Below are 57,671 nucleotides of genomic sequence, written 5' to 3'. Positions count from 1 at the left end.
TGTTTTTGGGTTTCAATTGGACCAATTCCACTGCATTGCCTGTCGTTGTGGATGCAAAAAGCATTGCAGCCGGCTCTATAAATTTTAACAGTTATTTATCCATTGGGACTGATAACGTCATCACAATTGTATCCCCAAACCCGGAAATAGGACAGGGGATCAAGACAGCTTTTCCAATGGTTGTTGCCGAGGAGCTGGATGCGGATTGGAAACAAGTGAAAACCGTTCAGGGAAATCTGGACACTGGCATATTTGAACGACAAGTTACCGGCGGAAGCGGCGCCGTGCCTCATTCATGGGAACGGCTACGCAAAGCGGGAGCAACAGCAAGACATCTTTTGGTGGAAGCCGCAGCAGCTAAATGGAAAGTGCCCGCATCTGAACTGACGACGGATAACGGAAAAGTGCTGCACAAGGCATCCGGCAAAACGGCTTCCTATGGCGAGCTTGCCGAAGCCGCTTCGAAATTGACAGCACCCACCGAGGTAAAGCTCAAAAGCGAAAAGGAATTCAAACTGATCGGACAATCGGTTCGTAATGTTGATAATAAAAATATAGCAACTGGTAAGCCGCTTTTCGGTCTTGATTTTTATAAAGAAGGAATGCTGTTTGCTGTCATTCAGCGGCCAAAAGCATTTGGTTTAAAATTAAAATCCGTTGATTCTGCGGCGGCGAAGGCAATGCCTGGCATTGTGGATGTGGTAACATTTGAAAACAGCGTAGCAGTAGTAGGCAAATCGACTTGGCAAGTTAAGAAGGCCAAAGACGCATTGAAAATAGAATACGAAAAAGCCGCAGATCTGGAAAGCTCAGCCGACCATAACCGCATTTTTTCGCAGTTGATGGACAATGGTGAAGCCACTGTAAGACGTAAAGATGGCGACGTGGAAGCGGCATTTAAAGGTGCTGCGAAAGTTATCAAAGCGGAATATCAATGTCCATTCCTGCCGCACAGCCCGCTGGAACCAATGAATTTCTTCGCGCACGTGCGTGAAGATGGCGTCGAACTTGTTGGCCCGACGCAGACGCCAGAGCGCGCGCGGACCGAAGTGGCCAAGCTGACCGGCATTGCGCCCGAAAAAGTCACGGTTGAAATCACAAGGCAGGGTGGCGGATTTGGCAGAAGGCTAGCTGCGGATTATGTTTTGGAAGCGGCTAATGTCTCCAAACTGGTAAAAGCACCGGTTAAGGTGATCTGGACGCGCGAAGATGATATGACAGGTGGAATTTATCGTCCAGCCGTTCGTTATCGTTTTGAAGCAGCATTGGATAAAAACGGAACATTGATCGGTTATAAATTGCGTGGAGTCGGCATGAATTCGGGTAATTCTACGCGTGAGGATAACTTCCCGTCTGGATCGGTTGATAACCTCCTTATTGATTCAGTTGAACATAAATCGCCTATTACAACTGGCCCTTGGCGGGCACCAATTACTAATTTCCTCGCTTATGCAGAGCAATCGTTCCTGGACGAAGTTGCCGAGGCAGCAGGAAAAGATCCCGTTGCTTTCAGATTGGAGCTTTTGGAAAAAGCTAAAAAATCACCTGCCGGCGCAATTAAATACGACATTGATCGCATGATCGGCGTGATTAAGCTGGCGGCTGAGAAAAGTAATTGGGGCAAGAAAAAAGGCGTTTATCAAGGTTTCAGCGTTTACTTTTCCCACAGATCGTATGTTGCGCAGGTTGGAGAAGTGGTTGTGCTTAAAGGCAAACCAACATTGAAAAACGTTGTTGCAGCAGTGGATTGCGGCATCGTGATCAACAAAAGCGGATCACTCCAACAAGTGAGAGGCGGCGTTGTGGACGGTCTGGGCCATGCAATGTATGGAAATATGACATTCAAGGAAGGTGCGCCGGATCAAAGCAATTTTAACGGTTTCCGCCTCATCAGGATGAACGAAATTCCGGAAGTTGATGTGCATTTTGTTGATAACGGAATGTCCCCAACCGGATTAGGCGAGCCAGCGTTGCCGCCAGCAGGGGGCGCGGTTGCCAATGCATTTTATAAGGCAACAAAACAAAGATTGCGAAATCAGCCATTTGTAAATGAGGAAGCTTTCAAAGGCATTTCTTAGCAAAATTAAAATAACAAATCAGACAGTAAGAAAATGTATCATTGCATGTTCTTACTGTCTTTTTATTTGTCCTAAAATTCCTAAATCCGAACATGAAAAGAATAATCGCATTCAGTGCATCACTATGCCTGCTAATCAGCGCATTTACATTCATCGACTTTCCACAAACTGACATTACAAACGGAATAATTAACGCCAAGCTGTATTTGCCAGATAGCGCGTCCGGATATTATCGTGGCGTGCGGTTCGATTGGGCCGGTCAGGTGCCGAGTCTTGAATATAAGGGACATTCATATTTTGGACAATGGAATGGCACTTACGATCCCAAGCTGCATGACGCCATTATGGGGCCGGTTGAAGAATTTGTTGCGCTCGATTTTGATCAGGCAAAGCCAGGTGAGACATTTGTGAAAATTGGCGTTGGTGTGCTCATAAAGCCCGACGACAAGAAATATTCCTTCGCAACGGATTACAAAATCAAAGACGGAGGCAAGTGGACAGTGGATAAGCAAAAGGATCATGTGACATTCACTCACGTGCTCAAAGACGCCACGGGTTATGCATATGTGTATAAGAAAACATTGAAATTGGTCGCAGGAAAGCCGCAGCTTGTACTGGAACACAGTCTGAAAAACACCGGAACCAAGGACATCGCAACAAGCACTTACAATCACAATTTTTTCATGATTGATAAAGAGCCCACCAATGAAAATATCAGGGTTGTTTTTCCGTTCGATGTAAGCGGTGAAGGCGCGGGTTTTGGCACCATAATCAATGCGAAAGGCAAGACATTGAATTACTCGCGTGCAATGGAGAATAAGGATCAGGTTTTCAGCAGTGGTTTGAAAGGCTTTGGCCCGACGGCGAAAGATTATGACATCCGCATCGAGAATGTCAAGACATCGGCTGGCGTCAGGATTACGGGTGATAAGCCTTTGGAAAAACTTGTTTACTGGGCTTGTCCAACCACTTCCTGCCCCGAGCCTTACATTCGTCTCTCCGCAAAACCTGGTGAAGAAATAAAGTGGAACATTAATTATGAGTTCTACACTTTTTAAGGCGCTGGATATCTAATTTCGCGCTCTGTCAATAAACTAAGTAAATGGGATCCCACAAACATCTTGATAAAGCGTCTGCTGCCGGTCTTTTAGTGGCGTTAGGAATTATCTTTGGCGACATCGGCACTTCGCCCTTATACGTAATGCAAGCCATCATTGGCAAAGAAAAAATTTCCCCGGAAGTCGTTTATGGCGCAGTTTCTTGCATTTTCTGGACGCTTACGCTACAAACAACATTAAAGTATGTCATTCTGATTCTTCGGGCCGATAACAAGGGAGAAGGCGGGATTCTGGCATTATACGCGCTCGTAAGGAAGAATGCAAAATGGCTGACTGTTCCCGCGATTATCGGGGCGTGTACGCTGCTTGCAGATGGCATCATTACGCCGCCGATTTCCGTATCGTCGGCCGTCGAAGGGCTTCAATTATTGTATCCGCAAATTCAGACCATTCCCATTGTTATCGGAATCCTGACCTTGTTGTTTATCATTCAAATTTTTGGCACAACCATCGTTGGTCGCGCCTTTGGACCTGTCATGATGATCTGGTTCTTAATGCTTGCCGTTCTGGGCGTTCACCAGTTGAGCGGGCATTTGGAGATCTTAAAAGCGCTAAACCCGTATTATGGTTTTCAATTGCTAACCAACCATCCCGGCGGATTTTGGATGTTAGGCGCTGTTTTTCTGTGCACAACAGGAGCGGAAGCATTGTATAGCGACCTTGGCCATTGCGGAAGAGGGAATATCCGGGTAAGCTGGATTTTCGTAAAAACGTGTCTTATCCTGAATTATTTCGGTCAAGGCGCGTGGCTGGTTGCGCATGCAGGAACCTATTTGGAAGGCAAAAAGCCGTTTTATGAAATCATGCCTGACTGGTGGCTTTTACCTGGAATTTGCATTGCAACCATGGCCACCATCATTGCGAGCCAGGCATTAATCAGTGGCTCATTTACATTGATTTCGGAAGCAATCAGGCTTAATTTCTGGCCAAAAGTGAGGCTGGTTTATCCAAGTGATCAAAAGGGTCAGCTTTATGTGCCAAGCGTCAATTGGCTTTTGTGGGCGGGCTGTGTGGGGATTGTGCTATATTTTAAAGAATCGTCACACATGGAAGCAGCTTATGGACTTGCCATTACGCTGACAATGATCATGACGACCATTCTGATGTCGGTGTATTTGTATGTGCACAATGTCAGAAAGGCTTTTTTGGCTGTTTTTCTAACGGTTTACCTTGCGATCGAAGGATCGTTCCTTGCGGCCAATTTGTTGAAATTCATGCATGGCGGCTGGGTTTCGTTGGTGCTGGCCACCATCATTGGTTTTGTTATCACAGTTTGGTTAAGGGCTTATTTTATCAAAATGAGATTGACTGAATTTGAGAATCTGGTCAAATACATCAATCCTTTACGAGAGCTCAGCAACGACATCAGCATTCCCAAATATTCAACGCACTTGATTTTCATGTCCAATGCGCCGCACGAGTCGGAGATTGAAACTAAGATCATTTATTCCATTTTTTATAAGCGGCCAAAGCGCGCGGACATTTATTGGTTTGTCCATGTAGAAACAACCGATGAGCCCTATACGATGGATTATCACGTTAACATTCTTGCCGAAGATGATGTGATTAAAGTGACTTTCCGATTAGGTTTCCGAATTGAACAGCGCATTAATCTTTTCTTCCGCAAGGTCGTGGAGGATATGGTTTTGAACAAAGAAGTAGACATTACAAGCCGTTACGAATCACTTAACCGCCAAAACATTACGGGTGATTTCCGGTTCATTGTCTTGGAGCGTTATCTGTCGATTGAGAATAACCTGCCATTCATGGAAGAGCTGACTATGAAGATTTATTTTGCGATAAAAAGCATCACAACTTCGGAGGACAAATGGTTTGGTTTGGACAGCAGTTCTGTAAAAGTTGAAAAGGTGCCGCTGGTCTTGACGCCCGGAGAAAAGATCCGGATGAAGCGTGTTTACAGCTGAAACACTTATAGAACTACTTCTAGCAGCCGTTTTACCGAGCCTACAATTTGCTGATTTCTCTGCCTAGTATAGACTGGGTAATGAGATACGCATTGTGGGGATAACTTATTTGCTCTTAGTGAAATAAGTAAATTCCTTTAAACTTATTTATAATTAAAATGGCCTGTACAAAGTCGTATGACTTCAATGTCGAAGAGCCAATTTTAATGGCTAGTTTTTCGTTTTCAGGAATAGTTTTAGATGACTATGTATCCGTAAGTTAAATCGGATCATTTCACAAAACGATATTGACAATGAAGACATTAAAAACATTTATAATGGTTGGTCTGCTGGGAGTTTCGGCAGCCGGATACGCCCAGGATATCCCAACCACGCCCACATCTCCGTCCACGCCACAAACCGTGCCGACTCAGGATCCTACCACAACAACTCCTGCGTCTGCCAACCCGACCACGGAGAAAAGTCCTGACTTTAATTCGCCGCAATCGCCAGTGAGGCCATCGAACATTCCATCGGAAGATACGCTTATAAAATCGCAGCGAGTGAGTGAGGCTTACGTTAAAGATGCAATTATTCCAACCGATAAAAAAAAGGATGAAAGAAGTCGCAGGACTAATAAACGTTCTGATAATGAAGCTGATACAACAAAATCAGCAGGTGGCTCAGATCCTAATAAAAGACCTTAACTCTAAGTCAATTTTAAAGCAAAAAAGCCCGGAAATCTGATTTCCGGGCTTTTTCTGCATCGAGTTCGTTATGGTCAGAACAAAGATCAGTGCAAAATCAGTAATTGGCTGCGGATTGGCGTATAGCCGGCTCTAAATCCGACTCTGGAAAAGGTTGCGTAACAACTGTCTGGTTTTCATTTACCCAGGTGCACCAAACTTTTCCATTGTAGGCTCTTCTCGTTATAGGCGTTGAGCTTCCGTTCTCATAGGTTACAGTTTCTACAATTTGATATTCGTCTACTTGCATAAGTCGGGATCCGTTTTTCTCCTTCACCCACTCGTCTTTGATATAGTTTAATGTGACCATGAAATAAGATGTTTACAAGTGCATCCAAATAAATTTTTATGCCAAAATTTTATTTAGCACGCGTTGCAAACAATTAAGTTTTGATTGTAGAATTAGTTACTAGAAATATTTGTACAAGTTAAGTGGCAAGACTTTTGAATGCAAGAATATTGACATAAAAACAGTAATTTCTGACTTTCCGTTGAATCCTTTCCCAAAGCGGTAACGTATATCGGTGAGGGATTTATATTTTATGAATATTTTTTAGGATAATCTAAATTTTCGAACCATGAGACAAGTGAGCATCAAAAAAACAGTTCTGTCTTTGAGTAATGAGAGCTTTAAGCATTATCTTTTATTGCGGTACGTAAACGAATCCGCAGACCCGCAATGGAAGCAGTTTGCATTTGTATCAGCAGACTCGATTTCGTCAGACACTTGGATTCAACTCCATAATTATGCTCGGGCGGAAGTAGAAAAGCAAGGAGGCAAATTGCTTGGTTATGAAATGGTGGACGAGGAATTGGTCAGCCACGATAGCATTAATTCCAATGCATGGCCCACAGACTGGATGTGGGTAATTCAACAAAATAGCTAACATACCGCACTTCAACTTCACCTATTATACAAAAAAGAGGACCTTCCAGAGTCCTCTTTTTTGTTTTTTCGCTAACTATTATGACTCCGAATTAGCCTGCACTTCACTGGCTTGCACTTTTTTCGCGATCGCCTTTTTAATCGATATCAATAGCTTTTCGCGATAGATAAAGCACAACGAAAACAAGACCAATGTAAAGCCCAGTAACACTACAAATCCAAGGTAATCGCTGTCAAATGCATTGTTTAGCAAATGTCCAAGCAACACCACCACGACGATTAAAATGATAAACGTCACAATTGCAATGAAAGCGTAATAAGAAAACGGTGCGGTAACCTCGGCAATCTTTGCCTTAATCTCCGCCCTTATCGCATTCAGCTTGTCATCAATAAATCCGCTGACCGAATCGATCAGACTATGGGTTGCAGCCTTTGGAGTTGCCGAATCTGCGTGGTTTGCAATGTGTTCCGCAGTTGCAGCGGCATCAGGGTGATCGAGCTCCATTTCCCGTCGCACCATCAGCACCGCGTGCTCATTAGGCGAAATGGCCACCCCGTCCGTCTTGGCGTAAACTTTTGTAAACTCGGCTCCAAAATAAAGAATGATCGACGAATAGTAAACCCAAGTGAGTAAAATTACAATAGACGCCGAGGCCCCATAAGAAGCTCCCAAATCTTGTTTGCCTAGATAAAAGCTAATCGCCAATTTACCAATCGCAAAAAGAATGGATGTAAAGCCAGCGCCCACCAGACATTCTTTCCAACGCACGTGGCCGTCCGGAAGCACTTTGAAAATAACCGAAAAAAGCGCTGTTATAATGACCAGAACGAGCGCAACGTTGAGAACAGAAAAGAAGATGACCGAAACTTCGGAGAAATAACGTTCCAGCCGACCGCTTAGCAGGTCAACCGCCGTATTTACGCCCAGGGTCACAATTAATAAAAATCCAAGTGTAATAATGATCGAAAATGAAAGCAGCCGGTTTTTAAGATATTGAACCCAGCCCTTTTTAGGTTTCGATTTTATAGACCATATATAATTGATCGAATCCTGAATTTCCGCAAAAACCCCCGTTGCACCAATCAGCAGCGTCACGACCCCAACGGTGGCAGCAACGCCCGATTTATTGGAAAGTTCCGCATTTTTGATCAGCTCCTGAATTTGAGCCGCGGCTTCTTTACCCACTAATCCGCTGATTTGACCAAATAGTTCGCCTTGAAAAGCCTCTTTGCCAAACACAATGCTTGCAATCGAAATGATAACGAGCAGCATGGGGGCAATCGAAAAAATGGTGTAATATGATAAGGCTGCGCTTAGTTTGAGGCAGTTATCATCCATAAATTCGGAAAAACTGTCTTTTACAAGCGACCAAACAAATTTAGGTTGAGTCATAGATAACTTCATATCATGCGATTTAGGTGCGTTTAGGCCCACTTGTAAATATCCATGCCACATGTCCCTTTTGACTGCGCGGGTATGATTTTTACTAGGCAACATTGAATTCATCAACTAAATAATTGAATCATGAAGAAGTTAGCATTAAGTTTTTTATTCGTACTGGCAGTTTCTGCGGCAAGTTATGCGCAGTCAACAACACAATCCACCAGCCCGAAACAGGCTTCAACTACAACAAGTCAAACCAGCAGAACGGGAAATAAGAACGAGGGGACGGACACGCAAGGATCTACACAAGGAGCAAATCACGATGTGGGCAATAGCAAGGCAACCCAGGCAGGAAAAGCCGGGCAAGTGAATGGCTCCAACACATCCGCAGGAACGGGCAAAGAAGGAAATCAGGCAAAAGGCAGATCCAATGTTTCGAAATTGAACAAGGAAGGCGCACCAGAGAAAAAGACAGGTGAAAAATCCGCTGACGCGCTAAAAGACAGCCGCGGATCTACGCCAAAAAACTAAGCACATTCAAGCGTAAAATGAAGCCCACCCCATTTGATTCGGGGCGGGCTTTTTTATGGAATCACCTTTTGTTTTTTGAGTTCCTCAAAAATTTGAATGAACATCGCTTCCGTTTCCGCATATTCATGAAATCCTAATTTACGGGCCTTGGAGCCATCCGCAAACATGTCGTAATCCCAGGAAAACACGAAGTCAGCAAAATTCCAAGAAGATAATTCTTGGAAAGTGTGCTCAGCGAGGCCATATTTCGCAATCATTTTCTTCCAAATAATTTCCTTATCCGCCATGACCGTTGCCAGTGGCATTTGCAAAGGCGGCGCAACTTCCATTTCAAAATATCGCGCGATTTTTGGCCACATCCCGCTCCATCTGAAAAGGTCTCCATTATTAATGTTAAAGGCCTGATTTGCACAAGCCTGTTCCGTGGCCGCCCATACAGTCGCCTTTGCCAGCAAGCTCGAATCGGTCATCTCTAAGAGCGCGTCGTACGCTCCTGGCTTCCAGTTCAGCCCACGTTGGCCGATCCTGATATGCCGCATAGAAAAGGTGTGTTACTGATGATAGGCGCCTAAGTTTAGTTGCAACGTCTGCCTTATCCAATAGGTCCACCGCAATGTAAGTGACATTTTGCTTCGCGGCTCCGCCTCTTCTCGATAATCCAATGACATTCCAAGTTGGTAACGATGATAAATGCTTGATCAGATTTTGGCCGATTACGCCATTAGCGCCCGCAACAAGCGCTGTTTTCTTTCTTCCATGGTTTTGATGCTTTTTTGGCCCAAAACCGCACTGTTCCATTATTGAAGACGGAAAGTGCAAAAGCAAGAATGGACAGCCTGATGCGGCTGACGGTGTCGGACTGGAAAGATCGTAAAAATGAAGCAAGCGAAACATTGTTTTTCCTCGTGCAAACAATCCTCGCAATGATCAAACAAAATATATCTCCCAACTTGCCTGAGGCTCGGAGAAAAAACGTCGACAAGATCAGTCAGATTATTCAATACATTCACCAGAACATTTACGCGACAGAAAAAACGCAGGCAAGCCATTTGGCAACTGTGTTCGGCCTTTCGAAACATTATTTCGGGATATTCTTTAAAGAGCAAACCGGTTTTACGCTTGGGAATTATGTCGCCCGGAACAAGTTGCATTTGATTGAAAACCGCCTGCGTTACAGTTATTTCTCTATCAAAGAGATCAGCAATGAGCTCGGATTTACGGACTTGAGTCATTTTAACAAATTCGTAAAATTGCATTTAGGTCAAACGCCCTCAGCATTCCGGGAGCAGGTAAGTCAACTTGCGCTCCCAAAAAACATGCAAACCGAATGACTTTATCCCAAAGAACAGCCTCTTCAATGGTTAGATAAAACCAATTCATGCTTATGATACTGATAAGCTGAACATATGAAAAAGAGAGACTTTTTGAAGCTTACTGGTCTGAGCAGCATTGGGTTGCTGAATGCCGGTTACGCTAACGCTAATCCACTCGTACGGCCTGCGTCCGGAGCCCCGAAGTTTAACATGAGCGGTTATGCAGCACCAAAAATTGACACGGTCCGCATTGGTTACATTGGACTCGGCAATCGTGGCGGAGGAGCCATTCAGCGGATCAAAAAGCTTGAAAATGTGAAAGTAACCGCCCTTTGCGACATCAGAACGGAAAAGGCAGAGGAGGCAAAAAAGACATTTGAAGGCTCGGGTCATAACCCCAAAGTTTACTCGGGAACAGCCGATGCGTGGAAGCAGATGTGTGAGCAGGAAGATCTTGACCTCGTTTATATATGCACGCCCTGGAACCTGCACGCGCCAATGGCCAATTACGCCATGGAACACGGCAAGCATGCGGCCGTCGAAATTCCGGCTGCGACAACGGTTGACGATTGCTGGAAGCTCGTTGAAACATCAGAAAAGACCAAAAAGCATTGCATGATGCTCGAAAACTGCTGTTACGACTTTTTCGAATTGCTAACCCTTAATATGGCCAGGCAGGGCTATTTCGGTGACATTATTCATGCCGAGGGCGCTTACATTCATGACATTTACGATTCATTTTTTGACAAATCAAAGCGATATGACCTTTGGCGCTTGAAAGAAAATCAGCGCAATGGCAACCTTTATCCGACCCACGGACTGGGACCCGTCGCGCAGATTATGGACATTAACCGCGGCGACAAAATGGATTATCTGGTGAGCATGGCCAGCAACGACTTCATGCTGCAAGCACGCGCCGAAAAGCTGGCCGCCGAAGATCCTGACTTCAAGCAATTTAAAGGGAAGACTTTCCGGGGCAACATGAACACGACCACCATCCGCACCGCGAAAGGCAAGACAATTATGTTACAGCACGATGTAACTTCCCCGCGCGTTTATTCAAGATTGCACCTCATCAGCGGCACAAAAGGATCAGCCCAAAAATATCCATTGCCCGAAGGCGGCTTGGAAGGACGCATTGCACACGGACACGAATGGTTGAAAGATGCCGATTTCAAAGCGTTAGAGCAACAATATCAGCCCGAAATCGTGAAGAGGATCGGTGAGCTGGCGAAAAAAGTGGGCGGCCACGGCGGCATGGATTTTCTGATGGACTGGCGCCTGATCGACTGCCTCAGGAACGGCTTACCACTCGATCAGGACGTTTATGATGCTGCTTCTTGGAGCGTGATCGCGCCTTTGAGCGAATGGTCCGTGGCCCACCGTTCCAATTCCATCGACATTCCCGACTTTACATCCGGGGCATGGAAATCCAATAAACCCGTGGACATCGCCCTTTCTCAGGGAGGGAACACAGGAGTGAAATTGTAAAATTTGAGTTAAATAAAAGCCTTAATTGACCAGATTGTAATGAAAGTTGATATTTCGGAGGACAAGCGTGAATTGGGAGCGAAGGCCGGAACGCTGGCCGCAGCATTGATCCGCAAAACCATTGCTGAAAATGGTTTTGCTAACATTATCCTCGCCACAGGAACCAGCCAGTTTCAAACATTGGAACAATTGATAAAAGAAGAAAACATCGACTGGGGAAAGGTAACCATGTTTCACCTCGACGAGTTCATTGGATTGCCGTTGTCTCACGCTGCGAGTTTCCGGAAATATTTGCAAGAGCGCTTTTTGGACAAAGTCCCGACATTAAAAGCAGTTCACCTCATTAATGGTGAAGGGAACATTGAAACGGAAATTGAGCATTTGAACAGCATAATCAGCCAGCATCCGATCGACGTGGCGCTGGTGGGCATTGGTGAAAACGGACATCTTGCATTCAATGATCCGCCCGCTGATTTTGAAAATGAAAACGCATATCACGTCGTAAACCTGGATGAACCCTGCCGCATGCAGCAAATGGGCGAAGGCTGGTTTGGATCATTGAATGAAGTGCCATTGCAGGCGATCAGCATGACGGTGAAGCAAATTATGAAATCAAAATCCATAATCTGTTCCGTGCCGGATGAGCGTAAAGCGCTGGCCGTCAAAAATAGTTTAATGCAGCCTGTGAGCAACATTTATCCCGCGAGCATTTTGCAGCAACACGCAGATTGCACATTTTTTCTCGACAAAAGCTCCGCGTCTCAACTTCCTGAAAACAAGATCGCTTAATCTTTCTCGAACATGAAACCTGATAATCTTGGGGGAAACAATGATAGGCGGGAGTTTCTGAAAACGTCATTAGCCGCCGTGGCGATCCCTTTTAGTTTCAATGTTGATGCAATTTCAAATTTTATGCCCATGGAAAATCCAGCTTCACAAAGCGCGCAATTAATAGAAAAAAGCATTATCGGCGACTACGGAAGCTGGGCTGCTTCGCTGTTGAAGCCAGTTCCTCCCCTGTCTTTCCGGGACCCGAAGTGGACGGATTTGAACGCGTGGAAAAAGGAGGCGCGTGCAAAAGCAGAAGAGCTGATTGCCAGTCCGCCAAAATCGCCTTTGCCCCAGGTTACCATTGATAAAAAATACGTTTACGACGGTCTGGAAATAGAAGAAATTTCCTGGCAGCTGCCTTACGGCCATAAAACGGAGGCCGTTGTTTTGAAACCGCAAGGCGCAACAAAGCCGCTTCCTGCGATACTGGGCCTGCACGATCATGCGGGCAAAAAGTATTTTGGTTATAGAAAAATTGTCAAAACTTCGGAGAATCAGCATCCGCTTTTGGCCGAGCATCGGGCAAAAGATTACGGCGGACTTGCCTGGGCCAATGAAGTTGCCAAGCGCGGATATGTGGTGCTTGTGCATGATGCGTTCACATTTGGAAGCCGCCGCGTAAGGTTTGAAGACGTGGAGGGATTGACCTGGGGCGAAGTAAGTACAACGGGTAAATCGGATCAGGAGCCCGAAAAAAGCGAGAACATTGAAGCTTATAATGAATGGTCAAGTGCGCATGAGCACGTCATGTCCAAGTCGCTTTTCAGTGCTGGCACGACGTGGCCGGGTGTTTTTCTGGCAGAAGATCAAATTGCGCTGGATATTTTGGAACAGCGAGAAGATGTGGATAAGGAGCGCATGGGCTGCGGCGGTTTGTCGGGTGGCGGCTTGCGGACCGTTTATTTGGGCGGCATGGACTCGCGCATTAAATGTGCAGTTTGCGTTGGTTTTATGACAACATGGACTGATCTCATTTTAAATAAGGCCGTAAACCACACATGGATGACTTACACACCGATTTTGCCAAAATATCTTGATTTCCCAGAAATCCTGGGACTGCGCGTTCCATTGCCGACATTGGTTCAAAATAACAATCAGGATGAGCTTTATACGCTTCCCGAAATGAAAAAGGCAGATCAGGTCCTTGCAGCAGTTTATAAAAAAGCAGGCGCAGACGATAAATTTCTGGCCAAATATTACGACGGACCACACAAGTTCGATGTGCAAATGCAGCAAGACGCATTCGGTTGGTTTGACCAATGGTTAAAATGAGTTTTTACAAACCGATATGCTTCAAAAACGCTTCCCGATAATTCTGACCGATCGGAATTTCTGCGCCATTAATAAAAACGCGATTTCCTTCGATGTGGCTGATTTTGGCCTTATTAATGATAAAGGAGCGGTGAATCCGAAGAAATAATGTCGGCGGCAAAAGCTCCTCAAAGCTCGAAAAAGTCATTGCGGGCGACAGCGTGTGCTGCGTGGTGACAATTTTGGTGTAATTGCCATTGGCTTCGGCATATAGCAGCTCGTCGTGCTCGATTTTGAAGATCTTATCGCCGGCTTTGATGAAGATGTAATCCGTTGTTTTGTCATTATAAACCGTTTCAGCAGGCCTTGGCTGTTCCTGCAAATGTTCCAGCGCCTTGTCCACGGCAATGATGAAGCGTTCCAGCGAAAAGGGTTTGAGCAAATAATCACAGGCCGCAAGGTCAAATGCGTCCACGGCGTGCTCCTTGTAAGCCGTTGTAAAAATGACTTGCGGCTGTTTTTTGAGTGTTTTCAAAAATGCAATCCCATCCATAACCGGCATATTAATGTCCAGAAACAGAATGTCAACCTTTTGCTGCTGCATCACCGCCTTGGCCTGCAATGCATTGCCGCACATGCCCACAACTTCGAGGTTATCCAGATGGCCGCAATAGGTTTTCAGGATATCCCGCGCAATGGGTTCGTCGTCGACGATGAGGCAATTGAATTTTTGCATTGGTTGAATTTCTGGGAAAGCGTTTACTTGGTTTTGAGCCTTAAAACGGCCTGATAAGTCGTTGGTTCATTCTTTATAACGAGCTCGTGCTCATTGGGATAAAGTAATACAAGACGCTTATTTACGCTCGCCAGACCGAATCCGCTGTGTTTTTCCACAATTGAAAGTTCTTTTTCACGCTGATCGTGAGAGTTTTTTATTGAGAAAAGGATCAGGTTTTCCCAAAGTTTCAATTCAATGGAAATATAGATTTTCTCGTCGATGGTGTTTTTGGAATGCTTAAACGCATTTTCAACAAAAACGATCAGCAGCATGGGCGCGATTTTGATGTCCGGACTTGTGATTTCTTCAAAATTAGTGGTCAAAACGAGCCTGTCGCCAATCCTTATTTTTTCAAATTCAATGTAATGATGAATGTAAACCAGCTCGTCTTTGAGCGGAACAAAAACTTCATTGGCTTCATAAACCGAGTATCGCAGCAGATCGGAAAGCTTCAAAAGCAACGGCGGAATGCGTTCGTGCTGCGTAAGCGACAAGCCGTATAAATTATTCAATGTGTTAAATAAAAAATGGGGACTTAGCTGCGATTGAAGCAAATGCAGCTCGCTTTTGCTATGCTCGGCTGCCGCGCGTGCTTCTTTCAATTGGTTTTGCGTAACGCTCCGGCCCAGCTTAATGAGCATGCCTAATGTCAATCCGCTTAGCAAAAAAGGGACCCAATATAACAGCAGATTCAGCGGGCCATAATCCTCATCAAGATATTCGGCATGTACAAACAGAAAAACAATGCTGCCGAATGTGATAAGGGACAGTGCGATAAGCACCTCGTTGGAAATTGTTTTGTATTTCAATGCCCATAACTGCCCGAAATGCCTGCCGAGGAAAATGCAGAGAATTAAACAGCCCGTTGCCGCGGCAGCAACTGCTTCGTCATTATTGGTGCCCACGGAGTTGGCAAAAGAATCAATCGCCAGCCAAATAGGCACGGCCGCAATCGCCGCAAGCAAATAATAGATGTTGTTGCGAACAAATTGCACAGCTTTGTTTTCAGTTAAGTCCTTCATGGCTCGCTCCGTTTTTTCATCATTAAACATGCCACAAATGTGCTTCGCCGCATCAATTTAACGAAGCATTCTTGTCATAAACTGCCTGGCTCCTGACGAAAACCCCTTTCGTCTGGTCAAATCGGTTTGACGGTTCAAAAGTGTGTTCTGTCAGTGAAAAGTCCTTGTCCAGCCGCCCGGTTTTCATCAAGGTTTTCCCGCTTCAATATTTGACCCATCAAAAATTGATTTGGCCATAAAAAACTAAAAAGATGAAAACGATTTGCATTCTCCTGATTCTCAAAATGTTGTGCAGCCAAACAATGGCGCAAACGCCCGCGGTACAAACTATTCCCGCACCCGAAAAAGCGCCGGAAAAGGCCAAGGACGTCAATTTGAACGAAGTCGTAATTACGTCAAAAAAGCCGTTGATCGTTCTGGAAATTGACAAAACCGTTGTGAATGTGGAAGCCATGATCAGCGCCTCGACGAGTAACACATTGGAGGTTTTGGAAAAAACACCGGGCATTTCCGTTAACAGCAGCGGCGAAATTAGTCTGAACGGCCGCAACGGTGTGCTTGTGCTGATCGATGGGAAAAATAATTATATGTCGGGCCAAGATCTGGCGGCTTACTTGAAATCCATCCCGGGGGGCAACCTGGACAAAATCGAGTTGATTGACAATCCGTCTGCTAAATATGACGCTTCGGGCAACGCAATCATTAATATCAGGTTGAAGAAGAACAGGATAGGAGGGTTTACAGGCAATGTTGCACTGGGCGTTTCGCAAGGTAAATATGCCCGGAACAATGATGCGGTTAATTTGAATTACAACCACAAAAAGCTCAATCTCTTCGCGAATCTGGGCTATAACTATGAAAAAAATTACCGCAAAGATCATTTCGACAGACGCTTTTTTAATGAAGCCGGCGCATTGACTTCGATGGTTGATCTGCAAAATAATTTCGTTTTCAAAGACCGCGGTCTGAACGCCAATTTCGGGATGGATTTTACGGCAAGCAGCAAGACGGTTTACGGTGTGATTTTTAATGTTAATAAAGGGACGAGAAACGGAATGTTTGATTACAAAAGCATTGATTATGACAGCACACACCATTTAGAGCGCATTGGAAAGGGCGATACAAAAGCCAGAGACACCAGAACAAACCTGGGTTTTAACCTGAATATGCAGCACAAATTCGATAATAAAGGCAAAGAACTTTCGGCTGACATCAACTATCTGAATTACCAATCCAACGGAAATCAGCATCTGCAAAACTTTACATACGCACCCGAAGGCGCATTACTTGGGCATGAGCAATTCCGATATGTCATTCCCGCAAGCATTGACATTTACACAGTCAAAGCGGATTATGTGTATCCTTTGAAGAACAAGGCGCGGATTGAGGCGGGTTTTAAATCCAGCATTGTGGATAATGACAATGTGAATCAATTTTACAACGTGAATGGCGCCGAGCAGACGATTGACAACAGCCAATCCAATCATTTTAAATACCACGAAAATATCAATGCATTGTATTTGAACGGACAAAAATCATGGAAAAGGCTGGGCGTTCAACTGGGCTTGCGGATGGAAAATACAATGGTGCGTGGCGAACAGCTTGGTAATAATGAGGTTAAAGGAAGCCGCTTTACCAAAAATTATACCGGACTTTTCCCGGGCGCTTTTATCAGTTACAAATTGGACACATTGGGCAATAATACATTGGTTTTAATGGCTGTAAGAAGGATCACCCGCCCAAATTATCAGCTGCTCAATCCATTCCTTTTTTACCGCGATCGATATTCGTACACTTCCGGAAATCCATTGCTTAATCCGCAGTATCAGAGCCGGATAGAGTTGAAATATCAGCATAAGCAGTTCCTGAACATGGGTTTGAGTTACAACAAATTCTCTGATCTCATTTTTCAGACAACAGAGGCTGTTGATGACATTTTTACAACCAGACCGAAGAACATTGCAGGCGGATTCATGCTTTTGCTCAATACAACCGTGTCCACTTCGCCCGCTAAATGGTGGAATCTGAACTATACTGCACGCCTTTCGCATATTGGCATTAACGGCCGTGTTTACACCGAAAACCTGCATTTTGATGTGAATATCCTGCGTTTGGAGGTGAACAATTATTTCACATTTGGCTCGAACTGGAATGCGGAACTGGGTGGCTATTACGCCAGTCGGGATATGAATGGGCAGACATTAACGCGGGGAATGTATCGCGTGAATAGCGGTGTGCAGAAAAAAATATGGAAAGGAAAAGGCAGTCTGCGCGTTGCTTTTGATGATTTGTTTCATTCCTGGATTTACAACAACAGATCACTAAGCCTCAAACAATCGGAATATTTCCAAACAAGCGAATCGGATACGCAGCGCATTAGTCTTGCCATGACCTATCGTTTTGGAAAAGACGCCTTCGCGCGCAAACGCCGCCACAATAACAATGCATTGGACGAGGAAAAAGGAAGGATTGAATGAGTTTTGTTCTTCATGGTGTACATCAGTCCATTTTTTATTTATCCCAATGGTCTTAACTTCTCGTTTTGGAGTAGAATGATTACGGCAGGAAACGACCCGATTTTTTTCGAGTAAATTCTCAAAATAACCTGCTTAACAAAATAATAAGCCTGCTTAAATTGCCAGATAAAGGCTGAATTGTTGCTGACAAAAAGCACTAAACCAAAACCCGAGATGGAAAAAAAGAATACAACAAATGAGAAGTCAACTGCTTCCAGGAGAGACTTCGTCAAGGCGGCAGGTGTGACTGCGGCCGGATTTATGATCGTTCCGAGGCATGTTTTGGGCGGGAAAGGCTTTACAGCACCAAGCGATAAGCTCCTTGTTGCCGGTGTTGGAGCGGGTGGAAAAGGCACGTCGGACCTTGCCAATTTTGCAAAAAGCGGAAAGGCGGATATCGCTTACTTGTGTGATGTGGACGACCGCAGAGCAGCGACGAGCATTACCAATTTCCCCAAAGCCAAATATTACAAGGACTTCCGGGAAATGTTCGAAAAGGAATCTAAAAACTTCGATGCCGTGTCGGTTTCCACACCCGACCACACGCACGCAGTTGTAGCCATGGCGGCCATGCAGCTGGGCAAGCACGTGTATGTGCAAAAGCCCATGACGCATGACATTTACGAAGCCAGAAAACTCACCGAAGCAGCAGCAAAATATAAAGTTGTAACCCAAATGGGAAACCAGGGTTCATCCGGCGACGGCGTGAGAACATTGCACGAATGGTATGACGCGGGCATCATCGGCGACGTTGATACAGTCTACATATGGACCAACCGGCCGATCTGGCCACAAGGCATTCCCTGGCCAACCGAAAAGCCACCGGTTCCAAAAGAACTTGACTGGGATCTTTGGCTGGGAACCGCACCTAAAAAAGATTATGTGGAAAACCTCATCCCGGGAAGCTGGAGAGGTTGGTGGGATTATGGAACAGGCGCATTGGGCGATTTGGGATGTCACTTGATGGAAGCGCCATTCCGTGTGCTTGGGCTGAAATATGCGACGGATATGCAGGCCAGCGTAGGCAGTGTTTTCACTGCTTTTGGTAAACGAGGCATTTTCCCAGACAGTTGCCCTCCGTCGAGCCACGCAACGCTTACATTCCCGAAGACTCCAAAAACAAAAGGCCCCGTAACCATGCATTGGATGGACGGCGGCATCAAACCGGAGCGCCCGGAAGAACTTGGACCGAATGAATTGTTCGGGGACGGGAACAGCGGAATTTTGTTTGTAGGTTCAAAAGGCAAAATGATGGCCAGCGAATATGCAGCCAATCCACGCTTGCTGCCACTTACCAGAATGCAGGAAGTGAATGTTAAACAAAAGTTTGCGCGCGTGCCAGGCAGTGCCGAAGGACATTATGCGCAATGGGTAGAAGGTTGTATCGCAGGTTACGGCAAAATGGAATTGAGCTCACCATTCGAACTCGCAGGACCATTAACCGAAGCAATCTTAGGCGCAAACCTGGCGATCCGCGGCGCAGATATGCCAAAGCCAAGAGAAGATGGAAAAGGTTTCACATATCCGGGAAGCAACATGAAAATGCTCTGGGACGCCCAAAACATGAAAGTGACCAACTTTGACGAAGTGAACCAATTCGTCCGCCGTCAATATCGTGATGGTTGGAGTTTGGGGGTTTAGCGTTTATGAGTTTATAGCGAAAGCCAGACCGCGATGATGTCGTGATCTGGCTTTTGCTTTTTAAGTATCTTATATTTTGCTATTCAATTACATTTGACTGCCATATCGTAGCCGTGGCGCATTGTTTGCATACATGAATGCTTCTATCTATTTTTTCCAATTATCTAACTATTGTTTTCTACCGATATTTCATCCCTCCGGGATTCTTGCCCGGCTTGTTGAACTATCTCCCTTACCGACCTTTCATCCTCCGGGATTTTGTTAATTGTATCCGGGGTTTTGCTTGAATTCTTCCTTATTTGTGATTGCGTCTAGTTGCACTTGGGGGATGGGGCGGATCAGGTGTGTTTCCTTGATGTTTGCTTTTGCGTCCATATTGTATTTTTGGACGTAGCTGACCAATTTTCCTGTTCGTTTCAGGTCGTACCAGCGGAACAATTCTCCGGCGAGCTCGCGTGCGCGTTCGTCCAGGATGAAGTCAATGTTCAGGTCTTTTGCGGTGATTTCCATGGCGGCTTCTTTGCCTGGGATTGCGCGTTTTTTGCGAAGATCATTCATGTATTTCAATGCCTCGGCCGGGTTCGATTTCATTAAAGCTTCTGCAACGATTAGATACATTTCCGCAATGCGGATTACAAAGCCGTCGCGGGAGCTCCATTCCTGGTTTGCCGTCAATCGCGTTGGGTCCATGAACTTGCTCATTTGGATAAATTGTGACCTCAGCAAAAGCGAACCATCTTCCTTATACATTGTATTTCGGTCAAAAATCTTGTAACGGCCTGCTGCTTTGGCAGTTTGCGCTGGTGTGGCGACTGTTTTCAGGAATAACATGGACGTGTCACCAAGCGCCATTTGTGGATAACCATTCACCGTTCCTGCTTTCAAATTTGCCATATTGGCTTTCCAAACGGTTTGAAAAGTCCCGTCGTAACGCTGATCCACTTTTTCATTGAACAAGTCCAGCAGATGCAAAGTAGGAACGTAACGCTGGTAAGGACGGCCATAAGCCACGGAACGCTCCATGCCAGGCTGTTTGTCGTACACCATCACAAAGTGTAAATGACTGTTGTTGCCCTTGCCGGCTGCTGGGTCGTAATCACCATTCATGGTGTCGTCATTGGTGTAATTGACATAATACACCACTTCCGAATTCGCGCCGCCTTCCGAATTTTTCATGTCCCAAAGCGATTTGAAGTCAGAAAACAATGTATAACGGCCAGATGCGATCACCTCTTTTGCCAATGTCGCTGCCTGTGCATACAGCTCTGCATTGTTCGTCGTGCTGGCTCGGGTAAGCGACATTCTTGCTTTAAAAGCCTTTGCCACATCCTGCGTAATGCGTCCATTTGTGGATTTGGCGGGTGCCAGATTTGCAATCGCAATGTCCAGATCTTCAAAAATGACTTTGTAAAAATCTTCAACACTCGATCTTTTGGCGGTTGTTACAATGCCCGTTGTTGGTTCCGTGGAAAGCACCACATCACCCCAGGTTTCCGTAATGAGCCACAAGTAATGTGCCCGCAGGAAGCGCACTTCACCTTCATATTGTTTGTTCAAAGCCTCACTGATCAACGGCGACGGAAGCAGTTTCAATGCGGTGTTGCACGTGTTAAGCGCTTTGTACAAATGCGCCCAATAATCTTTCAAATTGGTCTGCGCGCCGTTTAAGTCGACCGTGTAATCTGAAATCTGGTTGGCTTTGTTGTCGCCGCCGCGCAAGAAAAGATCTGTTCCGGTTTCAGCGAATGCGGATGGAAATTCTTTGCCATACCATAATCTTGTGCCTGAATAAGAGGCATTTACGGCAGCTGTTATTCCTAATTCTGTATTGAGGAACGGATCTTCTGTAAGTCCGCTTTTATTGGTTTCGGCAAGATAATCCTCGCAAGACGTGAGTCCGGCAAGCGCGATAGCCATGATGAAGGTTGCTATTTTGATTTTCATTGGAATGTCTGTTTTAAAAATTCGATAGATCAATTCAGTTGTCTGAATGATTAAAAATCAATGTTTACACCAAAGATCATCTGCTTCACCAGCGGGAACGAAAGATCGCCGCCTCGCTCCGGATCATAATCTTTGATCTTGCTGAATGTGAAATAGTTTTGCAACGTTCCGTATACCCGCACACGGCCTACGCCAATCTTTTTCGTCAACGGTGAAGGAATGTTGTAGCCCAAAGAAACGTCCCGGATCTTCACAAAAGAGCCTTTTACATAACCCAGCGTCGATTGATACAAATAGTTCGTCGTAGAATAAGAGCTGTTAGGTCTTGGGAATGCATTGGTCGGGTTTTCGGGTGTCCAGTAATCCACGTTTGAGGAATTTTCGAGCGCGCTGGGTTTGTATGCCGATGCATTGTATTCGTAATTGATATAATGCCCGATGCGGCCGTAAACGAAGACACTCAGGTCGAAGTTTTTGTATTCAAAATGATTGTTAACCCCAAAAGAGAACTTTGGCACTTGCGAAAATGTCGTTCGGTCGCCGGGGTCAACCACGCCGTTTCCGTTCGTGTCCGCCACTTTCACATCGCCAGGTTTGTTTTTGCCAAAATTCAATGCTGCATCTTCCTCACCCAGTTGCCATATGCCTATCTTTTTGTAATCAAAAAACACTTTTGTTGGCTCTCCCACAAACCAGCTGTTCGCCTCATTGCGCGTCACGCCATTGTTAAGGGCGATGATCTTTTCGCGGTTCAAAGTGAATGTCCAGTCAGTCGACCAGTTGAATGCTTTTCCGTTGATGTTTTGAGAAGTGATTGCCAGCTCGATGCCTTTGTTTTCAACCTGGCCAATGTTTTCGAGGATTTCGCTGTAACCCGTGTGCGTCGGCAGGAGGCTTGGCAGGAGTAAATCCTTCGTTCTGGACCGATAAAGGTCGATTGTTCCGGAAATTTTATTGCCCAGCAATCCAAAGTCAACGCCCGCATTCCACGTTCCTGTGGTTTCCCACGTCAGGTTCGGATTGGGAATGATGCTTGGCCAGTAACCATAGGCAGCGCTGGTTCCAAATGCATAAGCCGACAGTCCCAAGCCTCCTTTTGTTGCATAAGGGTCAATGGCCGCATTACCCGATTTACCCCAGCTCACGCGCAATTTGAGGTCATTTACAATTTTGCTATCCTGCAAAAATGGCTCTTCGATCACGCGCCATGCCCCGGAAACCGAAGGGAAATAGCCCCATTTGTTTCCAGCCGCCAACACCGAAGATCCGTCTGCGCGTAAGGAAGCCTGGAAAATGTATTTGTTGCTCAGTTTGTAATTAATCCTTCCAAAAAACGAGGCGATTTTAGTTTCCCGCAGCCGGCTGCCGATGGCTTTTGAAATTGTATTGGAATTCAAATCGTGGTAAGACGTGATTGGTGATGCCTGGTTATTTCCCGATGAAGTATATTCCTCCAATTTTGTCCCGAGCGAGCTCGTTCCCAAAAGGCCCTGGATTTGATGGTTGCCAACGGTTTTGTTGTAATTCAATGTGTTTTCCCAGGTGTAATTGAAGTAATTGTTCAGCTCCACACCCGAACTGGAATTGCGTCCGACATTCGCAATCGTGTTGAAACCTTTGTAATATCCACGACGGAAGTCCCTGAAATCCAATCCAATAGTTGATTTTAAAAACAGCTCGTTTGTGATCTTCACATCCAGGTAAGCCGAGGAAAACAGGCGTTTATCGACAATGTTATTTACAAAAACGCCCGGTTGCTCATCGGCCAATGGCGTAAACTGCGCGCTGTAACCCGGCGCAGGATTAAGGATTAATGAGCCATCATCATTGAATGCTTTGGCAATGGGAAGGATCTTGTTGGCCATATTCAGCGGATTGTCGCGCTTGTCCTGGTTTTTGTAGGAATAAATGGCGCTTAATCCCACCCGAAAACGATCATTCAATTTGTGGTCGACGCCAATCTTGCCATTCAATCTGCGGTAAACGTCATTAAGGAGCAAACCTTTGTCTTTTTGGTAACCGAAAGACGTTGAAAAAGTCGTTTTTTCACTTCCACCCGTCAGGTTAATCTCATAGTTCTGCATCAGGCCATTGTGAAAAATATAGCTTTGCCAGTCTTCAAACTGCTTATCCTTAATGTATTGCAATTCCGTGACCTGGAAAATGTCTTCATCTTTCCTGTAAACATCGCCATTGGTTGTCCGGTAAGCTTCGCGTTTTTGCTGCGCGTATTCCTCACCATTCATCATGCGCGGATACAGCGCCTTTTTGTTCATGGAAACGTAAGAATTAAACGACAATGTGGACTTCCCTGCCGAGCCTTTTTTCGTCGTGATGATGATCACACCATTCGCGCCGCGTGTTCCATAAATAGCCGTTGAAGCGACATCTTTGAGGACCTCGATAGAGGCAATGTCTGTCGGGTTAATGTCAATAAAGGAACCGTAAGGAATTCCATCCACCAGCACAAGTGGCTTATTATCAGCCTTCAAGGAGCGGTTTCCACGCAGTACAATGTTGATATCCGCACCCGGCTGGCCAGAACTTTGCGTAATGTCAATTCCCGAAACTTTTCCCTGCAGTGATCGCAATGCATTGGTCGTTGGAATCGCTGTAATGTCCTTCGCTTTAACCGAAGTGATCGCGCCCGTTACATCGCTTTTTTTCATGGTCCCGTAACCCACCACCACGATCTCTTCCAATGCCTTCGTATCCGCCGAAAGTTTGACGTCAATCACAGAACGGTTACTCACCTCGATTTCCTGACTAACGTAACCGACGTAGGAAAAAACGAGTGTCGCGCTTCCGGCAGGGATTGTCAGTTTGTACAAACCGTTCGCATCCGTTGTTGCGCCTGTCGTTGTTCCTTTCAACAAAATGCTCACACCAGGCAGCTCCTCGCCATTATCTCCCGTCACTTTTCCCGAAATATCAATCACCGCATCAGAGCTGCTTTTTCCCTGCGCCGACTCAACCGAATTCGCTGTTAAGTTCAGACGGTCTCCTGCATAAACCTTCTGATTACCAAGTGGTAAAACTCCATACATGAGCAACAACCCCAGGGCCGACGCACTTTGTAGTTTTCTAAACATACATCATCACAGTTTATATTATTCTATTTATTAATGCAAAATCTAACTCCAAATGCGGCAGACCCCATGCGGTTGGATGGAGCATTACCAGAAAATTTCAGATTATTTCAAGACGAGTTGAATATGAAAAATCAAAGAATAATTTGATTATCTTATTCCTGTTTCGTTGTATCAGCAGAAGGAAGGTTAGATATTAGGCAGAAATGGCCAAGAATTTGCTGATATTTTTTTATGCAATCGATGTCGGGAACGTGGCCGAAATAGAATCGAACCATTTTTTTGTTGGATATTTCAGCTGCATTTAATCACTTTTTAATGTGATCTTCCAGCCATGTAACCAAAAGTAAATAGGATTATATACAGTTTGTTTGGCCTGAGCGGATGTTTTGTCTTTGAAGATTTACGCCTTGTGAATCCAACAATTTATAGCGAATCGCCAGTCTTTGAATGTGCGGTAGGAAGCATAAGGGCCAGGTAGGTGCTGTTAGCGGCAGTGAAGCCGGAATCAATACATTGTCAGTTTGCAATCTCTGACAGATAAGCCATTACTGCATGTTCTGCCCTGTTGTTGAATTTGATCGATGACGGCATGACAGACTCCCTTAAAGTGCGGTAAAAGTAGACTGCATTCCGTAAAGCAGCCAGGCACGACTTTGTGTTTTGGTCCGCCAGAGTACTTTTCATCAATTCTAAATCGTGCTCCGGAAGCAGCATTTCTATTTTTCTGACTCCTTTTGGCAGTTCCTTGTTTTTGATCAAAGCCAAAGGCCCTAAGACGGTCTGCTGGATAAAGGAGAGAAATGTTGTTGTCTCAAAAAACTCCCCCCGACCGATTTTGGCAGCAGCATAATGTATCCAAACCCAGAAGCGGTCTTCAATCCATTGAAAATCAGGGTAAGGAAATTCTGCAACTGATTGAGTTATTAATTTGGTGAGGACATTATTGCGCTCCCAGATAATGATCGGATCTTCAACTCTTGAAGTCATGTCGTGAAAATGAACAAATTTTAAATCGACATGCAACATTGGATTATCATACAGGCATATTAACAACCTGGGTTCGCCAACATGTTCGCCTGTAAAACATGCAAGCAAATCACCGGCAGATTCAGCCAGAGCCTTTTTTTGATCAAGAGAAAGTGTTTGAGACTGGTGCACAACGACCAAGTCAATGTCTGAAAATCGGTCCATCCGCCCATCAATCCATGACCCTCCCGCTGCCAGTGCAAGGAATTCATTATCAGATGAAGTCGTCTTTGAAAATGAATCGACAAAATCTTGAAAGTAGCTGGGCTTCATAAAAAAGGATTGAATGGAAAATTATCGCGTGACTTAATGTAGTCATGTTTTAGTTCACGGCGGCTTCGAATATCGACTTTATTAAAAGCTTTTTCTTCTTCCTGACTTTCTTTTCATCAACTGCCTTTGCGGAGGGGACCACCTGGTATGTAACCGAATTTGGAGGATTCCCTCAGGAAGATGGCTTGACAGTGAAAGCGCTTTTGTAGCTTTATATCCAAAATCCAGAACGAAAGTCCAGAGCGTTTTAATCACAAATACGACCCAGCAGACCAACATTAAATCATTAGCAAGCGGATTATAAATTCTAAAATTGCTGATGACACTGCTGAAAGGTTTGTAAGAGAAATCAATCCAGTTATCCTAAATATTATGCCTTTAAATCACGATGTTACTACTTTCCTAGACGAGTTGAACCACCCCCTCCGCAAGGAAATTGAAGCACTGCGCAAGATTATATTACAGGCTGACAGCCGACTGACTGAGAATATTAAGTGGAATGGGCCAAACTATTCTGTTGGAACAGAAGACAGAATTACCATGAAAATCCAGCCTCCAAAACAAATTCAGCTGGTTTTTCACCGAGGTGCAAAAGTCAAAGAGCAGCCAAAGGAAAATCTCATAAATGAGGACTATGGCCTGCTTGTCTGGAAAACAACTGATAGAGCCTTAGCAAGTTTTACAAGCCTGGATGCTATTGAAGCTAGTACAAACAGCCTAACCAAAATTGTTCGAGAGTGGCTGATTCAAAGCATCGCTTAACTACTACACAAGAGTCTTTTATGACTGGATATAATGCATCCATCACCTGCTTGTGTGACAAAATGATCAATGATATGCAGCAAAAAATTTAAGTTTATATGTCTTTAATAGAAAACAAATTTTATGATCAACCGTACAAATCTCTACTTATCACTATTAATCCTTCTATTTTCCTGCGACTTCCAGGATCATCCGCCGCAAGACGGAAACAACGGACCGGTCGTTGACCAGAATGCATTCGTAAATTCTCTAACTGCTGGTAACCGGTATTGGCGGGTTGAACAGCTTCATATCCAGGTGGGCGACACAACGCGACGCATTAATTTTTTCCCGTTCACCGATGCTGTTGAATACAACATTGCAACCAGTGTTGTGCCGAACACAAGCTTTCATTTTGAAAAGTCTATCATTGATGAAGTACTTGGGTCGGGACCCTATGGCAACATGCCATATCCAACGCCAAGTAATATGGAAGTTACCTTTCTCGGGCTGACCAGTGACGGTTCCTGGCAGTGGAACAATGATCGTCATACTGTCGAACTCAAACTGCCCGGTTCCATGAGCGCAATTATCAGGTCAGCATCCCGTTCAAAATTCTACCCCGTCCAAGGATATCTTGATAACAAGGTTCCGCCGCATTTTGTCAGCCTGAGCCAGGCGCAGAATGCCACGGAGCCAGAGCGCATTTCGGTCCTTGTTGAAGAAAATGATATTGTCTTGGGAAAAGTATATTACACCCTAATTCTAAGATCTTCCTGGATCATAAAGCGGAGCGGCGGCACCGACAAAGTGCCTGTATATCAAGTACATTATTGATTTACACAACGCGCGGGAGACGGTGACAATAAATGCGGGTTGTCGGCAAATGCCCGACGACCCGCTTAAAACCGAAAAAGCCCGGTCAAATGACCAGGCTTTTGTCGGGATGACAAGATTCGAACTTGCGACCCCTAGCACCCCATGCTAGTGCGCTACCGGGCTGCGCTACATCCCGAAATTATTGCAGACTGAGGTCTTGCAAATGTCTTTTAATTCCTCTTTTCTTTAGTTTACTTTCTAATTGCATTGCTGTTGAACAATCAGAGCATTCGAAAGTATAAAATAATTTCCAAGGCACCCCTTTGGCGGTAATATTAACACGCCTTCCATTATGCATTCTCAGCCTACTGTCTAAGTTCTGGGTTTGTCCCACATAAAACTTATCTAGCGAATCGCTGAACAAAATGTATACAACGAAGCTCATCTTTAATAGTGTGTTTGCGACTCTCCCGCTGCAAGCGGGATGCGCTACCGGGCTGCGCTACATCCCGAAATTTATTGCAGACCGAGGTCTTGCAAATGTCTTTTAATTCCTCTTTTCTTTATTTTACTTTCTAATTGCATTGCTGTTGAACGATCAGAGCATTCGAAAGTATAAAATAATTTCCAAGGCACCCCTTTGGCGGTAAAATTAACACGCCTTCCATTATGCATTCTCAGCCTACTATCTAAGTTCTGGGTTTGTCCCACATAAAACTTACCTAGCGAATCGCTGAACAAAATGTATACAACAAAGCTCATCTTTAATAGTGTGTTTGCGACTCTCCCGCTGCAAGCGGGATGCGCTACCGGGCTGCACTACATCCCGAAATCATTGCAGACCGAGGTCTTGCAAATGTCTTTTAATTCCTCTTTTCTTTATTTTACTTTCTAACTGCATTGCTGTTGAACGATCAGAGCATTCGAAAGTATAAAATAATTTCCAAGGCACCCCTTTGGCGGTAAAATTAACACGCCTTCCATTATGCATTCTCAGCCTACTGTCTAAGTTCTGGGTTTGTCCCACATAAAACTTACCTAGCGAATCGCTAAACAAAATATATACAACAAAGCTCATTTTTAATAGTGTGTTTGCGACTCTCCCGCTGCAAGCGGGATGCGCTACCGGGCTGCGCTACATCCCGAAATTTATTGCTGATTGACTCAGTTCCCGAACTCTTTGGGGTTGCAAATCTAGGAATTTTTGGAATACTGCCTATCCCAATTTGAAAAAAGTTGAGAGAGGCAGCATTTTGATTGGCTAAATTGTTTCGTTTTGCCAGTTTGCGTTCACGGGCTCTTCTTTGCCTTTTCTGAACCATTTGTCGCGAACGCGCTCATTTACATAATACATACACGGCACCATGATCAATGTCAGGATCGTCGAGAATGTTAATCCGAAAATGATGGTCCATGCAAGAATGTTCCAGAAGATCGAACTCGGACCGCCGACGATAAGATGCGGTTCCAAATTTCTGAAAAGTCCAACAAAGTCAACGGTTATACCCAAAGCCAAAGGAACAAGTCCAAGCACCGCGGCTGACGCCGTCAACAAAACAGGCGTTAACCTGATCGCCCCGCCTTCAATAATGGCTTCACGCATCGGATAACCACGACCTCGGAGCTCTTCAATAAATTCAATGAGCAGGATTCCGTTTTTCACCACAATCCCGGCAAGTGCAATGATGCCGACTCCGGACATGATAATCGAGAAATCCTTATTGAAAATAATGAAGCCGAGCAACACACCAATCAACGACAACAGGATGGTAAAGAAGATAATGAATGGTTTGATAACCGAGTTAAACTGCGTCGCCAGGATCAGATAAATCAGCAGGATAGCAGCTCCGAATGCCGTTCCCAGGAATGACATGGATTCGTTTTGCTCCTCCTGCTCACCACCCATTTTAATAATATAACCATTCGGAACTTCCATATCCTGGATCAATGCCTCGATCTGCGCCACAATTTCGTTGGCATTATAACCAGGCAAAACGTCGGAACCCAATGTTACAATCCGGCTTTGATCCTGGCGGTTGATCTGGCTGAAAGTTGTTGAGTAATGAATGTTGGCAACTGATGTGATCGGAACCTGACGCAGCGCACCGCCCATATTCATGTCGCGGTAAACCACATTAAGGCTCAGAAGTTTCTCAATTTGCTCGCGGTCATCTTTTTCCAACCTTACCATAATTGGATATTCGTCCTTATCATCCCTGAATTTGGAAACTTCAAGACCAAACAATGCAGTGCGGACGGCAAGCGCAATTTGTTGCGAACTAATGCCTTCGCGCTGTGCTTTTTCGCGATCAATGTCAATGACGATCTCAGGTTTGTTTGTAACCAGATCGGAACGCAATTGATCAATCCCTTCAATGCCTGATTGCTGCACTTTTTGCAAAACGCTTTTTTCAAGTTTTTGAAGCACTTCAAAATCGTCACCGGAAATCTCAATCGAGATCGGCTTACCCGTTGGCGGTCCAACTGCCTCGCGTTCTACCGAGATTTCTGCGCCCGGAATTCCTTTTACAGCTTCACGGATCTTGCGAAGAATCGTTTCTGATGATCGTCCGCCACGTTCGGTTCCGTAAACAAATGCTACGGTCACTTTCGATTTGTGCGGCGTGGCAGCGCGGTCTGGATTAAAAGGGTCACCCGCGTTTTTACCCACATTGGCAATCACCGAATTGACCATATCCATGGCTTTTTCTTTTTCCAAAACATCAAAAACCCGCTTCTCAATGATCTTGGTAACAGAATCGGTTACACGTGCGTCCGTGCCGATCGGCATTTTGTTATAAACGTAAACGTAATCCGGATCACCACTTGGGAAGAAGAGTACTTTGGGCTGCACAATGCCAGTCAGAACGAATGTGAAAATCAGCAAACCGAACACGATCACGATCGCTACAACCGGTCTCCAACCTCTCAAAAGCCAGTCGATCAGCTTGCGATAATTGTTTTTCAATGCAGGCAACAAACGGTCCTGGAATGGAACCAGGATTCTTGGTGTCAGAATGTAATGGTTAAAAATCCATAGTATCAATATGAATACGAAGAAGTTACCAACGCCCCGGTCGATTACGTAACCGATGGCCGCAGCCACAACCAGAATGATCAATGGTCGTCGGATGGCTTTGAAACTTGTGTCGTGGGCTTCTTTTTCATCGTCATGACGCCCCATGAAGGAGACAGCAAAAACCGGGTTCATTACATAAGCCACGAAAAGCGATGCGCCTAATGTAATAATGAGCGTTAGCGGCATGAATTTCATGAATTCGCCGACAATCCCCGTCCAGAAAAGCAATGGGAAGAATGGCGCAATGGTGGTCAGCGTTCCCGAAAGCACGGGAATAAAAACTTCACCTGCTGCAGCCTTAACCGCTTGTTGAATCGTCCAATCCTTATGCTGGTTAAACAAACGGTGCGTGTTCTCAATAACCACAATCGCATCATCCACCACAAGCCCTATCCCGAGCAGGAATGCGAAAAGAACGATCGTGTTCAATGTAAACTCCGTTCCTACCAACGGCCCGATGATCGGCATCATTACAAAGGCAACGAGCGCAGAAAGCGGAACCGAAAGTCCTACAAAAATCGCGTCGCGAACGCCCATGAAGAACATAAGCACCATTACCACGAAGATAAAACCGAGCACAACGGTGTTGATAAGGTCATGCAAATCAGCCCTCGTCTGGATCGACTGGTCAGCTGTGATTTTCACGTCCAACCCGGGTGGGAAACGGTTTTCTTTATAGTCAGCAATTACATTTTCAATCTTGTCAGCCGCGTCTACGAGGTTTTCACCAGAACGTTTGATAACGTTCAATGTAATTACCGTTTTGTTGGCCAAACGGGCAAAATCCTGTTGCTCTTCAAAATTATCTGACACTTCGGCCACATCACCCAGACGAACCGTTGCGCCTGTTGCCGTGCGAATGCGGATGTTTGCCATATCTGCAACATCCGTATACTCGCCTTTTACACGAAGCGTTCTGCGAACGCCTTCCACATTCAGTTCACCGCCCGAAACGTTGATGTTTTCACTCTGGATTGCGCTTTGCACATCAAAGAATGTCAAACCGGTCGATTTCATCCGATCCAGGTTTACATTGATCTGAATTTCGCGGTTAAGCGCTCCCAAAATGTCCACACGTGTGATCTCCGGCAATGCTTCGATTCCATCCTGCAAATCCTCGGCATATTGCTTCAACTGTTTCAGCGAGAAGTTACCCGCAATGTTTACGTTCATGATCGGGAACTCCGAGAAGTTCACATCCTGCGCCGTGGGGCCTGAGTCGAGGTTTTGGGGTAAGTCTGTTTTTGCTTTGTCAATGGCATCCCGGACTCGCTGGAGCGCGACCTCAACAGCCACATCCGGCGTAAATTCCACCAGGATTACCGACACATCTTGTAATGCATTGGACTTGATCTTTTTAACCCCGCTTAGCGATTTGAGCTGCTTTTCTATGGGTTTGTTGATCGTGTTTTCAATATCCGCAGGCGCCGTTCCGAAGTAAATCGTGTTGATATAGATCTGCGGGATCTTGATATCCGGAAACTGCTCTTTGGGCAGGTTGTTGTAAACCATAAACCCGGCAAGCGTAATGATGAACGTAAAGATGTAAATCGTCGTCCGATTCTCTACGCACCAGTTGGTGAAGCCTAAGGTTTTGTATTCGTTGAATTTCATAAAAAGCAATGTTGAATGAGTGAATGACTGAATGAGTGAATGTTAGTTTCACCTTTGCAATTCCTGCCCACAAGCAATGTTATGGTGGTAATCACTCCATTTTTCAAAAACTAATTGGTTGACCGTCGGAGACTTCTTGGTAACCCAATGTAATGAGCTGGTCGCCAGCTGCAAGTCCCGAAAGAATCTCTACTTTTCCGTTGTAGCTCAATCCGGTTTTCACTTCTTTGGCTTTCGCAATTTTTTTATTTCCCTCGGTTACAGCTACATATACAACGTTCCCTTTTTCTGTGCTTTGGACAAAGTTTTGATCAATCGCCAATGCGTTTTTGCTAATGGCGTCATTAATTTGCACTTGTGCCATCATATTTGGCTTAATGTCCTTGCTTGTCGGAAGGTTGGCTTCAATCGAGAATGTGCGTGACAATGGATCAACCGCTGTGCTCACGAATGTGATTCTTGCCTTGTATTCCTTTTTCAAATCAGGAAATTTGACAATCACTTCATCGCCTTTTTTAACGCTTGCAGCATAAGTGTCAGACACCTTTGCAATTACTTTCAGATTGCTCAAATTCACGATCCGAACAACGCCCACACCCGGAGAAGCCATTTCGCCCACTTTCACATTCACCATATCCACAACACCCGCCATTGGCGAAACAATGTTCGTTTGCGACAATTGCGTGTTCAATGTGCTAAGTCTTCTTTCCAAAGATTCTTTATTGTTCTTCGCTTGAAGATATTGCAGCTCCGTTCCGATTTTTTGGTCCCAAAGGTTTTTCTGCTTCTCGTAAAGGGTGTTAGCAAGTGACATTTGCGTTTTCAGCTCTTCAATGGATTCCATCAGAATGCTGTTGTCAATTTTGCCGATCACCGTCCCTGCCTTCACATAATCGCCTTCGCGAACATTCATTGCAACCACCGCGCCGCCCGATTTTGGCGTAACCATGACATTGTTTTTGGCGTCCACCGTTCCCTGCAATTCCACGTAATGGCGGAATGTTTCCGCATTTAATGTGTCAACGCTCACCGGTTTTACCTTCGCTTCGGCAGCTTTGTTCGGATCAAGTTTTGTGATTTCAATTTCAAGAGCCTTGATCTTTTTCTCGTTTTCCGCACGTTCCGCTTTCAACTTGGCCAGCTCTTCTTTTTTTGCTGCCACGCCGTCTTTCTTTTCATCCCCGCCGCATGCTGCAAGGAGGATGGTCATAGCTGTTATGATTAAAAAATTTCTTTTCATGATATAGGTAAGTAGCAGTTTCAAATTTTGTTTCAGTGTTAATGTGATGCTTATTTTTCAGTATAAAGTTCTCCTCTGGCTCTGCTCAAATCGACTTTGGCGATCATGAGGTCATAAAGCGCTGTGAAATAATTGGTTTGCGCTTCTTTTAATGATGATTCTGCATTAATAACCTCAATGTTCGAGCCGACGCCTTCTTTGTATTTGATTTTCGAAACGCGAACAATTTCCTGGGCCAGTGTCAGGTTGCGATTCTGGGTTTCCAGTGTTGCAAATGCATTTTTGATGTTAATGCTCGCCTGGTTGTTTTCCAGATCAATCGACTGTTTCAGCAATGTCTGGTTGTTCTTAACCTGGTCGATCGCAATTTTTTTCTGGTTGATTTGATATCTTTTTGAAAAACCATCAAAAATTGGAATGTTAAGGTTTACGGTTAACACCATGTTATTATACCAATTATCGGTAAACAGCTGTGAAAATTTGTCATAACCAGCATTATATCCATATCCCACAGAAGCCGACAAACTGGGCAGATATCCACTGCGAACATTGCGCAAATCAAGGCCGGCCAATCTTTCCTGGGTGTTCAGCAAAGAATATTCAATGCGGTTTTCGTAGCTCAGGTCGCCACTGGCAGACGCTGCTTTGAGTGCATCGACATTCACAGCATTGATATCGTCGGTCAACTTAATTGGCTCATTAGCAGGCATTCCCATTTGAAACTTCAACAAAGCATAGCTGAGTTCAATGAGATTCTGCACTTTCTGGCGTTCGGTTTGCAGGTTATTAATTTGGACTTCGATCCGATTTACATCCAGCAACTCTACGAAGCCACTTTCATTCATTATTTTCGTTTCGCGCATGAGCGAGTCCACGCGGGCAATGTTGAGGTCAAGCAACTTGGCTCGTTCTTCCGCCACTTGTGCAGAGTAATAAGCTTTTGTAACTGCCTCTGCAACAGATATTTTAGATGAGGTGGTCGATTTTTGTGCCAACTCACGATAAGTTGCAGCAGCTTTTAGACCAATAAAATAAGAACCGCTAAAAATGAGCTGGTTCAAATTCGCAGACGCCGAACCTTGCCACGGAATCCCGAATTCAACCGCAGCAGGCGGTGCATCTGCCGGAGCACTTGGGTCGAAAGCATTAGCTGGAAGGAAAAATCTTGGGATAATAATGTTGTTGGTCACTGAAACAGCTGCACTCAATTGTGGCAAACCAGCCGCCCTGATTTCCCCAATGCGCGCCTCTGCCGAAAGTGCGTCGAGTTGCGCATTTTTAATATTCAAATTGTGCTTGACTGCATAATCTACGGCTTGTTCCAGGGAGAAACTCCCGTCCTGCGCGCGGAGAGGCCCGAAGCTGAGTAAGATTGCCAGCAGCATCAGGCTGCGGCGTATTATTTGTTCATTTTTCATGGGTGTTGATTTCAATTGCTGATCTGTCTTTTATGGTGTTGTAATATTCAAATCCTTTTTCTGATAAAACCCCTCTTAAAAAATGTAGCAGAAACTGCATCTGCGTATGCATCATATTAAATTTTTTCTGCGGAAAAATGGTCGGGTCAAAAGCCATAACGATCTGTTCTATACGGAGTAAGGCAAGCACAGCCACGTCTATATCAGGTCTGTAAAGCCCTTGTTCAATGCCGGTTGTCAGATTTTCGCGAATGCTTTTAAGCAAAAAATCATGTTTATAGGTTTCAAATTGCTCCCAGGCCAACGGATAGTATTTTTTCAGATCGTATAGCAACACAGGGTTCATAGTTGAAAGCGTATCCCGCATTTGCGCCGACGCGTACATCATTTGTTCAATGGGATTGGCAGCTTTCTCTTCCAGTTTCTCCATTTCGCACTTTTGGTCCATTATTTGATTCTGGATCACCAATGCGAGAATGGCTTCCTTGTCTGAATAATGCTGGTAAATGGTTCGCTTCGAAATCCCCAGATCTTTGGCAATATCATCCATGGTAACGCTCTTGATTCCATAGCGCCAAAACAGATTTAGGGCAGATTTTATAATTCGCTCTTTCACAAAGCAAATTTGAAATATTCAATCGAAAAAAACTATGAAAACTTTCAAAATGTTTAAAGTTTTCTGACAGTCGGTAGGCACTATTGTTCAGATGGTTACGAAATGAAGATCCAAAGCACGCAAGCCGAACGCTTCCAAATGTAGAGACGCATTGCGGTTCAGGACAATCAAAAATTTATTAAACGGATAATTTGGGGTATGAACTTGGGAAATCGGGAGATAAATCACTTGGTTACGGGAATGATTTAGATGTAAATGATGTTTGGAAATGACACATATTCTGACCAATTTTCCGGTCTTTTGTCTTAGTATTTACTTCCAATTCACTAATTGCTATCGCGACAAACAAATCAATGAAAAGCTACATTGACCTGATTCAGCAGACGTTTGAGTTTCCTACAATGGAATTTAATGTCGACAATAATGAGTTGCTGTTCAACAATGTACCACTGATGGATATCATCAAAGAACATGGTACGCCGTTAAAAATAAATTATCTGCCAAAAATCGGGGAGCATATCGAAAATGCAAATATGTTTTTTCGGAATGCATTCAAAAGACATAATTACAAAGGAAGTTATACTTATTGCTATTGCACGAAGTCTTCCCATTTCAGCTTTGTGCTGGAAGAAGCTTTGAAGCACAATATACATCTTGAAACTTCTTCGTCATTTGATATCCCCATCATTCGTGAATTGTATCGTCGCGGCAAAGTAACCAAAAGCACATATATTTTGGCAAATGGTTATAAATTGCCACGTTACACGCAATATCTCAGCGAATTGATCAACGAAGGATTTAATGTTGTTCCGATTTTGGATAACCTGAAAGAGATCGAATCTTACGAGCAGCAGGTTACTGCGGATACAGTGAATTTTGGAATGCGCATTGCAACGGACGAAGAGCCGAACTTTGCGTTTTACACCTCACGTCTGGGCATTCGTTACAATGATGTGCAGCAGCTTTATAAGGAAAAGATTGAATCTAATCCGCGTTTCAAGCTCAAAATGCTGCATTTCTTCATTAATACGGGCATTAAAGACAGTGCTTATTATTGGAGTGAGTTGACAAGGTTTATGTTCAAATACTGCGAAATGCAGAAAATTTGTCCTGAACTTGATTCCATCGACATTGGCGGCGGGTTACCGATCCAAACCTCTTTGCAGGCAGGCTATGATTACCAGCAAATGATCGACGAGATCATTGAAAATATTCAGTGGATCTGTAATAAAAACAATGTTCCTGTTCCGCACATTTTTACGGAATTTGGAAGTTACACAGTCGGCGAAAGTGGCGCGGTGATTTATGAAATCATTGACAAAAAGCTTCAAAATGATAAGGAGCTTTGGTATATGATCAACGGCTCGTTTATTACGCAGTTGCCGGATTCGTGGGGCATGAACCAGAAATACATCATGCTGCCGATCAATAACTGGGACAGTCCTTACCAAAAGGTGAACCTTGGTGGGTTAACATGCGATTCGCAGGATTTTTATAACAGCGAAATGCACAGCGCAGATTTGTATATGCCGATTTTTGAAGAAGATTCGGAAAAGCAATACATTGGATTTTTCCACACAGGCGCTTACCAGGAATCTCTGGGCGGTTATGGCGGCATTCAACATTGCCTTATTCCGGCTCCGAAGCACGTTTTAGTCGACAAGGATGAAGATGGCAAAATTATTACGCGTGTCTTCGCTGAAGAGCAGAATAGCGATTCGATGCTTAAAATCTTAGGTTTTAAAGAAGAATCGTTTGTTGTTCCAGAAAAGAATGTCGGAACGGAAATGCAGCCGATTGAAGAAGAGGAAGAGTTGGCAGACACAAAAATCTGACCATTGATATAAAGTTCTTTGAATGAGTTCGTTATTAGTCAAACTGAAACACTCATTCAAAGAATTATTTTTTATATTTTTGCGGTGACAAATTTTACACAAACAGGAAAAATGAAAAAGACATTACTGCTCCTTACGATTTGCGGTTCATTGGCGTTTGCATCTTGCACGAAACACGCCTGCCCAGCTTACGGTTCTACACATAAAGTAACTCAGCCAGTGCCTGCTGAAAGAGTCTAAATTTTATTACCAAGGATGATTTTAGCTGCTTCGAACAAACTGACCGCAGCAAAATCGCCTGTTGAAGCTTCTGTTTCAGGAACAATCTGAATTGTTCTTACTCCTGCATTTTTACCAGCCTCCATATCCCGGTCGCGATCCCCGATCATCCAGGATTGCTCCACATCAATATCATATTTCGCAATTGCTTTTTCAAGCATTAGCGAACCAGGTTTCCGCGAAAGCGAAACGCCTGAAACGCTTGGATGATAAGGTGAAAAATACAAGTCATCCAAAGCGTTATCAGACACTTGCTGCATAGCTTTATGGATCGCATAAACATGATCAGCCGAGTAAAGTCCTTTCGCAATCCCAGCCTGGTTCGTCACTACGATTAGCAAGAAACCTGCTTCTTTTAATGCTTTAAGTGCTTCCGGCACACCATCGGGAATCACCAGTTTTTCCAGTTCGTATAAGTAATCCGGGCAATCCTCATTCAGCACTCCGTCGCGGTCGAGGAATACGCATTTTGTTTTGGATAAAGCCATAATAAGGAGTGACTAGGAAGAAAATTCTTTAACGGATTCGATGAAACAACGCACTTTATCAGGATCTGTGTCCGGATAAACGCCATGGCCTAAATTGGCAATGTAACGCTGTGTGCCGAATTGCTGCACCATGTTTTTCACCTCTTTCCGGATTTGGTCATATGAAGCGTATAGCACGCAAGGGTCAAGATTTCCTTGCAATGTTTTGGTAGGAATTAACTCACGTGATTCCGCAATGTCCATATTCCAATCCAAGCCCACAACTGAGCAGCTCAGCTCTGAAATGGCTTTGCGAGCAAAGAAAGCACCTTTGGCAAAAACAGTCACTGGCACTTCGTCAATGGCGTCGCAAATCTGTTTGATATAAGGCAAAGAAAACGTGTTGTATTGCTCAGGCGACAGAATCCCAGCCCAGGAATCGAATATTTGAACAAGGTTTGCCCCGGCAACAACTTGCGCTTTCAAGTAAGCAATAGTGCTATCCGTTATTTTTTGGAGTAACAAATGGGAGAATTCGGGATCGGCGTAAAGATGCTTTTTTGCGACAGAGAATGTCTTTGAGCCCTTGCCTTCCGTCATGTAACAGAAAATAGTAAAAGGCGCTCCCGCAAATCCAATCAATGGCACACGTCCTGCTAACCCCGTCTTGGTCAGCTTAATCGCGTCCAAAACATATTTCAAATCCGTTTCCGGCTCCGCAATGTGCAGTTTATCAAGGTCTTGAATCGTATGAACTGTTGCCGGAAAAATCGGCCCACTTTTTTCCACCATTTCATAAGGCAACCCCATCGCTTCCGGAATCACCAGAATGTCTGAAAATATAATGGCCGCATCAACACCCAGCAAATCAACAGGTTGCAATGTAACCTCAGCAGCCATTTCCGGCGTTGTCGCCAACTTTATAAAACTTCCAGCCTGTGCACGAACCGCTCTATATTCAGCCAAAATCCGGCCAGCCTGCCGCATCATCCAAACGGGAGTACGTTCCGTTTTCTCCCCACGCGCCGCCCGAAGCAAAAGATCATTTTTCAATTCCATAGGGCAAAGTTAGGGAGAAAGCGGTAAGGTCGCACGGTCATTAGTCAAGAAAAGTGTATTGATTACAAGCGTTCAAAGTTGTTGCTTCTGGATGTGCAACGAAATGCAAATGGTCGCTGCTCTTTGCAAAGCTTTTTGATTTCCTGCCAGCGTCTAATGATTTGTTCAACCATTTCCCAGTATTGATATCCGTTCTTAGAGGGCGGACTTAGGAAAAAAACGCCGACTTGATGCTCTTCAAAAAGCCGTCGTTGACTCTTAGTCCTGTGGATGTTTAAGTCCTGTGTGATTACCACGGCTCTTTCAGCACCAATTTTTGGCAGCCAATCTTCATCCAGAGCGCCTTTACCAAAGACGGTGATTATCGACACAACTTCAAAGTTAGATCCTAGCGGCTTTTCTAAAATGTCTAATCCTGCGGCAATATGTGGAGAGATGTTTTCGTCAATGTAAATTCTTGTCATGCCGCGTGCTGGTGATAGAAAATGGCATCATTCACCTGCGCTTTCGTCAATTCATACAGTCGTTGAATTACTTCAATGGACTCACCGCCACGGAATAAATTAAATACACTCTCGGAAAGAATATTTGTGTTGCCAATAACAGGCTGGCCAAACTGCCTTTTAGGGTCGATTACAATGCTATGATCTTTTCCCAATGGGAAGAATCGTTCAGCAAGGTCATTTTTATTAAAATCTATTTTCCTGCAAAATGGCTCGAATATTTCTTTAATTGTGATTTGTAAAGTCTCATCTGCCCTGATTATTTCACCAACTTTGCCTGCAAACAACACATGGCGTCCATCGGTGAATATGTTGGATTTGGCAAATGGATATCTTGTTTCAAATGTTTCACTAAGCACTTTGTGAGCCTTAACGATCTTTTGCGTAGTCACACCTTCTTGCCTAAGCTGATAAAAAGCAAAGAATTCAATTAATGTGTAAAAGTTGGTCACCAACTCGTTTCCCGAACCACTGGAAAATAAAGATCGATCATTGTCTGCGAATTGATTATTCCAGTAATCTTTAAGCCACCTTCTGACTTTGGGTTGGGGAAGGTTTAGGATAGATGCAATGTCGGGAACTGTGTAGAGTCCGGTTCCTAGCCCAAAGGCGTTCTGTGTTTCGGAAGTCATCTTTTATGGAATAGTGTGGAAAATTGGTTTAAGTAATGTTCAAACTTAAACCAATTTTCAGAAAAACCATGACCTAAGAACTTAGATTTTGGAAACCGAAATCAAAACCTAAAATTCACCCCAACCAGAAAATTCCTGCCTGCTTGCGGAAAGTAAAAATTCTCTTGTGTCAATGCGCCGCCGGCGAAATATCCGTATGTGTAGCCGTTGGATTCGTATTTTTCTTCGAGCACATTGTTGACTAGTAAATTGAAGGAAATTTCACGCGCCCAACTTGGCCGGATCGTCCAGGAAAGGCGGACGTCGTTGGTGAAGTAGGCGTCGAGCTTGCGGGTTTCGGACGATGTGTTGTCCAAATATTGCTTGCCTACATATTTGCTGAGCAATGCTAATTCGAGGTCTTTTCTAATGATGTAAGTCAGCTGACTGCCTGCTATGGCATTGGGCGAGAAAGAAATGTCTGACTTGCCGTGGCTGATTGTGTTGTAATCGCCAGTGTCATAGTTGATAACATATTCTGTAAAATCCTTGATCTTGTTTTGGCTGAATGTTGCGTTTACATTCCATTTTAAAGCTTTACTCAATGCTATGGCACCTTCCAGCTCAATTCCGGTGCGGTAACTTTTTGGAACATTGACGCGAACCGAATTTCCAACATCATTAATTTGACCAGTTAAAACGAGTTGGTTTTTATAAGCCATCAGATAATAGTTGGCCGAGAAAGCCCAAATCCCACGCTGCGTTTTGAAACCAGCTTCAACATTCTGCAACTGCTCGCTTTTTGGGATTAAACCTGTCGTTGATGAAGTAAAATCATCGCGGTTAGGCTCGCGATTTCCTACACTGTAAGATGCATAAATCGAACTTTGATCCGCTAATTGATATGTTAAACCTGCTTTTGGATTGAAAAATGAATAAGACTGGTCAAATGCCAATGCAATCTGATCGTTATCAGTGCCTTGAATGTTGTGGCTTACGGTTCTGAATTGTAAATCGACAAAAGCATTCAGCTTCGGGGTGAGCTGGTAATATAGCTTTCCGTAAATATTGAAATCCTTTTTAATGCCTTTGCTGAGATAATATTGATGATCGTTTTCAATGTCTCCAGCATTGCGCGCCCAGATGATGCGCCCGTAATGGTCGCCGTCATATTTGTTATAGCCGCCGCCGAAGCTGGCAGTCAGCTTTTTAAAACTGTTGTATTCCAAGGAAAAAGTGGAGCCATAAAAATAATTATCGAGCCAGCGGCGACGGGTTAGATCCGTGCTCGTCAACGTGTCTTTTCCAACCACGACATTGGGCAAATTATAATTGCTGTAATTATCACCCATCCTGGATTGCTCATAATAACCAAGTCCGCGAACTAAAAATGCATTGAGGTTAAAGATCCATTTATCGCTCAAATTATGCGAAGAAACAATCTGGTAATGATCTTGCCGGTAATTATCAACCTCGTTTTTGTATGTGTAAGAGTTGTAAGTGCGATTATCCGAATCAAGCAAATTCTGCGCATCTTTTTCACTCAAACCATTCCGATCAATGTAGCTTAAAACACCTTCGCGGTCTCCACGCAACTTGGCTTCCGGAACGCCATTCCATGATTGGTAAGTCCGCTCGTTGCCCGAAAACACATTCACCCGCACAAAACTCTTTTTACCAAAGAATCCGCCAGATAAATAATAAGAATGCAGCTCCGATGAAGCCCGATCCACATAACCATCCGAAGAAACGCGAGACAGTCTTGCATCAAATGTAAATTTCTCCTTAATCAGCCCTGAACCGACTTTCAATGTATTTTTGAATGTGTTAAACGAGCCATAAGAGCTGTTCAACTCAGCATAAGCTTCCTTGCGGAATGCGTTGGTGTTAATGTTAACCGAAGCTCCGAAAGCACCAGCGCCATTCGTAGAAGTTCCCACGCCGCGTTGAATTTGAATGCTGCTAACGGAAGAAGCAAAATCCGGCATATTCACCCAAAAAACCCCCTGACTTTCAGCATCATTATAAGGAATGCCATTGACCGTCACATTAATGCGTGTCGCATCCGAACCGCGAATCCTGATGCCCGAATAACCGACGCCCGCGCCTGCATCGCTTGTGCTCACGAGCGAAGGCGTGAAGTTGAGCAGAACAGGCAGATCTTGTCCAAGGTTTTGTTTATCAATGGCTTCTGCGGTCACTGTGCTATAAGCCATGGCGGATTTATCATTAGCTCGCGTTGCATTAATGATCACTTCATCGGCTTGAAAAGTGCTTTTGCTTAACTTGATTTCTAGCTGGTTATCATTGGTTAAAGGCAATTTTTGGGTTTGATAACCAATGTATGAGATTTCTAATGTTGGAATGTTTTCAGAAATATTTTTCAAACTGAAATTTCCTGAGCCGTCGGTTTGCGTGCCGCGAATGTCGCTGGCTTTAATGGTTGCGCCGGGCAGTGGTTTTCCGTCTTCCGCATCGGTAACGTGGCCTGAAATGGATCGTTGTGCAAACGCAGAACGGAATGATAATGTGCTGATTATGAATATAAACAGATAGGTAGTAACGTTTCGCATTGCGATTTTTTGGTTACAACAGGCAGGGGCCACCTATCAAATGGTTGCTTTTTCTCTCCCTACGCCGGCATTACCCGGATCAGGTCATATGGGTTTGATCTCAGCCCGTTCGGTAGGGCACCCCTTGAGATTATAGTGCAAAGCTACGCCGGAACAGCGGATGATTCAAGCTTTGTTAATTTATTGTTGTCTTTGAAACCACTTTTCCGGGCTTTGACTTGTGTGAAGCACAGCGGTTATCAAAATTGTCCCATCAGACTCGTTTACTATAAAGTGAATCATGAATGGAAATACATCAACAACTGCCGTACGCACGGAATAATAACGAACCGGATAAAGTTGCGGGTTTTCGGAAATTCTTTTGACCTTACTTTTGATGAATTTGATAAATCGCTTTCCCAAGTCTGGTTGCTGCTCATTATACCAAATTGCAGCTTCCTGAATGTCTTGCCTAGCTAATGGGAGGATTGAACTTTATACATTAAAGACCTTTTTCAATTTCATCTAGTGCTGTGTCAAAGTCAAGCGCTTGCTCAGGATTTTTCTTGAAGTCTGCTAGTCGTTCCAAAACGACATCCTTGTGCCATTGTGGAATGTTGTCCGTTTCTTCCTGTTCAATTTCCGCATATTTGGTTTTCAGTGCGTTCCATTCCGTAATGGGAATGTAAACGCCCGTGGTAATTCCCTGGCTGTCTGAAATATATTGGAGCTTCATAATCTTCTTATTTAAATTCAGAAACATTTGACCTGAAAGCCGATCCTGCCTTTTACAAATATAAACATTCGTCTTCTTTTCCTTATTTTTACACAACACAAAAAACGAACCTAACTGCTCGAAAATATACAATGGCGAACTATACAGACACAATAGAAATGAATGCTTCACAGCTGGCGATGGAGCTGGAATATCGGTATGGGGCGCATAATTATAAGCCTATGCCGGTGGTTTTGGAACGTGGGCTGGGGGTGCATGTTTGGGATGTGGAGGGGAAGCAGTATTTAGATTTTTTGTCTGCTTATAGTGCTGTTAGTCAGGGGCATTGTCATCCGAAAATTGTGGATGCGATGATTGCGCAGGCGCAAAAGCTAACGCTTACTTCGCGGGCTTTTTATAATGATAAGCTTGGAGAATGTGAGAAGTTTCTTTGCGAGTATTTTGGTTTCGATAAAGTGCTCATGATGAATTCTGGGGTGGAAGGCGGGGAAACTGCTTTGAAACTGACGCGGAAATGGGCTTATAAAGTGAAAGGAATCGAGCCTAATAAAGCCAAAACAATTTACGCTTCGGGCAACTTCTGGGGCCGGACGCTGGCTGCCATTTCTGCATCGACTGATCCTTCGAGCACGAATGATTATGGACCGTTTTTGCCTGGTTTTGAAATAATACCTTTTGACGATTTGGAAGCCTTGGAAAATGCCTTTGAATCGGATGCCAATATTGCCGGTTTTATGGTCGAGCCGATCCAGGGCGAGGCTGGTGTCGTAGTTCCCAAGGAAGGTTATCTCAAAGGCGTTCGCGAGCTTTGTACGAAATATAATGTGCTTTTTATTGCGGATGAAGTGCAAACAGGCATTGGGCGCACAGGAAAGCGTTTGGCATGTGACTGGGAAGGTGTAAAACCGGATATTTTGGTGCTTGGAAAAGCGCTTTCCGGTGGCGTAATGCCTGTTTCCGCTGCTTTGGCGGATGATGAAGTCATGCTGACAATCGCTCCGGGAGAACATGGTTCAACTTATGGCGGAAATCCCTTGGCTTGTGCGGTTACGATCGCAGCTTTGCAAGTGGTTATTGACGAAAATCTGGCTGATAATGCTGAAAAAATGGGTCAGCTTTTCAGGAGTAGAATGAGTGATTTGCAAAAGCAATGTTCTCTGATTGAAGTCGTTAGAGGAAAGGGTTTGTTGAATGCGATCGTGATCAATGACACGGAAGACAGCCCCACAGCCATGAACCTTTGTTACAAAATGATGGAAAAAGGACTGCTTTGCAAGCCGACGCATGGCAATAAAATCCGTTTTGCGCCTCCGCTTGTCATCAATGAAAAACAAATGAATGAGGCTTGTGACATTATAGAGCAGGTTTTTCTAGAAAACGCTTAGCGATTTATGAAAATAAAATTATTACTGGCCCTTCTTTCCATCAGCGCAGCCGTGCTTTCGTGCAAAGACAAAAATGTAGATCCGGTGACCGAAACGGAAACCAATCAGTGGATTTACGAAAACATGAAATACTGGTATTACTGGAACGATAACATGACCACGCAGCCAGATTATACCAAAGATCCAGCCTCGTTTTTTGAGTCATTACTTTACAAATATGACGCCACATTGCGGCCCGATGGCGACCGTTTTTCGTGGATTCAGGAGAGTGCTGAGGAACTGGAAGCGTCGTTGGCGGGCGAATCGAAAACTTCCGGGATGGAATATAAGCTCACTTACTTCCCAACTGGCAGCAGCAATGTAATCGGTGTGGTGCTTTATGTGCTTCCGGATTCGCCAGCTGCTAAGGCTGGGTTTGCGAGAGGAGACATTTTTAGCAGTGTAAATGGACAAAAGCTGACCGGCACCAATTACAGTCAATTGCTTAACTCACAGGAAAAACTGACTTACACATTAGCAACGATTAATGCAGCGGGAGTTTTGGAGGAAGGAACAACGAAGCGTGATGTTACGCCGGTTGTTTTGCAGGAAGATCCTGTTTTCTTTGACACAACTTATTCGATCGGCGCGCACAAAATTGGCTATGTGGTTTACCATCAATTCATTCCGGAGCCATTCAAAGCCAATAATGCGCTGTATGACAAGAAGCTGGACAATATTTTTAATGAATTCAAAAATGCAAACGTCAATGAGCTGATCGTTGACCTGCGTTACAATCCGGGCGGTTATGTAAGTTCGGCCACAAATCTTGCAAGTCTGATTGCGCGGGCGACTTCCAATGATGTTTTTTATTACAAAGAATATAACACAGAAGTCACGGAGACGAACATGAAAAAATATGGCGAGACTTATTTCTATGACAAGTTTGCGAGCAAAAGCCAAAACATTGGTTCACAGCTTAATAATGTCGTTTTTCTGGTTTCTTCGCGTTCGGCTTCTGCGAGCGAGCTCCTTATCAATGGGTTGAAACCTTATATGAATGTCACACTTGTAGGCGTCAAAACCGTTGGGAAAAACGTCGGCTCAGTCACGTTGACCGATTCCAAAAAGAAAGTGAAATGGGGATTGCAGCCAATCGTTTCCAAGTCATTGAACAAGGATAAAAAGTCGGATTACAGCGTCGGTTTCACGCCCGATATTGCTGTGAGTGAGGGGAATTTGCTTTTCCCTTATGGCAATCCGAAAGATCCGTTGCTTGGAGAAGCGCTTTTCAAAATAACGGGGACGCGCATAACACGGCAAGTGAGAAATGCCCGCACATTGCAAGAAGAAGATAGTCAAGAAATTACATCGACAATCCAGAAAAAAGCAGGCAGGAGCAATATGTTCTACGATAAGTAAGCCGCGCAGGGCATAGTTTTTTTAATTGATGTGACAAACAAACATTAACTAAACGAAGCTTATGGGAATCATCACTTGGATCATCGTCGGCCTGATCGCAGGCGCAATTGCAAAAGCCATTCATCCTGGAAAAGATCCGGGCGGTTTTATTGTAACAATTCTGATCGGTATTGCCGGCGCCGTAGTGGGAGGCTGGATTTCTTCAATGCTTGGTTACGGCACAGTAGATGGTTTCAACATCGGAAGTCTTTTTGTTGCTATCTTGGGAGCTGTAATTTTGCTCTTCATTTATAGAAAGTTTGCCACCAGATCTTAACGGATTATATTGAAATTGCATGGTGAGGGAAGGTGTCAAAACTATTCTCTCACCATTTTTTATTGCTATTTTTACAAATTGCAATGCTAAGTTCCTAACTGATTTAACTCATGAAGCTGGTTAACGATATGACTGTCTGGTTTTTGAAGCGTCGCTTCGAAAGGATTGAACAGTTTATGAAATACCCAATTGAGACTCAGCAGCGCGTGTTTTCAGAATTAATTGAGACCGCACGATACACGCATTGGGGAAGCAAATACAATTACGGACAGATCCGCACGATCAAAGAATTTCAGGATCAGGTGCCCGTTTCGACTTACGAAGAAATTTATCCTTATATCGAGCGCGTCCTTAAAGGCGAGCCGAATGTAATGTGGCCTTCGCAGATAGAATGGTTTTCAAAATCGTCGGGAACCACTAATGCACGCAGCAAATTTTTACCTGTTTCGCCCGAAGCATTGGAAGAATGCCATTACGAAGGCGGAAAGGATATGATGACTTTGCTCATCAACAACCGGCCCGACACGATGGTGTTTGACGGAAAAGGCTTATCCATCGGCGGCACATTGCATGCAAATCCATTTGACGATTACACCCAAATAGGCGATGTTTCAGCCGTAATTATGCAAAATTTGCCTTCCTGGGCAGAGTTTATGCGCACGCCGCCCTTGGATGTGGCATTAATGGATCATTGGGAAAGTAAATTAGAGAAAATGGCCTCGATATGTTCGCAGGAGGATGTAACGAGCATTCTGGGCGTGCCCACCTGGACCATTGTTTTGCTGGATCAGATTTTAGAACTGACCGGCAAGAAGCATATGCTAGAAGTTTGGCCCAATTTTGAGGTTTTCGTGCATGGAGCAGTGTCTTTTGAGCCTTACAGGGATTTGTTTATGAGCAAATATTTCCCTTCCGACCAGGTTTTATATCTTGAAACTTACAGCGCCTCTGAGGGGTTTTTCGCGATTCAGGATGACGTGACAAGGGTTGGTGAAATGCTTTTAATGCTTGATTATGGCATTTTTTACGAATTTGTTCCGGTTGAAGAAGTTGGGAAGCCACATCCGAAAGCATTGCTTTTAGATGAAGTTGAAATTGGTAAAAATTACGCATTGGTCATCTCCACGAATGCCGGCTTATGGCGTTATTTAATTGGCGATACGGTAAAATTTACTTCAACTTATCCGTTCCGAGTAAAAGTAAGCGGCCGGACAAAGCATTTTATCAATGCATTCGGCGAGGAAGTTATTGTTGAAAATGCCGATTACGCGATTAAGGTTGCGGCGCAAAAGACAGATTCGTTGGTTGTCAATTACACGGCCGGTCCCGTTTACATGGGCGATGGCTCGCGCGGGCGTCATGAATGGATTATAGAATTTACAAAAGAGCCGGATGATCGCGAACATTTCATTGCTTCGCTCGATGAAGCATTGCGTGAAGTGAATTCGGATTACGACGCAAAACGTTACAAAGATATGGCATTGCTGATGCCAAAAGTCCATTTTGTCCCTTCCGGCACATTCTACGCCTGGATGGGAAAACTTCACAAATTGGGTGGACAAAACAAAGTTCCAAGATTAAGCAACAGCCGGGAATATCTGGACGATCTGTTGGCAAGCTTATAGCACATGATTCCTATCTATTTGAAAATCAAAGGTCTGTATTCTTACCAGACCGAGCAGGAAATTCATTTCAATGCTTTGACGGATGCGTCCTTATTTGGGATTTTCGGTGCGGTAGGAAGTGGAAAATCATCCATTCTCGAAGCGATCACATTTGCATTGTACGGCGACACTGAGCGGCTGAACAAGTCCGGCGATGACCGGACTTACAACATGATGAACCTGCGCTCTGATGAGTTAGTGATTGATTTTGAGTGCATTGCAGGAAAAAATGCAGATCGTTACAGGTTTACAGTTCGTGGGAAGCGGAATAGCAAGAATTTTAAGGAAGTAAAAACATTTGATCGGCGCGGATACATTTGGCAGGACGAAAACTGGGTTCCGCTTCCGGAAGATGAAAATGCGGAAAGCATTATCGGGCTTAGTTACGATAATTTTCGCAGGACGATTATCATTCCGCAAGGCCGTTTTCAGGAATTTATAGAGCTCAGAGACGCCGAGCGGACGCGGATGATGAAGGAGCTTTTCCAGCTCGAAAAGTATGACCTGAGTCGGAATGTCGGATCATTGATCAAACAAAATGACCTGGCAATTTCCCATGTCGACGGGCAGCTGACGGGATTAGGTGAAGTGACGGGCGAAATGGTCGAAGCGGAGGAAAAGCGGCGCGAAGAAGTGCGGTTGGAAATCAAAAAAGTCAATGAGGACTTGCGCATTCAAACCGAATTGGAAGCCGTTTTTCAAAAGTTAAAATTGACAGCGGAAAAAGTGCATTTGCTTCAAAATCAATTGCGAACATTGGAAACGCAGCGCCCGCAAATGCAGGAACGCGAAGCCATATTAAAAATTTTTGAAACCTGCTCCATTCACTTTAAATCCATTTTAGATCAAAAAAATACGCTGAATGTCAGCATTGCCCGCGAGCAGAAAATCTACGAAAGCAATAAAATTCGCCTGGACGAACTGACCAAGCTGGCTGAAAAACAGCAGGAATTGCTCACACGTTTGCAGCCGCAGTATGAGAAGCGTGAGGAGTTGCTGGATACGGCAGACGAACTGGAAAAAGTCATTCAGATCATTGATAACCGAACTTCCGCATCAAAACGAAAAGAGGCATTAGTGCGTGGAAACGAACAATTGAAAGAAAAAGAAGCTTTCATTGCACGCTTAATCGATCAAAAACAGGAAAAAGAATCGGAGAATGAGCAGAGAAAAAATCTGCTTGCGGATATTCAGGAATTAAGCTCGGTAAAAGCCTGGTTTACAGCTTGTGACGCATTGAATGAAAAACGGCAATCGGTAAAAGCAGAGGCGGAGGCATTGCAGGCGGACCTTCATGCGCAACAGCAGCTTTTGAATAAAAAGGTTGGCGACGTTAATACAAATTTCGGACTTAATGTTGTCGATAATGCTACACTGGAAGCATTTCAGACTGCTATCAATGTTTTCTTGACAAAAACAGAAACAGAATCAAGGGAGAAAAATCGCGCGCTGCTTTCACTGCATACGAAGCTCGCATTGCACCAATATGCGGGCGCGATCGTGGATGGCGAGCCTTGTCCATTATGCGGCTCAGAACATCATCCGGCCGTTTTGCATGCGGATAATGCAGTGAGCGAGCAGATTAAGGCTGCTGAAAACGCGGTTTTGAAGTTAACGGAAAGAGAAAAAGCAGTCCGCGGTTCGCAAGCGCCGATTGAAAAGATTTACAATCAAATCGACAATCTTGAAAAGCTGAAAGCAACTATTAAGCAGCGCTGGGCCGAGGCAAAAACGCAGCTGGAAACGCACGATAAGTCTTTTGTCTGGAATAAATTTGATAAAAATGACAGAGCTGGTTTTGAACAGCATTTCGCAGCAGTGAGTAAAAACCAGGCGGAGATTAAGGAAGCGGAAGTGGCGATTAAGGCGTTGTCGGTGCACATTGAAAAGGAAACACAGGAGAAAACCGAAAGGATCGAAAAGCCCTTGCAGAGCCTCAGAGATGAGATTCTGCGGTTTGAAAATACGGTTTTAACATTGACCGCTCAACTGCAAAAGGTCATTTTGCAAGAAGTTGAGGAGCAACCAAAGGCGAGCATTTCAGAAAAAATCACAGCATTAAAGAATTCTTTTAAAGAGATAACGACCCTTTTTGAACAATCAGAAAAAAATCTGGACGCGGTTCAAAAAGAGAAAGACGTGCTTTCCGGCGCGCAGCAAACACTGAAAACAACATTGGATTCGAACGAGCGCGATCTGGCGGCGGTTCAAACCAATGTTGATGCGCAGTTGAAAGCTTTTGCATTTGACTCAGAGGATCATGTAAAAGAAATTTTACAAGGGCCCATCCAAATTGATGCCGAGCGGAAAGCTATTGACACATTCAAATATGCATTGGACACGACTTCGCGGGATCTGGAAAATCTGTTAAAGGAAAACACAGACCAGCAATATGATGTGGAAAGGCATGAAGCCATTATCAAAGCCAAGGAAATTTTGACCGAAAGTCTGAATACATTCCGGAAGGAAGAAGGCGGACTGGACCGGTTATTGAAAAAAATGGCAGAGGATTTGGCTAAGAAGGCGGCGTTACTAACCGAGAAAGCACGCTTGCAATTGCGCAAAGAGCATTTGGACGATTTGGCAAAATTGTTCCGTTCAAGCGGTTTTGTGGATTATGCGTCTAGCATTTATTTGCAAAATCTGATTCAGGCTGCGAATCACCGTTTCCATCAAATGACGCATCAGCAGCTCCATTTGGAATTGGGCGATGGCAATAGTTTTTGGGTGCGCGATTTGTTGAATGGCGGACATTTGCGTTTGCTGAAAACATTATCAGGCGGTCAGAAATTTCAGGCGGCGCTGTCTCTCGCATTGGCCCTGGCAGACCACATTCACATCAGAAATGGCTCCAAGCACAATTTCTTCTTCCTAGACGAAGGTTTTGGTTCGCTGGATAAGAACGCTTTGCAAACGGTTTTTGAAACATTAAAATCACTTCGCAAAGAGAATCGCATTGTCGGCATCATCAGCCACGTGGAAGATTTGCAGCAAGAAATCCAGACTTATCTGAGCATTGAAGCAACCGAAGAAGGCAGCCGCATCACGCCGAGTTGGAAGTGATTGGGAACTGTCACGCCGAGCGGAGTCTGTCACGCTGAGCGGAGTCTGTCACGCCGAGCGGAATTTGTCACGCTGAGCGGAGTCGAAGCGAGTTATCCTTCGGTCGTAGCGCCATTTCGACCGCCGGGCGGCCCCGTCCGCTCAATGTGACAAGTAATGAAGAGTGTCTTGTTAAAACCAGCGACTTACGCTGAATGAGATCAAATAATCGGCGAAAGCAGCGTCGCCGTGCGTTTTACCAGTCACATCCAGCTTGTCAGCATAGCTTTTGGTCCGGTTGCGATAAAGTGCAATGGGGACGGACGCCGAAGCCGAAAATTTGTTTTTGATGTAAGCAACGCCAGGCTCGCCCGAAATTACATAACCGGGACGACGATAACCTTTGCTGCTGCCAATCAGGTCGCTTGAAGGAACGCCTTCTGCACGCCCTCCAAGCAACACTGAAAATCCACCGCCAAGAGCCTGGCTCACACCAAGTCTGGCTGCAAATTGATCCACAGCAGCAAAGTAGCCGACAATCGGATCAATTGTTGGCGATTGCGGATTGCGGTTTACACCATTATGTTCTTTCGGATTTGACAAATAAAACCCGTTGAAATACAGTGCCGTTTTTGATGTAAAAGAAACATATCCCTGCGTTTCCAAAAATGCGCCCACAGCGCCGTCGCCCAATTGGATCGACTGGTCAACCGGCTTCACAATTGTATAATCATTACCTTCTTTATCCAGCCTGTGAAATTCACCTTCCACTGCTTTATCACCCGTAGGCAGCTTGATGCCTCCGCCGATTGCAATGTTGAATTTTGGCATTTTTAATGGATCTCTTAGCCAGTAACTTGTTGAAATTCTCAAATCGCCGATCCCTTTTGAGCTTGTATGAAAGCGTTTTTGCTCTGGATTGGTCGCCACCGCGTTGCCATAATGCTCGTATAACGACGATCGGTCATTGTGCTGAACGGGCAAGGTCACGGAAATAGACCAGCGCATATTCGGCTGATAAGTAAGTCCCAGATCCAAAGCATGCGCAACATTGATAACCTGTGTTCCTTGTTCTACGCGCTCTTTTTCTTCATGATCGCCACGGAAGTGTTTGTACGATCTGAAAAAACGATAACCTGCATTGACCTGGAATTTGCCGTTTTGCTGTTTAAAAAAATCGGCAGAAGTTGCGCCTGCATGGCTCATGCCGCGAATTGCTACGCAGCCTTGCGCGAATGCATTATTTGAAATTTGTGTGAGGCAAAGGCACACGAATAGAACGATAGTAGATATCTTTTTCATTGATCTTAGTTTTTCAGAATGGTAAATGGAATGCAGTCACAGCAACGTTTCCTGACGGAAATGCCGAGCCTGATTTTAGAAAATTGCTGATTAACTAAGCGAATTCAGGTGGGGGAGAATCAAAGGATTGTGCAGGTGCCCGATGAAACGACAAATGCTCACAGAAAGAAACGGATTCTAAAAATGCGTAATATTCGCAACCGAATGTGGACCTGGTTTCAATGGGTAAGTAGCTCTTAACGAGATCTTGAAGCAGTTTCAATGCGCGGTCCGAAGAGGATTTTTTACTTTTATCGTTATCCGATAATTCATTCATACTGTCCGCTAGCTCAACGAACTTGTCGCGCGCCGATGCATTAACTTGCAGCGTCACAAACAAAGTATCGTTCTCTATTTTCTGATGGACAATGTTGTAAAACTCGCCGTCTTTCTTGATCAAACCAGCAGTTCCATCCTCATTTTCCCAGGAAGTTGTGTAAGGCAATGAAGGAGCAGGAATAGCCAAAACAGCCTTTTTGGACGGAATTTCATGCTTGGAAGCGGTTTCAAATGACTTGTTAAAACATAACACGGCAACTGCCAGTCCAAATGTATTGTACAGGAGTAAGCCAAGAAGTGCTATGGATAAAAGTCGTTTCAAATAGTATCAGTTTTTCCAAAAATAATACAGTATTTCGAATTTTCCATTCGTCTCGGCAAATTAACTTCGCATCGCAGCCGCCAAGTGGTAATAATTCATTAATACATTAAAATGTATATTTGGGATTGATTTGCCCTATTCCAGGTTTATGCTTTTTGAAAATTTCTACGCGTCTTGTTATCAGTGGTTTGAAGGAAAATTGTCAGGCAAGCATTGGCTGTTGAAGGTCACCTTGTTTTCGGTTGGGTTGTCCTTGTTTCTTGCATTTCCTCCGTATTCGTTGCTGGCTTCGCATTTTCAGGCTGATGGCGTCAAACTCGATGCATGGGTTTTTGTTCAAAATCAGGCGCAGGATCTGTTGCATCCGAAAGACATGGAATATGATGTGCGGCGTGAAAATATGATCCTTCGCTGGACTTTGCCGCTGCTTTCATATATAACCAATCACAATGTCATTCTGATCCTCATTGCTCAGGCGATTTGCGGCGTCATGTTCCTTTATAATTCGGGAAAATGGGTGTTTAAAATCTCCGGAGACAAAGTTTTAGCCGGCTTATTTATCTTGTCTCTTGCCAATATTTTCGTCAGCGTATGGACATTTGCGGACATTCACGGTTATGGCGATGGTTTTGCTTACTTTTTCTTGTTAACAGCACTGTTAAGCCGCAATCCAGTTAGTGCATTCATTTCCCTGCAGATCGCATTTTTTACAGACGAGCGCGCAGTCGTCGCGGGTGGTTATTTGCTGCTCTTCTGGATCGTCCTGAAAACTTACGAGAAGAACGATTTCAGCCTTCGGGCGATCATTAAAGCTGGTTTGTTACGTGAAAGTTCTGTGGTGTGGATCGCGTGGATTTGCTATTTTGCCGTGCGGGAATATGTTTTGGCAAATTATTTTCCCAATCACAGTTATTCCACGATCGGGACGCCGGTCTTGTTTGCCAATGCGCATCGGAATGGGCTGGGCAGCAGCATCTGGTCGGCATTTGAAGGCACGTGGCTGCTAATGGGCGCCGCATTGCTTGCATTATTTCTGACGAAGCGTTACTGGCTGATCGCCGCGCTTTTCATTGGTTTTACAATCCTTGTGCTCACCGGAATTTACGTTCACGATATCGACAGGGCACTTTCTTACGGTTTCCCGTTTATCCTTGCTGCGTTTTTTATTTTGTATAAAACGGCATCCATGCGGTCATTGAAGCTCATTCTTTTTTTTACAATGCTCATTTGCGTGGGACATCCGCAGGTTTTTTATATGGGTTATAACAAGATCTTGTGGCTGGAACCGCTTCCAATCAAAGTGTTGATGCTGTTCGATAGGATTTTCGCATGGAATGTATTCACCTAAACATTGGACTCGAGTGGAGACGAAACAAAAGTTTGTATTTTCAAAAAGAAATATTTCTATCTTACTAAACGGATTATCAGAACATTTCTCAACGCTATTTAAAACAAACGCTATCTGTAAACTCTCATATGCCGTTATTAGTTGAGCTGAACACCTTTAACACCGGTGCCGGCAATTTGACCGTCTTTGAAAAGATAATCCCGGGCACGATCAAGCGTGTATTTTACATTTATGGAGCTGGCGAGACGCAGCGCGGGGGACACAGGCATCACAAAACGTGGAATGCCTTGATATGCATTCATGGAAGCTGCCGGGTTTATTCCAACGATGGAGAAAAAGAGGAATATTTCATCCTCGATGATCCTGCCTCGTGCCTCATTCTCGAACCGAAAGACTGGCATATCATGGACTCATTTTCGGAAGACGCAATCCTTCTGGTGCTTTCCAATGAATATTATGACATTGCCGATTACATCGATGAGCCATATATGCTGAAACAGATCGTATCCCAATGATCCCTTTTCTGGATTTAAACCAGGTTAATGCGCCTTATCTTAAAGCCATCGAAAAAGCCTCACTCAAGGTGATCCGTTCGGGATGGTATATTTTGGGGAATGAGCTCAAATCATTTGAAAAATCATTTGCAACTTATTGCCAAGCAGCACATTGTGTGGGTGTTGCTAATGGGTTGGATGCGATTACATTGATTCTGATGGCTTACGACTTTCCGGAGGATAGCGAAGTGATTGTCCCGGCAAACACTTACATCGCGTCCGTTTTGCCAGTCGTCTATTTGGGTTTTAAAGCCGTTTTCGTAGAGCCCGATCCGGTAACAATGCTTTTGAACCCGGAAAAAATAGCTGAAAAAATCACTATGAAAACCCGGGCAATCATTGCTGTTGACCTTTATGGGCGCAGTTGTGAAATGGATCTAATTATGGAACTGGCCCAACAGCACGGCCTGAAAGTGATTACGGATGCAGCACAAGCGCACGGGGCCGTGTATAAAAACAAAAAAATCGGCAGCATTGCCCACGCAACTGCATTCAGTTTTTATCCGACCAAAAATCTTGGCGCACTCGGTGATGCGGGAGCCATTACAACTGATGACGAAGCGCTGGCTGAAAAACTGCGATATCTCCGAAATTATGGGTCACTCGTTCGATACAAAAACGATTTCCAAGGAGTTAATAGTCGATTGGACGAGATTCAGGCTGCGATATTGAATGTTAAATTGCCTTTTTTAGATCCTGAAAATGACCGGAGAAGAGCGATTGCTGCACGTTATTTGAGTGAAATCAATGTTAAGGATCTTGTTTTGCCGCCAGGTGATCGGACTCAGGACGATGCTTGGCATTTGTTTGTAATCCGGCATCCAGATCGTTCCAAATTAATTGCGCACCTTGACGCCAACGGCATTCAAACGAATGTGCATTATCCGCTGCCAATCCACAAGCAACAGGCTTTCAGGGAATATCAGGATTTGCAACTGCCTATAACAGAACAAATTCATGAACAGGTCATCAGCCTGCCGCTGAATGCCGTGCTGACGGATGAAGAGGTCGCCTACATTATACAAACCGTTAATCATTTTGATTATCCGCAATGAAGTTATCCGTCGTCATCCCGGTTTACAACAGCGAAAAAACGATCAGGCCGCTCGTAGAATCCTTGCAATCAGCGTTATCGGAAGTCACTTTTGAGATTGTCATGGTGAATGACGGGAGCAGGGACGGCTCGGAAAAAGTTTGCAAGCAACTGGCGGATCTTTATTCCAATGTTCGATTCATATCATTGCGCAGGAATTACGGCGAATTTAATGCAGTTATGTGCGGCTTAAACTGGGCCTATGGCGATTATTGCGTGATGATTGACGACGATTTTCAAAATCCGCCCCAGGAAATCCTGAAACTGATCAAAGTGGCAGAAAGTGGTGATAATGATGTGGTTTACACTTATTATTCCAAAAAAGAACATTCGGTAGGACGGAACCTGGGAAGCAAGCTGGTTAACTGGCTTACAAGTTATTTGCTGAATAAGCCGAAAGATCTTTATTTGTCCAGTTTCAAGCTCATTCGACAGGAAGTTGTCAGGGAAATCACAAAATATCAGGGTCCTTATCCCTACATTGACGGCCTTATTTTCAGGATCACAAGGAACATCGGAACCGTTCAGGTGGTACATTTGAAGCGCGAAGAAGGAATGTCCAATTACACCTGGAAAAAACTTATTTCGCTGTTTCTCAACATATTATTTTGCTATTCGTCACTTCCTATCCGGCTTTTTATGCCAATCGGACTAGGCTTGTTTATGTTTGGCTTTTTGCTGCTTTGCTTTCTCACCGGACAATGGATCATTGGTCCCGATCCGAAAGGCTGGCAGGTTGTAACAGCTGCATTGATTTTCATCGGAGGCATTCAATGCACATTGCTAAGTGTTTTGGGGGAATATATTGGCAAGAGTTTTATGGCACAAAGCGGTCAGCCGCAATATGTTATAAAATACAACAGCGCCGAAGCCCTATGATTGACAGCAGACAGGAATATCAGCGCATGTATGAGGTTGAGCGCTCGCTCTGGTGGTATCAAGTGCTGCATGGCAAAGTCCTAGCCCGGATCAAAAAGCATTTTGGAGATAAGAATTCCGATTTGCGCATCCTTGACGCAGCATGTGGAACGGGAGGATTGCTGTCATTTCTGCGCGACGCCGGATTCGCAAACCTTACAGGATTTGATTACGCACAACACGCCATTGATTTTTCTCGCGAGCGAAACCTGAATGTCGGCTTTGGTGATCTGAAAAATGTTGAAGCATTTCAACCTGGTGAAACATTCGATGTCATTTGCTGCAACGATGCGCTCTATTTTCTTTCAGATGAGGAAATCGTTTTGGCATTAATCGCATTTCGGAAGAAACTGAAAAAGAATGGGTTAATCATCATTAACATTCATGCTTTCGAAGCATTTTCCGGCACGCATGATCTGGCGGTTGGAAGTTTCAGGAGGTTTAAGTTTGAGCAATTCACCCATTATGCGAAGGCTGCCGGCTTAAACATTGCGCATAACACTTACTGGCCTTTTGCATTATCATTGCCAATTCTGGCCGTTCGGCAATGGCAGAATTATCAGATCCGCAACCAAAAAATTGACGTCGAACACCTGGATTCGGACGTCAAATTT

Annotated in this window: 49 protein-coding genes, 1 tRNA gene, 1 pseudogene and 1 riboswitch (2 of these 52 only partly in view); of the genes and pseudogenes, 25 read left to right on the top strand and 26 right to left on the bottom strand. The window is 44.4% G+C overall.

The genetic code is table 11. The features are described 5' to 3' along the window. The 4 genes from LZG73_RS22965 to LZG73_RS22950 form a co-directional block, all read left to right on the top strand. Window positions 1-2,078: the 3' portion of a xanthine dehydrogenase family protein molybdopterin-binding subunit gene (locus LZG73_RS22965; RefSeq protein ID WP_233854893.1), read on the top strand. The gene continues 67 nt to the left of window position 1, outside the view; only the last 2,078 of its 2,145 coding nucleotides appear in the window; the start codon falls outside the window, past its left edge; the stop codon is at window positions 2,076-2,078. Between the two features lie 92 nt (window positions 2,079-2,170). Beyond that, the gene (locus LZG73_RS22960; RefSeq protein ID WP_233854891.1) at window positions 2,171-3,136 is read left to right on the top strand and encodes a hypothetical protein; all 966 of its coding nucleotides are present in this window, start codon (window positions 2,171-2,173) and stop codon (window positions 3,134-3,136) included. Window positions 3,137-3,180: 44 nt separating this feature from the next. Further along, complete coding sequence (locus LZG73_RS22955; RefSeq protein ID WP_233854889.1) at window positions 3,181-5,121, top strand: KUP/HAK/KT family potassium transporter; 1,941 nt, start codon at window positions 3,181-3,183, stop codon at window positions 5,119-5,121. A gap of 293 nt (window positions 5,122-5,414) precedes the next feature. Continuing rightward, window positions 5,415-5,807, top strand: coding sequence for a hypothetical protein (locus tag LZG73_RS22950; RefSeq protein ID WP_233854887.1), 393 nt, complete (start codon window positions 5,415-5,417; stop codon window positions 5,805-5,807). Between the two features lie 97 nt (window positions 5,808-5,904). Here LZG73_RS22950 and LZG73_RS22945 read toward each other — a convergent pair whose 3' ends face one another. Further along, window positions 5,905-6,156 (bottom strand): hypothetical protein, encoded by a 252-nt coding sequence (locus tag LZG73_RS22945; protein ID WP_233854885.1) that lies wholly within the window; start codon window positions 6,154-6,156, stop codon window positions 5,905-5,907. 268 nt (window positions 6,157-6,424) lie between these two features. On the opposite strand from LZG73_RS22945, the gene LZG73_RS22940 reads away from it, so the two are divergent. Further along, window positions 6,425-6,733 (top strand): hypothetical protein, encoded by a 309-nt coding sequence (locus tag LZG73_RS22940; RefSeq protein WP_233854883.1) that lies wholly within the window; start codon window positions 6,425-6,427, stop codon window positions 6,731-6,733. A 78-nt stretch (window positions 6,734-6,811) separates the two neighbouring features. Here the strand turns inward: LZG73_RS22940 and LZG73_RS22935 are convergent, their stop codons facing one another. Further along, complete coding sequence (locus LZG73_RS22935) at window positions 6,812-8,125, bottom strand: YihY/virulence factor BrkB family protein (protein ID WP_233854881.1); 1,314 nt, start codon at window positions 8,123-8,125, stop codon at window positions 6,812-6,814. 132 nt (window positions 8,126-8,257) lie between these two features. Here LZG73_RS22935 and LZG73_RS22930 point away from each other — a divergent pair, with 132 nt between their 5' ends. Continuing rightward, on the top strand, window positions 8,258-8,647 hold the full coding sequence (locus tag LZG73_RS22930; RefSeq protein WP_233854879.1) for a hypothetical protein: 390 nt from the start codon (window positions 8,258-8,260) through the stop codon (window positions 8,645-8,647). Between the two features lie 53 nt (window positions 8,648-8,700). On the opposite strand, the gene LZG73_RS22925 is transcribed toward LZG73_RS22930, so the two are convergent. Next, the gene (locus LZG73_RS22925) at window positions 8,701-9,186 is read right to left on the bottom strand and encodes a hypothetical protein (RefSeq protein WP_233854877.1); all 486 of its coding nucleotides are present in this window, start codon (window positions 9,184-9,186) and stop codon (window positions 8,701-8,703) included. A 31-nt stretch (window positions 9,187-9,217) separates the two neighbouring features. Further along, window positions 9,218-9,445, bottom strand: a pseudogene (locus tag LZG73_RS25720) (NAD-dependent epimerase/dehydratase family protein); the annotation flags it as partial. Window positions 9,446-9,447: 2 nt separating this feature from the next. On the opposite strand from LZG73_RS25720, the gene LZG73_RS22920 reads away from it, so the two are divergent. The 4 genes from LZG73_RS22920 (at window position 9,448) to LZG73_RS22905 (ending at window position 13,554) form a co-directional block, all read left to right on the top strand. Beyond that, entirely contained in the window at window positions 9,448-9,978 is a 531-nt protein-coding gene (locus LZG73_RS22920; RefSeq protein ID WP_233854875.1) for an AraC family transcriptional regulator, read from the top strand. Window positions 9,979-10,053: 75 nt separating this feature from the next. Next, window positions 10,054-11,451, top strand: a complete 1,398-nt coding sequence (locus tag LZG73_RS22915) for a Gfo/Idh/MocA family protein (protein WP_233854873.1) — start codon at window positions 10,054-10,056, stop codon at window positions 11,449-11,451. Window positions 11,452-11,490: 39 nt separating this feature from the next. Next, window positions 11,491-12,240 (top strand): glucosamine-6-phosphate deaminase, encoded by a 750-nt coding sequence (locus LZG73_RS22910; protein WP_233854871.1) that lies wholly within the window; start codon window positions 11,491-11,493, stop codon window positions 12,238-12,240. A 12-nt stretch (window positions 12,241-12,252) separates the two neighbouring features. Continuing rightward, window positions 12,253-13,554: a hypothetical protein gene (locus LZG73_RS22905; RefSeq protein ID WP_233854869.1), complete on the top strand. Its 1,302-nt coding sequence runs from the start codon at window positions 12,253-12,255 to the stop codon at window positions 13,552-13,554. A gap of 4 nt (window positions 13,555-13,558) precedes the next feature. On the opposite strand, the gene LZG73_RS22900 is transcribed toward LZG73_RS22905, so the two are convergent. Then, window positions 13,559-14,269, bottom strand: coding sequence for a LytTR family DNA-binding domain-containing protein (locus LZG73_RS22900; RefSeq protein ID WP_233854867.1), 711 nt, complete (start codon window positions 14,267-14,269; stop codon window positions 13,559-13,561). 23 nt (window positions 14,270-14,292) lie between these two features. Further along, window positions 14,293-15,333, bottom strand: a complete 1,041-nt coding sequence (locus tag LZG73_RS22895) for a sensor histidine kinase (RefSeq protein ID WP_233854865.1) — start codon at window positions 15,331-15,333, stop codon at window positions 14,293-14,295. 251 nt (window positions 15,334-15,584) lie between these two features. Here LZG73_RS22895 and LZG73_RS22890 point away from each other — a divergent pair, with 251 nt between their 5' ends. Beyond that, entirely contained in the window at window positions 15,585-17,810 is a 2,226-nt protein-coding gene (locus LZG73_RS22890; protein WP_233854863.1) for an outer membrane beta-barrel family protein, read from the top strand. A 213-nt stretch (window positions 17,811-18,023) separates the two neighbouring features. Further along, on the top strand, window positions 18,024-19,490 hold the full coding sequence (locus LZG73_RS22885) for a Gfo/Idh/MocA family protein (protein ID WP_233854861.1): 1,467 nt from the start codon (window positions 18,024-18,026) through the stop codon (window positions 19,488-19,490). A 261-nt stretch (window positions 19,491-19,751) separates the two neighbouring features. On the opposite strand, the gene LZG73_RS22880 is transcribed toward LZG73_RS22885, so the two are convergent. The 3 genes from LZG73_RS22880 to LZG73_RS22870 all read right to left on the bottom strand — a co-directional run bounded on the left by LZG73_RS22880 (window position 19,752) and on the right by LZG73_RS22870 (window position 25,825). After that, window positions 19,752-21,434 carry a RagB/SusD family nutrient uptake outer membrane protein gene (locus tag LZG73_RS22880; protein WP_233854859.1) on the bottom strand — a complete coding sequence of 561 codons (1,683 nt, stop codon included), beginning with the start codon at window positions 21,432-21,434 and terminating at the stop codon, window positions 19,752-19,754. 50 nt (window positions 21,435-21,484) lie between these two features. Beyond that, on the bottom strand, window positions 21,485-24,526 hold the full coding sequence (locus LZG73_RS22875) for a TonB-dependent receptor (RefSeq protein ID WP_233854857.1): 3,042 nt from the start codon (window positions 24,524-24,526) through the stop codon (window positions 21,485-21,487). 516 nt (window positions 24,527-25,042) lie between these two features. Continuing rightward, on the bottom strand, window positions 25,043-25,825 hold the full coding sequence (locus tag LZG73_RS22870) for an aminoglycoside 6-adenylyltransferase (RefSeq protein ID WP_233854855.1): 783 nt from the start codon (window positions 25,823-25,825) through the stop codon (window positions 25,043-25,045). Between the two features lie 372 nt (window positions 25,826-26,197). Between LZG73_RS22870 and LZG73_RS22865 the strand changes: the two genes are divergently transcribed. Next, the gene (locus LZG73_RS22865) at window positions 26,198-26,587 is read left to right on the top strand and encodes a DUF1801 domain-containing protein (protein ID WP_233854853.1); all 390 of its coding nucleotides are present in this window, start codon (window positions 26,198-26,200) and stop codon (window positions 26,585-26,587) included. Between the two features lie 123 nt (window positions 26,588-26,710). Further along, window positions 26,711-27,403 (top strand): hypothetical protein, encoded by a 693-nt coding sequence (locus LZG73_RS22860; protein ID WP_233854852.1) that lies wholly within the window; start codon window positions 26,711-26,713, stop codon window positions 27,401-27,403. A gap of 104 nt (window positions 27,404-27,507) precedes the next feature. Here LZG73_RS22860 and LZG73_RS22855 read toward each other — a convergent pair. The 8 genes from LZG73_RS22855 to LZG73_RS22820 all read right to left on the bottom strand — a co-directional run bounded on the left by LZG73_RS22855 (window position 27,508) and on the right by LZG73_RS22820 (window position 35,352). Then, a tRNA-Pro gene (locus LZG73_RS22855) sits at window positions 27,508-27,581 on the bottom strand. 3 nt (window positions 27,582-27,584) lie between these two features. Further along, a complete protein-coding gene (locus LZG73_RS22850) occupies window positions 27,585-27,830 on the bottom strand; it encodes a GIY-YIG nuclease family protein (RefSeq protein ID WP_233854850.1) in 246 nt (81 codons plus the stop codon). Between the two features lie 71 nt (window positions 27,831-27,901). Continuing rightward, complete coding sequence (locus LZG73_RS22845) at window positions 27,902-28,147, bottom strand: GIY-YIG nuclease family protein (protein WP_233854848.1); 246 nt, start codon at window positions 28,145-28,147, stop codon at window positions 27,902-27,904. 70 nt (window positions 28,148-28,217) lie between these two features. Next, on the bottom strand, window positions 28,218-28,463 hold the full coding sequence (locus LZG73_RS22840; protein ID WP_233854848.1) for a GIY-YIG nuclease family protein: 246 nt from the start codon (window positions 28,461-28,463) through the stop codon (window positions 28,218-28,220). Between the two features lie 183 nt (window positions 28,464-28,646). Then, complete coding sequence (locus tag LZG73_RS22835) at window positions 28,647-32,078, bottom strand: efflux RND transporter permease subunit (RefSeq protein WP_233854846.1); 3,432 nt, start codon at window positions 32,076-32,078, stop codon at window positions 28,647-28,649. A 103-nt stretch (window positions 32,079-32,181) separates the two neighbouring features. Beyond that, window positions 32,182-33,318 carry an efflux RND transporter periplasmic adaptor subunit gene (locus LZG73_RS22830; protein WP_233854844.1) on the bottom strand — a complete coding sequence of 379 codons (1,137 nt, stop codon included), beginning with the start codon at window positions 33,316-33,318 and terminating at the stop codon, window positions 32,182-32,184. Between the two features lie 50 nt (window positions 33,319-33,368). Then, complete coding sequence (locus LZG73_RS22825; protein WP_233854842.1) at window positions 33,369-34,736, bottom strand: TolC family protein; 1,368 nt, start codon at window positions 34,734-34,736, stop codon at window positions 33,369-33,371. Next, window positions 34,726-35,352, bottom strand: coding sequence for a TetR/AcrR family transcriptional regulator (locus LZG73_RS22820; protein ID WP_233854840.1), 627 nt, complete (start codon window positions 35,350-35,352; stop codon window positions 34,726-34,728). The genes LZG73_RS22825 and LZG73_RS22820 overlap by 11 nt, the downstream gene beginning before the upstream one ends. A gap of 353 nt (window positions 35,353-35,705) precedes the next feature. Here LZG73_RS22820 and LZG73_RS22815 point away from each other — a divergent pair, with 353 nt between their 5' ends. After that, window positions 35,706-37,187, top strand: a complete 1,482-nt coding sequence (locus LZG73_RS22815) for an arginine decarboxylase (RefSeq protein ID WP_233854838.1) — start codon at window positions 35,706-35,708, stop codon at window positions 37,185-37,187. A 236-nt stretch (window positions 37,188-37,423) separates the two neighbouring features. On the opposite strand, the gene LZG73_RS22810 is transcribed toward LZG73_RS22815, so the two are convergent. From LZG73_RS22810 to LZG73_RS22785, 7 genes are all read right to left on the bottom strand, one after another. After that, a complete protein-coding gene (locus tag LZG73_RS22810) occupies window positions 37,424-37,954 on the bottom strand; it encodes an HAD-IIIA family hydrolase (RefSeq protein ID WP_233854836.1) in 531 nt (176 codons plus the stop codon). Window positions 37,955-37,966: 12 nt separating this feature from the next. Then, window positions 37,967-38,992, bottom strand: a complete 1,026-nt coding sequence (hemE, locus tag LZG73_RS22805) for a uroporphyrinogen decarboxylase (RefSeq protein WP_233854834.1) — start codon at window positions 38,990-38,992, stop codon at window positions 37,967-37,969. A 62-nt stretch (window positions 38,993-39,054) separates the two neighbouring features. Beyond that, window positions 39,055-39,456, bottom strand: a complete 402-nt coding sequence (locus tag LZG73_RS22800) for a hypothetical protein (RefSeq protein ID WP_233854832.1) — start codon at window positions 39,454-39,456, stop codon at window positions 39,055-39,057. Further along, complete coding sequence (locus LZG73_RS22795; RefSeq protein ID WP_233854830.1) at window positions 39,453-40,127, bottom strand: DUF433 domain-containing protein; 675 nt, start codon at window positions 40,125-40,127, stop codon at window positions 39,453-39,455. The genes LZG73_RS22800 and LZG73_RS22795 overlap by 4 nt, the downstream gene beginning before the upstream one ends. Window positions 40,128-40,228: 101 nt before the next feature. Beyond that, window positions 40,229-42,679, bottom strand: a complete 2,451-nt coding sequence (locus LZG73_RS22790; protein WP_233854828.1) for a TonB-dependent receptor — start codon at window positions 42,677-42,679, stop codon at window positions 40,229-40,231. Between the two features lie 40 nt (window positions 42,680-42,719). Then, window positions 42,720-42,814: riboswitch (TPP riboswitch) on the bottom strand. A gap of 45 nt (window positions 42,815-42,859) precedes the next feature. Continuing rightward, complete coding sequence (locus tag LZG73_RS25715) at window positions 42,860-43,147, bottom strand: type II toxin-antitoxin system RelE/ParE family toxin (protein WP_409014354.1); 288 nt, start codon at window positions 43,145-43,147, stop codon at window positions 42,860-42,862. Window positions 43,148-43,160: 13 nt separating this feature from the next. Next, window positions 43,161-43,394 carry an addiction module protein gene (locus tag LZG73_RS22785; RefSeq protein WP_233854826.1) on the bottom strand — a complete coding sequence of 78 codons (234 nt, stop codon included), beginning with the start codon at window positions 43,392-43,394 and terminating at the stop codon, window positions 43,161-43,163. A 131-nt stretch (window positions 43,395-43,525) separates the two neighbouring features. Between LZG73_RS22785 and rocD the strand changes: the two genes are divergently transcribed. The 5 genes from rocD to LZG73_RS22760 all read left to right on the top strand — a co-directional run bounded on the left by rocD (window position 43,526) and on the right by LZG73_RS22760 (window position 51,223). Continuing rightward, entirely contained in the window at window positions 43,526-44,779 is a 1,254-nt protein-coding gene (rocD, locus tag LZG73_RS22780; protein ID WP_304488739.1) for an ornithine--oxo-acid transaminase, read from the top strand. Between the two features lie 6 nt (window positions 44,780-44,785). Beyond that, on the top strand, window positions 44,786-46,180 hold the full coding sequence (locus LZG73_RS22775) for a S41 family peptidase (RefSeq protein ID WP_233854824.1): 1,395 nt from the start codon (window positions 44,786-44,788) through the stop codon (window positions 46,178-46,180). A gap of 61 nt (window positions 46,181-46,241) precedes the next feature. Beyond that, window positions 46,242-46,496: a GlsB/YeaQ/YmgE family stress response membrane protein gene (locus tag LZG73_RS22770; RefSeq protein WP_233854823.1), complete on the top strand. Its 255-nt coding sequence runs from the start codon at window positions 46,242-46,244 to the stop codon at window positions 46,494-46,496. A 110-nt stretch (window positions 46,497-46,606) separates the two neighbouring features. After that, window positions 46,607-48,121 carry a GH3 auxin-responsive promoter family protein gene (locus LZG73_RS22765; protein WP_233854822.1) on the top strand — a complete coding sequence of 505 codons (1,515 nt, stop codon included), beginning with the start codon at window positions 46,607-46,609 and terminating at the stop codon, window positions 48,119-48,121. 3 nt (window positions 48,122-48,124) lie between these two features. Continuing rightward, window positions 48,125-51,223 (top strand): SMC family ATPase, encoded by a 3,099-nt coding sequence (locus LZG73_RS22760; RefSeq protein ID WP_233854821.1) that lies wholly within the window; start codon window positions 48,125-48,127, stop codon window positions 51,221-51,223. 171 nt (window positions 51,224-51,394) lie between these two features. Here LZG73_RS22760 and LZG73_RS22755 read toward each other — a convergent pair whose 3' ends face one another. Both LZG73_RS22755 and LZG73_RS22750 read right to left on the bottom strand, forming a co-directional pair. Further along, on the bottom strand, window positions 51,395-52,504 hold the full coding sequence (locus LZG73_RS22755) for a hypothetical protein (protein WP_233854820.1): 1,110 nt from the start codon (window positions 52,502-52,504) through the stop codon (window positions 51,395-51,397). 94 nt (window positions 52,505-52,598) lie between these two features. Then, on the bottom strand, window positions 52,599-53,144 hold the full coding sequence (locus LZG73_RS22750) for a hypothetical protein (protein WP_233854819.1): 546 nt from the start codon (window positions 53,142-53,144) through the stop codon (window positions 52,599-52,601). A 148-nt stretch (window positions 53,145-53,292) separates the two neighbouring features. On the opposite strand from LZG73_RS22750, the gene LZG73_RS22745 reads away from it, so the two are divergent. The 5 genes from LZG73_RS22745 to LZG73_RS22725 form a co-directional block, all read left to right on the top strand. Then, on the top strand, window positions 53,293-54,492 hold the full coding sequence (locus tag LZG73_RS22745) for a hypothetical protein (RefSeq protein WP_233854818.1): 1,200 nt from the start codon (window positions 53,293-53,295) through the stop codon (window positions 54,490-54,492). Window positions 54,493-54,620: 128 nt separating this feature from the next. Further along, window positions 54,621-55,007, top strand: a complete 387-nt coding sequence (locus LZG73_RS22740) for an FdtA/QdtA family cupin domain-containing protein (protein ID WP_233854816.1) — start codon at window positions 54,621-54,623, stop codon at window positions 55,005-55,007. Further along, on the top strand, window positions 55,004-56,101 hold the full coding sequence (locus tag LZG73_RS22735) for a DegT/DnrJ/EryC1/StrS aminotransferase family protein (RefSeq protein WP_233854814.1): 1,098 nt from the start codon (window positions 55,004-55,006) through the stop codon (window positions 56,099-56,101). Before LZG73_RS22740 ends, LZG73_RS22735 begins: the two co-directional genes overlap by 4 nt. Then, window positions 56,098-57,018 carry a glycosyltransferase family 2 protein gene (locus LZG73_RS22730; protein WP_233854813.1) on the top strand — a complete coding sequence of 307 codons (921 nt, stop codon included), beginning with the start codon at window positions 56,098-56,100 and terminating at the stop codon, window positions 57,016-57,018. The genes LZG73_RS22735 and LZG73_RS22730 overlap by 4 nt, the downstream gene beginning before the upstream one ends. After that, on the top strand, window positions 57,015-57,671 hold the 5' portion of the coding sequence (locus tag LZG73_RS22725) for a bifunctional 2-polyprenyl-6-hydroxyphenol methylase/3-demethylubiquinol 3-O-methyltransferase UbiG (protein ID WP_233854812.1). 114 nt of this gene lie beyond the right edge of the window; 657 of the gene's 771 nt are visible here — the first part of the coding sequence; the start codon lies at window positions 57,015-57,017; its stop codon lies off the right edge, out of view. The genes LZG73_RS22730 and LZG73_RS22725 overlap by 4 nt, the downstream gene beginning before the upstream one ends.

Origin of the sequence: Dyadobacter sp. CY326 (assembly GCF_021390515.1) — a bacterium.
GTDB lineage: Bacteria > Bacteroidota > Bacteroidia > Cytophagales > Spirosomataceae > Dyadobacter.
The sequence above is the reverse complement of the archived record's forward strand: the minus strand, read 5'-3'. Positions and strand labels throughout refer to the sequence as shown.

Coding starts and splice junctions, on each gene's coding strand:
- LZG73_RS22960 (WP_233854891.1), top strand. CDS start 2,171: ATGAAAAGAATAATCGCATTCAGTGCATCACTATGCCTGCTAATCAGC.
- LZG73_RS22955 (WP_233854889.1), top strand. CDS start 3,181: ATGGGATCCCACAAACATCTTGATAAAGCGTCTGCTGCCGGTCTTTTA.
- LZG73_RS22950 (WP_233854887.1), top strand. CDS start 5,415: ATGAAGACATTAAAAACATTTATAATGGTTGGTCTGCTGGGAGTTTCG.
- LZG73_RS22945 (WP_233854885.1), bottom strand. CDS start 6,156: ATGGTCACATTAAACTATATCAAAGACGAGTGGGTGAAGGAGAAAAAC.
- LZG73_RS22940 (WP_233854883.1), top strand. CDS start 6,425: ATGAGACAAGTGAGCATCAAAAAAACAGTTCTGTCTTTGAGTAATGAG.
- LZG73_RS22935 (WP_233854881.1), bottom strand. CDS start 8,125: ATGACTCAACCTAAATTTGTTTGGTCGCTTGTAAAAGACAGTTTTTCC.
- LZG73_RS22930 (WP_233854879.1), top strand. CDS start 8,258: ATGAAGAAGTTAGCATTAAGTTTTTTATTCGTACTGGCAGTTTCTGCG.
- LZG73_RS22925 (WP_233854877.1), bottom strand. CDS start 9,186: ATGCGGCATATCAGGATCGGCCAACGTGGGCTGAACTGGAAGCCAGGA.
- LZG73_RS22915 (WP_233854873.1), top strand. CDS start 10,054: ATGAAAAAGAGAGACTTTTTGAAGCTTACTGGTCTGAGCAGCATTGGG.
- LZG73_RS22910 (WP_233854871.1), top strand. CDS start 11,491: ATGAAAGTTGATATTTCGGAGGACAAGCGTGAATTGGGAGCGAAGGCC.
- LZG73_RS22905 (WP_233854869.1), top strand. CDS start 12,253: ATGAAACCTGATAATCTTGGGGGAAACAATGATAGGCGGGAGTTTCTG.
- LZG73_RS22900 (WP_233854867.1), bottom strand. CDS start 14,269: ATGCAAAAATTCAATTGCCTCATCGTCGACGACGAACCCATTGCGCGG.
- LZG73_RS22895 (WP_233854865.1), bottom strand. CDS start 15,333: ATGAAGGACTTAACTGAAAACAAAGCTGTGCAATTTGTTCGCAACAAC.
- LZG73_RS22890 (WP_233854863.1), top strand. CDS start 15,585: ATGAAAACGATTTGCATTCTCCTGATTCTCAAAATGTTGTGCAGCCAA.
- LZG73_RS22885 (WP_233854861.1), top strand. CDS start 18,024: ATGGAAAAAAAGAATACAACAAATGAGAAGTCAACTGCTTCCAGGAGA.
- LZG73_RS22880 (WP_233854859.1), bottom strand. CDS start 21,434: ATGAAAATCAAAATAGCAACCTTCATCATGGCTATCGCGCTTGCCGGA.
- LZG73_RS22875 (WP_233854857.1), bottom strand. CDS start 24,526: ATGTTTAGAAAACTACAAAGTGCGTCGGCCCTGGGGTTGTTGCTCATG.
- LZG73_RS22870 (WP_233854855.1), bottom strand. CDS start 25,825: ATGAAGCCCAGCTACTTTCAAGATTTTGTCGATTCATTTTCAAAGACG.
- LZG73_RS22865 (WP_233854853.1), top strand. CDS start 26,198: ATGCCTTTAAATCACGATGTTACTACTTTCCTAGACGAGTTGAACCAC.
- LZG73_RS22860 (WP_233854852.1), top strand. CDS start 26,711: ATGATCAACCGTACAAATCTCTACTTATCACTATTAATCCTTCTATTT.
- LZG73_RS22850 (WP_233854850.1), bottom strand. CDS start 27,830: ATGAGCTTCGTTGTATACATTTTGTTCAGCGATTCGCTAGATAAGTTT.
- LZG73_RS22845 (WP_233854848.1), bottom strand. CDS start 28,147: ATGAGCTTTGTTGTATACATTTTGTTCAGCGATTCGCTAGGTAAGTTT.
- LZG73_RS22840 (WP_233854848.1), bottom strand. CDS start 28,463: ATGAGCTTTGTTGTATATATTTTGTTTAGCGATTCGCTAGGTAAGTTT.
- LZG73_RS22835 (WP_233854846.1), bottom strand. CDS start 32,078: ATGAAATTCAACGAATACAAAACCTTAGGCTTCACCAACTGGTGCGTA.
- LZG73_RS22830 (WP_233854844.1), bottom strand. CDS start 33,318: ATGAAAAGAAATTTTTTAATCATAACAGCTATGACCATCCTCCTTGCA.
- LZG73_RS22825 (WP_233854842.1), bottom strand. CDS start 34,736: ATGAAAAATGAACAAATAATACGCCGCAGCCTGATGCTGCTGGCAATC.
- LZG73_RS22815 (WP_233854838.1), top strand. CDS start 35,706: ATGAAAAGCTACATTGACCTGATTCAGCAGACGTTTGAGTTTCCTACA.
- LZG73_RS22810 (WP_233854836.1), bottom strand. CDS start 37,954: ATGGCTTTATCCAAAACAAAATGCGTATTCCTCGACCGCGACGGAGTG.
- hemE (WP_233854834.1), bottom strand. CDS start 38,992: ATGGAATTGAAAAATGATCTTTTGCTTCGGGCGGCGCGTGGGGAGAAA.
- LZG73_RS22800 (WP_233854832.1), bottom strand. CDS start 39,456: ATGACAAGAATTTACATTGACGAAAACATCTCTCCACATATTGCCGCA.
- LZG73_RS22795 (WP_233854830.1), bottom strand. CDS start 40,127: ATGACTTCCGAAACACAGAACGCCTTTGGGCTAGGAACCGGACTCTAC.
- LZG73_RS22790 (WP_233854828.1), bottom strand. CDS start 42,679: ATGCGAAACGTTACTACCTATCTGTTTATATTCATAATCAGCACATTA.
- LZG73_RS22785 (WP_233854826.1), bottom strand. CDS start 43,394: ATGAAGCTCCAATATATTTCAGACAGCCAGGGAATTACCACGGGCGTT.
- rocD (WP_304488739.1), top strand. CDS start 43,526: ATGGCGAACTATACAGACACAATAGAAATGAATGCTTCACAGCTGGCG.
- LZG73_RS22775 (WP_233854824.1), top strand. CDS start 44,786: ATGAAAATAAAATTATTACTGGCCCTTCTTTCCATCAGCGCAGCCGTG.
- LZG73_RS22770 (WP_233854823.1), top strand. CDS start 46,242: ATGGGAATCATCACTTGGATCATCGTCGGCCTGATCGCAGGCGCAATT.
- LZG73_RS22765 (WP_233854822.1), top strand. CDS start 46,607: ATGAAGCTGGTTAACGATATGACTGTCTGGTTTTTGAAGCGTCGCTTC.
- LZG73_RS22760 (WP_233854821.1), top strand. CDS start 48,125: ATGATTCCTATCTATTTGAAAATCAAAGGTCTGTATTCTTACCAGACC.
- LZG73_RS22755 (WP_233854820.1), bottom strand. CDS start 52,504: ATGAAAAAGATATCTACTATCGTTCTATTCGTGTGCCTTTGCCTCACA.
- LZG73_RS22745 (WP_233854818.1), top strand. CDS start 53,293: ATGCTTTTTGAAAATTTCTACGCGTCTTGTTATCAGTGGTTTGAAGGA.
- LZG73_RS22740 (WP_233854816.1), top strand. CDS start 54,621: ATGCCGTTATTAGTTGAGCTGAACACCTTTAACACCGGTGCCGGCAAT.
- LZG73_RS22735 (WP_233854814.1), top strand. CDS start 55,004: ATGATCCCTTTTCTGGATTTAAACCAGGTTAATGCGCCTTATCTTAAA.
- LZG73_RS22730 (WP_233854813.1), top strand. CDS start 56,098: ATGAAGTTATCCGTCGTCATCCCGGTTTACAACAGCGAAAAAACGATC.